Annotated in this window: 48 protein-coding genes (1 of these 48 running past the window's edge); 26 read left to right on the plus strand and 22 right to left on the minus strand. The window is 61.5% G+C overall.

Features of this window, described 5'->3' with window-relative positions; all coding sequences use genetic code 11:
- Positions 1-306 precede the first annotated feature (306 nt).
- Both AC1DIJ_RS25340 and AC1DIJ_RS25345 read left to right on the plus strand, forming a co-directional pair.
- Positions 307-1,308, plus strand: a complete 1,002-nt coding sequence (locus AC1DIJ_RS25340) for an IS30 family transposase (protein ID WP_112388178.1) — start codon at positions 307-309, stop codon at positions 1,306-1,308.
- A 228-nt stretch (positions 1,309-1,536) separates the two neighbouring features.
- On the plus strand, positions 1,537-2,673 hold the full coding sequence (locus AC1DIJ_RS25345; RefSeq protein WP_112388179.1) for a calcium:cation antiporter: 1,137 nt from the start codon (positions 1,537-1,539) through the stop codon (positions 2,671-2,673).
- Between the two features lie 31 nt (positions 2,674-2,704).
- Here AC1DIJ_RS25345 and AC1DIJ_RS25350 read toward each other — a convergent pair whose 3' ends face one another.
- The 10 genes from AC1DIJ_RS25350 to AC1DIJ_RS25395 all read right to left on the minus strand — a co-directional run bounded on the left by AC1DIJ_RS25350 (position 2,705) and on the right by AC1DIJ_RS25395 (position 14,197).
- Complete coding sequence (locus AC1DIJ_RS25350) at positions 2,705-3,406, minus strand: SDR family NAD(P)-dependent oxidoreductase (protein ID WP_112388180.1); 702 nt, start codon at positions 3,404-3,406, stop codon at positions 2,705-2,707.
- Positions 3,407-3,576: 170 nt separating this feature from the next.
- Positions 3,577-4,761 carry a M20 metallopeptidase family protein gene (locus AC1DIJ_RS25355; RefSeq protein ID WP_310291232.1) on the minus strand — a complete coding sequence of 395 codons (1,185 nt, stop codon included), beginning with the start codon at positions 4,759-4,761 and terminating at the stop codon, positions 3,577-3,579.
- Positions 4,748-5,929, minus strand: a complete 1,182-nt coding sequence (locus AC1DIJ_RS25360) for a M24 family metallopeptidase (protein WP_112388181.1) — start codon at positions 5,927-5,929, stop codon at positions 4,748-4,750. Before AC1DIJ_RS25360 ends, AC1DIJ_RS25355 begins: the two co-directional genes overlap by 14 nt.
- A 333-nt stretch (positions 5,930-6,262) precedes the next feature.
- Complete coding sequence (locus AC1DIJ_RS25365; RefSeq protein ID WP_112445350.1) at positions 6,263-7,624, minus strand: NAD-dependent succinate-semialdehyde dehydrogenase; 1,362 nt, start codon at positions 7,622-7,624, stop codon at positions 6,263-6,265.
- A gap of 48 nt (positions 7,625-7,672) precedes the next feature.
- Positions 7,673-8,341, minus strand: coding sequence for a copper chaperone (locus tag AC1DIJ_RS25370; protein ID WP_112388182.1), 669 nt, complete (start codon positions 8,339-8,341; stop codon positions 7,673-7,675).
- A gap of 42 nt (positions 8,342-8,383) precedes the next feature.
- Complete coding sequence (locus AC1DIJ_RS25375) at positions 8,384-10,357, minus strand: primary-amine oxidase (RefSeq protein ID WP_112388183.1); 1,974 nt, start codon at positions 10,355-10,357, stop codon at positions 8,384-8,386.
- Between the two features lie 95 nt (positions 10,358-10,452).
- Positions 10,453-11,490: an extracellular solute-binding protein gene (locus AC1DIJ_RS25380; RefSeq protein ID WP_112388184.1), complete on the minus strand. Its 1,038-nt coding sequence runs from the start codon at positions 11,488-11,490 to the stop codon at positions 10,453-10,455.
- A gap of 21 nt (positions 11,491-11,511) precedes the next feature.
- Positions 11,512-12,318, minus strand: coding sequence for an ABC transporter permease (locus AC1DIJ_RS25385; RefSeq protein WP_112388185.1), 807 nt, complete (start codon positions 12,316-12,318; stop codon positions 11,512-11,514).
- Complete coding sequence (locus tag AC1DIJ_RS25390; RefSeq protein WP_112388186.1) at positions 12,315-13,184, minus strand: ABC transporter permease; 870 nt, start codon at positions 13,182-13,184, stop codon at positions 12,315-12,317. Before AC1DIJ_RS25390 ends, AC1DIJ_RS25385 begins: the two co-directional genes overlap by 4 nt.
- Positions 13,185-13,195: 11 nt before the next feature.
- On the minus strand, positions 13,196-14,197 hold the full coding sequence (locus AC1DIJ_RS25395) for an ABC transporter ATP-binding protein (RefSeq protein WP_112388187.1): 1,002 nt from the start codon (positions 14,195-14,197) through the stop codon (positions 13,196-13,198).
- Positions 14,198-14,718: 521 nt separating this feature from the next.
- On the opposite strand from AC1DIJ_RS25395, the gene AC1DIJ_RS25400 reads away from it, so the two are divergent.
- On the plus strand, positions 14,719-16,002 hold the full coding sequence (locus AC1DIJ_RS25400) for an ROK family transcriptional regulator (protein ID WP_162698898.1): 1,284 nt from the start codon (positions 14,719-14,721) through the stop codon (positions 16,000-16,002).
- A 219-nt stretch (positions 16,003-16,221) separates the two neighbouring features.
- On the plus strand, positions 16,222-16,524 hold the full coding sequence (locus tag AC1DIJ_RS25405) for a hypothetical protein (RefSeq protein WP_112388189.1): 303 nt from the start codon (positions 16,222-16,224) through the stop codon (positions 16,522-16,524).
- A gap of 5 nt (positions 16,525-16,529) precedes the next feature.
- Here AC1DIJ_RS25405 and AC1DIJ_RS25410 read toward each other — a convergent pair whose 3' ends face one another.
- From AC1DIJ_RS25410 to AC1DIJ_RS25440, 7 genes are all read right to left on the minus strand, one after another.
- Complete coding sequence (locus tag AC1DIJ_RS25410) at positions 16,530-17,657, minus strand: HPP family protein (protein WP_112388190.1); 1,128 nt, start codon at positions 17,655-17,657, stop codon at positions 16,530-16,532.
- Positions 17,658-17,796: 139 nt separating this feature from the next.
- A complete protein-coding gene (locus AC1DIJ_RS25415) occupies positions 17,797-18,510 on the minus strand; it encodes an ABC transporter ATP-binding protein (protein WP_112388191.1) in 714 nt (237 codons plus the stop codon).
- Positions 18,507-19,331 carry an ATP-binding cassette domain-containing protein gene (locus AC1DIJ_RS25420; protein WP_112388192.1) on the minus strand — a complete coding sequence of 275 codons (825 nt, stop codon included), beginning with the start codon at positions 19,329-19,331 and terminating at the stop codon, positions 18,507-18,509. Before AC1DIJ_RS25420 ends, AC1DIJ_RS25415 begins: the two co-directional genes overlap by 4 nt.
- Positions 19,324-20,181 (minus strand): ABC transporter permease, encoded by an 858-nt coding sequence (locus AC1DIJ_RS25425; protein WP_112388193.1) that lies wholly within the window; start codon positions 20,179-20,181, stop codon positions 19,324-19,326. Before AC1DIJ_RS25425 ends, AC1DIJ_RS25420 begins: the two co-directional genes overlap by 8 nt.
- Positions 20,178-21,260, minus strand: a complete 1,083-nt coding sequence (locus tag AC1DIJ_RS25430; RefSeq protein ID WP_112388194.1) for an ABC transporter permease — start codon at positions 21,258-21,260, stop codon at positions 20,178-20,180. The genes AC1DIJ_RS25425 and AC1DIJ_RS25430 overlap by 4 nt, the downstream gene beginning before the upstream one ends.
- Complete coding sequence (locus AC1DIJ_RS25435; protein WP_112388195.1) at positions 21,261-22,841, minus strand: ABC transporter substrate-binding protein; 1,581 nt, start codon at positions 22,839-22,841, stop codon at positions 21,261-21,263.
- A gap of 185 nt (positions 22,842-23,026) precedes the next feature.
- Positions 23,027-23,950, minus strand: coding sequence for a DMT family transporter (locus AC1DIJ_RS25440; protein WP_112388196.1), 924 nt, complete (start codon positions 23,948-23,950; stop codon positions 23,027-23,029).
- Positions 23,951-24,057: 107 nt separating this feature from the next.
- On the opposite strand from AC1DIJ_RS25440, the gene AC1DIJ_RS25445 reads away from it, so the two are divergent.
- Positions 24,058-24,933, plus strand: a complete 876-nt coding sequence (locus AC1DIJ_RS25445; RefSeq protein ID WP_112388197.1) for a LysR substrate-binding domain-containing protein — start codon at positions 24,058-24,060, stop codon at positions 24,931-24,933.
- Here the strand turns inward: AC1DIJ_RS25445 and AC1DIJ_RS25450 are convergent.
- Positions 24,902-25,900 carry a GlxA family transcriptional regulator gene (locus AC1DIJ_RS25450; protein ID WP_310291212.1) on the minus strand — a complete coding sequence of 333 codons (999 nt, stop codon included), beginning with the start codon at positions 25,898-25,900 and terminating at the stop codon, positions 24,902-24,904. The genes AC1DIJ_RS25445 and AC1DIJ_RS25450 overlap by 32 nt on opposite strands.
- A 100-nt stretch (positions 25,901-26,000) precedes the next feature.
- On the opposite strand from AC1DIJ_RS25450, the gene bcoG reads away from it, so the two are divergent.
- The 7 genes from bcoG (at position 26,001) to AC1DIJ_RS25485 (ending at position 36,308) form a co-directional block, all read left to right on the plus strand.
- Entirely contained in the window at positions 26,001-26,903 is a 903-nt protein-coding gene (gene bcoG / locus AC1DIJ_RS25455) for a 3-dehydrocarnitine:acetyl-CoA trimethylamine transferase BcoG (RefSeq protein WP_112388199.1), read from the plus strand.
- A 7-nt stretch (positions 26,904-26,910) separates the two neighbouring features.
- The gene (locus tag AC1DIJ_RS25460) at positions 26,911-28,404 is read left to right on the plus strand and encodes a carnitine 3-dehydrogenase (protein WP_112388200.1); all 1,494 of its coding nucleotides are present in this window, start codon (positions 26,911-26,913) and stop codon (positions 28,402-28,404) included.
- Positions 28,405-29,109: 705 nt separating this feature from the next.
- Positions 29,110-30,699 carry an ABC transporter substrate-binding protein gene (locus AC1DIJ_RS25465; protein ID WP_112388202.1) on the plus strand — a complete coding sequence of 530 codons (1,590 nt, stop codon included), beginning with the start codon at positions 29,110-29,112 and terminating at the stop codon, positions 30,697-30,699.
- Between the two features lie 92 nt (positions 30,700-30,791).
- On the plus strand, positions 30,792-31,799 hold the full coding sequence (locus AC1DIJ_RS25470; RefSeq protein ID WP_112388984.1) for an ABC transporter permease: 1,008 nt from the start codon (positions 30,792-30,794) through the stop codon (positions 31,797-31,799).
- The gene (locus AC1DIJ_RS25475) at positions 31,796-32,623 is read left to right on the plus strand and encodes an ABC transporter permease (RefSeq protein WP_112388203.1); all 828 of its coding nucleotides are present in this window, start codon (positions 31,796-31,798) and stop codon (positions 32,621-32,623) included. Before AC1DIJ_RS25470 ends, AC1DIJ_RS25475 begins: the two co-directional genes overlap by 4 nt.
- Positions 32,616-34,247, plus strand: a complete 1,632-nt coding sequence (locus tag AC1DIJ_RS25480) for an ABC transporter ATP-binding protein (protein ID WP_112388204.1) — start codon at positions 32,616-32,618, stop codon at positions 34,245-34,247. Before AC1DIJ_RS25475 ends, AC1DIJ_RS25480 begins: the two co-directional genes overlap by 8 nt.
- Before the next feature lie 57 nt (positions 34,248-34,304).
- Positions 34,305-36,308 carry a CocE/NonD family hydrolase gene (locus tag AC1DIJ_RS25485; RefSeq protein WP_112388205.1) on the plus strand — a complete coding sequence of 668 codons (2,004 nt, stop codon included), beginning with the start codon at positions 34,305-34,307 and terminating at the stop codon, positions 36,306-36,308.
- Positions 36,309-36,311: 3 nt separating this feature from the next.
- On the opposite strand, the gene AC1DIJ_RS25490 is transcribed toward AC1DIJ_RS25485, so the two are convergent.
- The 4 genes from AC1DIJ_RS25490 to AC1DIJ_RS25505 all read right to left on the minus strand — a co-directional run bounded on the left by AC1DIJ_RS25490 (position 36,312) and on the right by AC1DIJ_RS25505 (position 39,264).
- Complete coding sequence (locus AC1DIJ_RS25490) at positions 36,312-37,223, minus strand: alpha/beta hydrolase (RefSeq protein WP_112388206.1); 912 nt, start codon at positions 37,221-37,223, stop codon at positions 36,312-36,314.
- Between the two features lie 106 nt (positions 37,224-37,329).
- Positions 37,330-38,523 (minus strand): acyltransferase family protein, encoded by a 1,194-nt coding sequence (locus AC1DIJ_RS25495; protein WP_112388985.1) that lies wholly within the window; start codon positions 38,521-38,523, stop codon positions 37,330-37,332.
- A gap of 155 nt (positions 38,524-38,678) precedes the next feature.
- Positions 38,679-38,993 carry a type II toxin-antitoxin system RelE/ParE family toxin gene (locus AC1DIJ_RS25500; protein ID WP_112388207.1) on the minus strand — a complete coding sequence of 105 codons (315 nt, stop codon included), beginning with the start codon at positions 38,991-38,993 and terminating at the stop codon, positions 38,679-38,681.
- The gene (locus AC1DIJ_RS25505; protein WP_112388208.1) at positions 38,983-39,264 is read right to left on the minus strand and encodes a type II toxin-antitoxin system ParD family antitoxin; all 282 of its coding nucleotides are present in this window, start codon (positions 39,262-39,264) and stop codon (positions 38,983-38,985) included. Before AC1DIJ_RS25505 ends, AC1DIJ_RS25500 begins: the two co-directional genes overlap by 11 nt.
- A gap of 302 nt (positions 39,265-39,566) precedes the next feature.
- On the opposite strand from AC1DIJ_RS25505, the gene AC1DIJ_RS25510 reads away from it, so the two are divergent.
- The 14 genes from AC1DIJ_RS25510 to AC1DIJ_RS25575 form a co-directional block, all read left to right on the plus strand.
- Positions 39,567-40,544: a LacI family DNA-binding transcriptional regulator gene (locus AC1DIJ_RS25510; RefSeq protein ID WP_310291197.1), complete on the plus strand. Its 978-nt coding sequence runs from the start codon at positions 39,567-39,569 to the stop codon at positions 40,542-40,544.
- Between the two features lie 40 nt (positions 40,545-40,584).
- Positions 40,585-41,823, plus strand: a complete 1,239-nt coding sequence (locus tag AC1DIJ_RS25515) for an ABC transporter substrate-binding protein (RefSeq protein WP_112388210.1) — start codon at positions 40,585-40,587, stop codon at positions 41,821-41,823.
- 86 nt (positions 41,824-41,909) lie between these two features.
- On the plus strand, positions 41,910-42,824 hold the full coding sequence (locus AC1DIJ_RS25520) for a carbohydrate ABC transporter permease (protein WP_112388211.1): 915 nt from the start codon (positions 41,910-41,912) through the stop codon (positions 42,822-42,824).
- On the plus strand, positions 42,824-43,687 hold the full coding sequence (locus tag AC1DIJ_RS25525; RefSeq protein ID WP_112388212.1) for a carbohydrate ABC transporter permease: 864 nt from the start codon (positions 42,824-42,826) through the stop codon (positions 43,685-43,687). The genes AC1DIJ_RS25520 and AC1DIJ_RS25525 overlap by 1 nt, the downstream gene beginning before the upstream one ends.
- Before the next feature lie 27 nt (positions 43,688-43,714).
- Entirely contained in the window at positions 43,715-45,643 is a 1,929-nt protein-coding gene (locus tag AC1DIJ_RS25530; protein WP_112388986.1) for a glycoside hydrolase family 127 protein, read from the plus strand.
- A gap of 1 nt (position 45,644) precedes the next feature.
- The gene (locus tag AC1DIJ_RS25535) at positions 45,645-46,721 is read left to right on the plus strand and encodes an ABC transporter ATP-binding protein (RefSeq protein ID WP_477831663.1); all 1,077 of its coding nucleotides are present in this window, start codon (positions 45,645-45,647) and stop codon (positions 46,719-46,721) included.
- Positions 46,722-46,819: 98 nt separating this feature from the next.
- A complete protein-coding gene (locus tag AC1DIJ_RS25540) occupies positions 46,820-47,407 on the plus strand; it encodes an ANTAR domain-containing response regulator (protein WP_112388214.1) in 588 nt (195 codons plus the stop codon).
- A gap of 49 nt (positions 47,408-47,456) precedes the next feature.
- The gene (locus tag AC1DIJ_RS25545; protein WP_405049560.1) at positions 47,457-48,731 is read left to right on the plus strand and encodes a CmpA/NrtA family ABC transporter substrate-binding protein; all 1,275 of its coding nucleotides are present in this window, start codon (positions 47,457-47,459) and stop codon (positions 48,729-48,731) included.
- Positions 48,732-49,091: 360 nt separating this feature from the next.
- Positions 49,092-50,390, plus strand: a complete 1,299-nt coding sequence (locus AC1DIJ_RS25550) for a CmpA/NrtA family ABC transporter substrate-binding protein (protein ID WP_112388216.1) — start codon at positions 49,092-49,094, stop codon at positions 50,388-50,390.
- Between the two features lie 58 nt (positions 50,391-50,448).
- The gene (ntrB, locus tag AC1DIJ_RS25555; RefSeq protein WP_112388217.1) at positions 50,449-51,336 is read left to right on the plus strand and encodes a nitrate ABC transporter permease; all 888 of its coding nucleotides are present in this window, start codon (positions 50,449-50,451) and stop codon (positions 51,334-51,336) included.
- A 72-nt stretch (positions 51,337-51,408) separates the two neighbouring features.
- The gene (locus AC1DIJ_RS25560; protein WP_112388218.1) at positions 51,409-52,206 is read left to right on the plus strand and encodes an ABC transporter ATP-binding protein; all 798 of its coding nucleotides are present in this window, start codon (positions 51,409-51,411) and stop codon (positions 52,204-52,206) included.
- A gap of 4 nt (positions 52,207-52,210) precedes the next feature.
- Complete coding sequence (gene nirB / locus AC1DIJ_RS25565) at positions 52,211-54,661, plus strand: nitrite reductase large subunit NirB (protein ID WP_112388219.1); 2,451 nt, start codon at positions 52,211-52,213, stop codon at positions 54,659-54,661.
- Between the two features lie 4 nt (positions 54,662-54,665).
- On the plus strand, positions 54,666-55,001 hold the full coding sequence (gene nirD, locus AC1DIJ_RS25570) for a nitrite reductase small subunit NirD (protein ID WP_112388220.1): 336 nt from the start codon (positions 54,666-54,668) through the stop codon (positions 54,999-55,001).
- A gap of 207 nt (positions 55,002-55,208) precedes the next feature.
- Positions 55,209-57,671: the 5' portion of a nitrate reductase gene (locus AC1DIJ_RS25575; RefSeq protein ID WP_112388221.1), read on the plus strand. Its footprint extends 192 nt past the window's final position; only the first 2,463 of its 2,655 coding nucleotides appear in the window; it begins with the start codon at positions 55,209-55,211; its stop codon lies off the right edge, out of view.

The following is a 57,671-nucleotide window of genomic DNA, read 5'->3' on the forward strand; positions in this document are numbered from 1 at the left end:
GTAAGCGATCCGGCTGAGAAAGCGCAGTAGCTGAGAAAGCGCAGTATATGATTGCGCTTGAGTCATCCGCCGCCGACCGAGCTGCGCAACCCTGGCCATCTCCGCCCGGACGGCGGCTAATTCCCGAGCACACATCAATATAGAATCTTGCAATTCCAGTAATAGTTAATAGAATTACGTCGCGTTTCTAAATTGCTTATTTTGTCTCATCTTTAAATAGCTGTGACATGATGTGCGTCGCGGTACATTCTATTTCCAAGTCCGACATGCTAGTAATTTCAATGGCTTCACTTTGGAGATTTTGGCATGTCGCTTTGCTATCAGCAGTTCACCATCGCCTATCGTCGCCGTCTTTATCATCTCAGAGAGCGAAAGGTGCCAGTTGGCGAGATCGCCCGCCAGCTCGGACGTCATCGCTCAACGATCTATCGTGAGCTCAAGCGCAACACTTTTCACGATCGCGAGTTTCCCGAGTACACCGGCTACTTTGATACGATCGCCGATGACATCGCCAAGGAGCGGCGTCGAAGGCTGCGCAAGCTCAGGCGGCACCCAAGATTGCGCGAGCTGGTAATTGACCGCCTGAAGGCCTATTGGTCCCCGGAGCAGATTGCCGGCCGTCTTGCCGAAGATGCCGCCAACCCGGTTCGCATTTGCCCTGAGACCATTTATCGCTTTGTCTACTGCAAGGAGGATTATGGTCTGGGCCTCTATCGCTATCTGCCGGAGGCACGCCGCAAGCGTCGACCTCGAGGCTCTCGCCGACCGCGCGGCAACGTCTTCCCGGCCGATTGCAGGATATCTCAAAGGCCTGATTTTATTGGCAATCGGACCGAGTTCGGACATTGGGAAGGCGATCTGCTGATCTTCAAGCGGGAGCTTGGGCCGACCAATGTCACCTCACTGATTGAACGCGAGAGCCGCTATACGGTCATGCTCAAGAACAACAGTCGTCATTCGCGACCGATCATGGATAAGATCGTTCATGCTTTCTCGCCGTTGCCAGCGATGGCGCGGCGGAGCTTTACCTTCGATCGCGGCACGGAGTTCAGCGGCTTCAGGGCTTTGGAGGAAGGCATCGGCGCAAGGAGCTGGTTCTGCGATCCCAGCGCGCCATGGCAGAAAGGCGCCGTTGAGAACACCAACAAACGTATCCGACGCTTCATGCCTGTTGACACGGATCTTGCCAATGTCACCCAGCAACAGCTGACTGAGTTGGCGCATCATCTAAACTCACAGCCTCGCAAATGCCTCAGATACCGGACCCCCGCCGAAGCCTTTGCTGCCTATTTGCGCGAAGGTGGCTGATGCCCTACCCTCCAAGGCGGCCATGATGCACTTGGGTTAGCTTCCCCACGCCGGACGTGCTGCGCCTCTCGCGAGGAGTTCCCTCGAAGCACAAAAGATGATGAACTAGACTGCCGTGGCCGACGGTCGGCTCCAGAACGTTCGGCGTGCATTTGATGATCTCCTCGATTATAGATTGCCTCTGTCGCTACACGTCTGATCAAACACCGCCGGAAGTCAGGAACAGCTATGAAGCAAGCTTCGATTGCCGCCACCGAAACACATCACGCGGCAATTCCGGCCTGGACCTGGGTGGCTCCGCTTCTTGCCTCGGTCCTATTGGCGCTGAAGTTTCTCCATGTCGTGCCATCGGACGCGGCACTGGTGCTGGTTTTTGCGGCCGTCTTCCTTGGTGCTTCCGTCTTCAGCGCCGTCCATCACGCCGAGGTCCTGGCACTCAAGCTCGGCGAACCTTTCGGCTCGATCCTGCTGGCGATCGCCGTGACTGTCATTGAAGTTGCGCTGATCGTCTCCATCATGGCCTCAGGAGCAGAAGGCAGTGGTTCGGTTGCGCGTGATACGGTATTTGCGGCCGTGATGATCGTGCTCAACGGCGTTGTCGGGCTTTGCCTGATCGTGGGCGGCCGGCGGCACTTCGAGCAGACGTTCCAGCTTCAGGGCGCGTCGTCTGCCCTGGCCGTGCTCGGCACCCTCGCCGCGCTGGCGCTGATCCTGCCGAACCACACGCTGACAGTCCTTGGGCCGTCATACTCGCCGCTGCAAGCAATGTTCGTCGGGTTGGTTTCCCTGATGCTTTGGGCCGTCTTCGTCTTCGTGCAGACCGTCAAGCATCGCGCCTATTTCCTGGATGCGCCAGCTGACAATGTGGAAAGCGATAGCGCGGTGGCAGAGCACCACGCGAAGCCATCCGACCGGGAATCGCTGGCATGCCTCGGTCTCCTGCTGGTATCTCTCGCCGCCGTCGTCCTGCTTGCCAAGACCCTTTCCCCCTCTCTCGACAGGGCGATCGATCTGGCAGGCCTGCCCCACACCTTCGTCGGCGTGGTGATCGCCGCGATCGTGCTTTTGCCGGAAGGCATTGCGGCGGCGAAGTCCGCGCTGAAGAACCAGCTTCAAAACAGCATCAACCTCGCTCTCGGATCGGCGATTGCGAGTATCGGCCTCACCATCCCGGCCGTCGCCGTCGTCTCGCTCGTTCTCGATCAGCAACTGTCGCTGGGGATCTCAGCAGCAAACACGACGCTGTTGGTGCTGACCCTCTTCGTCAGCACCCTGACTTTGGGCACCGGCAGGACGACGGTGCTGCAGGGCGCGATCCATCTGGTGATATTTGCGGTGTTTCTGCTGGTTTCAGCAATCCCCTAAGGACGCCTTCGCGCATGCCGAACTGTGACCGTCAGAACCGCTCGACCCATGGCCTGACTTCGATCTCCCATGACCAGGCGCTTCGATGCTGGCGCAAGAGATCGATGTAGGTTTGTGCGATTGCGTCAGGGTCGAGCGTGCTATCCGGCGCTTCCGCGGGATCGCCGCGAAGCTCGCTCCGGACACCCCCGTCAACCACCACATGGGCGACATGAATTCCCTTCGGAGCCAGTTCTCTCGCAGCACTTTGTGCCAGCCCGCGCAGCGCGAATTTCCCCATGGCGAACGGTGCCGAGTTGGCGAAGCCCTTTACGCCGGCCGTAGCACCCGTCAGCAGGATCGCGCCCTTGCCGGCCGCAAGCATGCGCCTGGCGGCTTGCTGTACCGAGTAGAATGCACCCAACGCGGAAACGGCCACTGCCCTTTCGACCTCCGAGGGATCAAGATCGGTGAGTGGTCCGCGCACGCGGCCGCTAGCGTTATAGATGACGACCTCAGGCGGTCCGATATGCGCGTCCGTTTGCGCGAAAAGTCTCTCGACCTGGCTCGGGTCGCTGGCGTCGACCTCAAGAGCGATGGCACCGGTCTGCTCTGCCAGCGATTTGAGTTTGCCGGTGTCGCGAGCAGCGATGGCAACGGAGAGGCCTGCCAAGCGAAAGCTTCTCGTCAGTGAGGCGCTGATGCCTGGGCCCGCTCCGATGATGAGCGCGCTGCGATAGGGAATGGTCGACATGTCTCTTCTCCGATGTGGCCGCTGAAGATACAGATCGGATCGATGCTGCCGCCACGCAATGGCGGGAAAGCAGGAACTGGTTCGGAGGGTGTGATTTTTTCTTGATGCCGCTATGCGGCTTCAAAACCGGATCCATCCAGACTTCGGCAATGACTAGCGGTCGGGCAGCCTCATAGCCCCTCGCCTAGGGCGTCACACGCGATTTTTACGACGAGTTCGGCGCCGACTCTCAAGGCAGTCTCATCAATCTTGAACTGCGGGTGATGAAGGGGATAGATACAGCCCTCCGCCTCATTGCGGATGCCAAGCCTGAAGTAGACTGAGGGCCGTTTCTCGCTGTAGAAGCCGAAGTCATCGGCGGCTGTCCATCCGGCCGCCGCAACCGCAGTTCCGGCACCGAACAGGGTGTCCGCCGCCAATGCGACAACGCGGGCCAGTGCCGGATCGTTGACGACAGGTGGCTCGCCCTCGACAAGGCTGAATTCGACCGTTGCCCTATGCGCGAGCGCAAGACCCTTCAATATGTCCTGGACACGTTCGCGGGCGCGGAGACGCGTCGCCGGGCTGCCGCTGCGGATGGTTCCCTTCAAGCGGACGGTATCGGCAACGACATTGTAGGAACCGCCGCCTTCGATGCTGGTCACGGAGATGACCAAAGGATCGTAGGCATCCCGCTCCCTCGAAACGATTTTTTGCAGTTCCGAGACCATGGCGCATGCCACGGCAATGGCATCAACGCCTTCCTCCGGCTTGGCCGCATGTGCCGACGAGCCGCGGATCACGGCATCGAAAATGTCGCTGGCAAGCGTAAAGGGGCCGCCGGCGACGGCAATCTTGCCTGCCTGCGTGTAGGGATCGACATGAATACCGATCGCCGCGTCAATATCGTCGAGGAGCCCTTCTTCTACGATGCGGCGGCCGCCGAGAGGCTCGGCCTCCTCTGCGGGCTGGAATATGAAGCGGACCGTTCCGGCAAAGGTGTCGCGATGCCGGTGAAGATGCGTTGCCGCAGCCAACACCATAGCCGCATGCGCATCATGGCCGCATGCATGCATGACGCCCTTCACGGTCGAAGAGAATGCAACGCCGGAGTGTTCCTCGATCGGCAAGGCGTCGATATCAGCGCGAACGGCAACCTTCCGGTTGGAAAAGCCGGCTGTTCCCTCGATATCGACCGCAAGCCCGAAGCCCGCAACATCGCGGACTGCTGTCAATCCTCCGGTCTCCAGCTGGCCGCGCAGATAGGCTTGCGTCCGGCTCTCCTTATTTGACAGCTCGGGATGGGCATGCAGGTGTCTTCGCACCTCCAGCATGTGCTTGATCTGGCCCGGCGACAGAGTGTCAGGTCTTGGCATGGATCTCTCTAGGAAAATTGGTGAGGGTTTCACAACCGGTCTCCGTCACCAGAATGGTTTCGCTCACCTCTATGCCCCACCCGTCCATCCACATGCCCAGGATCGAATGCAGGACATTGCCCGGCTGCAGGACCGACTTGTCTCCAGGACGCAGGCTGATCGTGTGCTCACCCCAGTCGGGCGGATAGGCAACGCCGATCGAGTATCCGATCCGGGATTCCTTCTTGAGCCCATGGCGCTCGATCACTTTGCGCCATGCGAGTTCCACACCCTCGGCAAGCACACCCGGCCTGATCGCCGAGAGCACAGCCTCCATTCCCTCAAGAACGGCGTTGGCGGTGTTGGTGACTTGTTGCGGTGCTTTCCCCAACTGCATCGTCCGCGCCAAACCGGACGTGTACCGGCGGCAGACGCCGGCGAGTTCGAGAGCGATCGTCTCGTTTGCGCCAAAGCGGCGGTTGCTCCACATGATGTGAGGGGCCGAGGCGTTTTCACCCGCGAGAATGGTGGGCGGCAATGCGGTGATGTCTCCGGCAAAGTCGGGACTTCCAGCGATCTGCGCGGCCTGGATCTTCGCGATGGCATCGCATTCACGAACGCCTGGCGCGATAATGTCATAGGCGGTTGAAACCGCTGCCTCTGCGAGCCGGGATGCCTTGCGGAGATAGTCGATCTCGGCCGGGCTCTTCACCGACCTTATCCAATTGACCAACAGATCAGCGTCAACGAATGTTGCATTCGGGAGTCCTGCGGTCAGGCGGGCATGTGCCTTGGGTGAGTAATAGTAGGCTTCGAGCTCGATGCCGATCCGCCGGCTGCCCCATCCCTTCGCAGTGATCCACTGCGCGATCCAATCCATCGGGTGACGATCGGATTGCTGTACGTAGCCCTCGGGAAATCCGACGATGTTGTCCGGGCGCATCCACGCCGTCAGCAAGCCGCCGGCCGCATCCATGGCACGGCCGAGCCAGACCGGCTCCGCGCTTTCCTCGATCGGCAGCAAGACGGTCTGTGGGGTATAGAAGGACCAGCCGTCGTAGCCCGTAATATAGTGCTGGTTGGCGACGTCGTTGATCACAAGAAGCTGGAGATCGCGCCTGCCCATCTCCGCACGTATCCGGCCGAGACGCTCCTGGTATTCGCGTCTGTCAAACGGCAGCTCGATCATTCTTGCCCCTCACCTACATGTACTCTGATCAAAGGGTTTCATGTCGCGCAACCCGGCGCAACATGCCCTTAAGTACCGAGTGTGGCATCACCTCCGCACATTTTTGGTCTAAAGTTTCCCCCCTCGCTAGACGATTTCTCTCTTTGCCAAGTTGAGCGAAGCCTTGGCCCGAGCCATCATCGGTGGCATTGCTGCCATCGATGCGGAAGCGCAGAGCGACGATCTTTTACCGTTTCAGTTCGCGAGGGCGCACTGAACAGTGCGGCGCTAGATAATCAAACGGGCGTTGAGCCGAGAAGCCAACCGGAGGACCCGGTTGGCTTTGTTCTTTGATCAAGCACCTTTCCAGACGAGTTTGGCATTGGCGAGCTCACGCGCGCCGAGACCGCCAAGCTCCCGGCCGAAGCCCGAGCCCTTGATGCCGCCGAAGGGCGCGCGGGGATCGGAACGGACGAAATCGTTGATAAAGACGGCTCCAGCCTCGATGCGGGAGGCGACGCGTTCGGCGCGTTCCGGATTGCTGCTCCACACGGCAGCGCCGAGGCCGTATTCCGTATCATTTGCCAGTGCCACGGCCTCGTCTTCATCCTTGAAAGTGAAGAGCATTGCGACGGGGCCGAAAAACTCCTCGCGTGCCACCGCCGCATCGCGGGGCAATCCGGCAATCACCGTCGGCTCGTAGAAATAGCCGTCGCCGGGGATCGATTTGCCACCGGTCAGAACGCGCGCGCCTGCCTTCACGGCGTCATCGACCTGACGCTGGACATTGTCTCGGATATCGGCTCGGGCCAGCGGACCGAGCTTTGTTTCCGCCTTCATCGGATCACCGACCGGAATGCGCTTGACGGCATCGACAAAGGCTGCGGCGAAGCGCTCGGCAATCGGCGCGTGGACGAAAATCCGCTTGGCGGCGATGCAGCTCTGCGCGTTGTTCGAATAGCGCGAGACCACTGCCATCTGCACCGCTTTATCGAAATCGGCATCGTCGAAGACGACGAAGGGATCCGAGCCGCCGAGTTCCAGCACCACTTTCTTGCCGAGAGAACCCGCCTGCTCCGCAACCGTGCGGCCCGCAGCCGTGCTGCCCGTCACCGTGACGGCGGCGATGCGTGGATCGGCAATGACGGCAGGAGCACGTTTGCGATCGATCACGAGATTGGAATAGAGCCCCTGCGGCGCGCCGGCATCGAGGATCAGCTTCTCGATCGCCGCCGCCGATCCCTGGACCGTTTCGGCATGCTTGACGATCACGGTGTTGCCGATGAGGGCGGCCGGGATGAAGAAGCGCAGCACCTGCCAGAAGGGAAGATTCCACGGCATGATCCCGAAAATCGGCCCGATCGATTGATAGACGATCTTGGCGGGCGTTCCGGGGATCGGCTCGTCGGCGATATAGGCCAATCCGTCACCGGCGAAGTGCCGGGCGCCGAAAGCCGATTTCTTGATTTCGCCCTGTGCTTCGGCGAATGGCTTGCCCATCTCCGAAACGATCAGCGCGGCATATTCGTCGACACGCGCCTCCAGCAGATCCGCAAGGCGGTTCAGAAAAGCAGCGCGCTCGCTGAGCGGTGCGGCGGACCAGGTCTTCCAGGTCTTGTGCGACTGATCGAGGATCCGTTCGACCTCGGCTCCGGTGTGTTCTTCGTAGCGGCCGATCAATTGTCCATCGGTTGGATTGTAGGAAAGGAAGCCCATCTAAATCTCCTCTTGTTTTAGCAGGCAGGCATCGAAGTGCAGGAAGCGTCAGCTGCTTCCCTGCAGCAGAGAAAAACTGGCGGCGAGACCGAGCGTCAGGCCACCAAGAACGGCAAATTCGCGCCGCCACGGAACGAGGCTCTCCAGCACCATCCAACCGGAAATTACCGCCATCCAGATCATGTTGGAGACCCCTCCAGCGAATTGCAGCAGAACCATGCTGGCGCAGCAGGCGGCACGGCAGAGCACCTCCCTGCCCTGTTCATTCCGGCCTCGGATCAACACCAGGACGGCGGCGGCAAACATGGCGGGGGCAAAAAGCGGCGCAGCGAAACGGCCATCGCTATCGACGAGCCCGACCGGGCGCATCAGCCACTCGGCCAGGGCGCCGGTAATGGCTGCGGCAAGAAGCATCGATACCGGTTGTGACGCTGCCTTGCAGCTCAGACGAAACAGCCCGCGCGACAGGAGCAGCGACGGAGCGGCCATCGCCGTCATCATGACGAGCCAGGATGCGATTGCCTGCACTAATCCGAGGGGCGCCGTGGTGGACACGCCAGCTGACCGGCAGATAACATCGCCGACCGCCTGTGGAGCGCAGTAGAGCGCAAGCCACGCCGCGAGACCGACCGCCAGCATGCCGCAATCGGTGGCACCGCTGCTGATATTCCGTCGTGCTATCGCCGTGACCATGCCCTTGTCCCAAAGCTTCATCATCAAGTGACCGGTGGCGGTTCGCCACCGGTCACTGTCCTCAGATCAGCTGCAGCAGCTTGCCTTGTTCTCTCCAGCGAGAACGCTTGCCCTGTTGATCACCGGCGGCAGATTGTTCGACGGATTGACCTCGAAGAAACCGGCCGGCGCGAGCGAGAAGCCGCAGGAAATGCAAGGCTGAACCGGAAAGTCTTCGGCGCGCACGACATGGTGGAGACCAAAGGAATGCCAGAGCACGATGTCGGTGTTCTCGACATTGCGGTCCTGTTTGACGAGCTCTGCGAGACCATCTCTGCCATCGGAATTGGCAACGAATTCTCCTGCAGGATAGCGTTCATTCTCATTGAACGGCGTGACCCAGATGTGATTGCGGATGAAGTTGGAGCGGATACCTGAAGGACCGTCGTCCTGGATCATCGGTGTGACGCAGTTCGGGGCATGGAGCTTGTAGGCGACCGGTTTGCCGACCTGGCTCAGCTTGTTCGGATTGACGACCTTCCAGCTGCGATGGGTGGAGAGATCGGCGCGCCGCGCCGCCGCAAGCTCGGTCTTCAGCACCGTATCGACAGCATGGAAGGCGTTGCCATACGGATTGCTGTCGCTGAAGGGCTCCATGTAGGAGTTGGTTTCGACAACGCTGTTGCCGCCGCCATCCACCGCCATATCGAGGCGCGCGCAGAAGATGTGCTGATGGATCGGAGCGCCGAGGCCCGGCTGAATTTCCGTCGAGTATTTGTCCGGCTGTCCGGGATGGCATGCATTGGTATTGACGATGCCGGTCGCCTTCATCTCGAATTCGATTTCACCGGCCTGATCGAGATACCAGTACTGGGCATATTCGTAGTTTCCGACAGTGCAGATGCTCGAAATGACAAGCTTGCGGCCGCGGTGCAGCACCGTCCGCCCTGTTCGGAAATCCCAGTGTTTCCAGAGGATTCCGGCGTCTTCCTCATGGATGCAGACCGCCTTTTCGATAGTGACGACCTCGCCTTTCAATCCGTTCACATGTGCGTCGAGATACTGGATCTGGCCGAGGCAATCGCAGCCGAGCTTCAGCGAATTGGTCAGCTTGCCGAAGCCGTACTCGCCGACATCGAAAATGTTCTGGCGGGCGTGGCCGTAGAGTGGTGATCCGTAGGGAACGACGAGCTCGGCAATAGCCGCACGCCGCACGACGGAGCGGCCGTCAAACCGGATATCGTGAAGCACGAGACCTTCGCGTGGCGTAAAGCCGATCGCGAGCGTCCACTTGTCCCAGGAAATCGCATGGTCCTTGATCGTGAAGCTGACGCCATCCGGCTGAACGACATCGAGCGGCTTCAGCGGCGCGTCCGGCGGCGGCAGGAACTCCGGATCGTAATCGTAGCGCGTCATCGGGATTGGCGGATGATCGGTATAATCGTCGACCCGCAGCACTTCGCCGGTCTTCACGTCGATCACTGCATTCAGCCCCTCGATTGGGTGGGCATAGTAGTTGCCGAACTCATGAACGCGCAGCCAGGAAAAGGTGTGCGAGATCAGCCTTCCCTCCTCATCTTCATGGCCGAAATTGCCGCCCGACCAGGAATCGACGATCACACCCGTCATGTCGGAGATGCCGCGCTTGCGGCAGGCCTCGATGAAGCGCGGGTCGTTCTTGACGTTGACCTCGACGCTTATCATCTGCTCGACCATGAAGCCGGCACGCGCGGCCGGGAAATGCGTGCGACGGATGATTGCCTTGTCGGCAACAGAAACAATGAGCTGCCAGACGCCTGGGACATCGAGATGGTTGACGTTGATACGCGCCTCGCGCGGCAGTTTTCCGCCGTCAAGATAAGCACGGTATTCGGCAGGCGATGGCTCGCGAAGGTCGATATTCTCGAACAGAACGCCTGGGCCAAGTTCAGGATCCGCCTTGACGACCGCGACGGCGATATTGATCTCGTCCGGGGTGAGTGGCGCCAGTGCCTGCAAATGCTTCGGCGGCGGAGGTGCCGCAGCAGGTTTGAGGGTGGCAGGTTTGACGGCTTCATTCATGGTTCTGTCCTCAAATTCATGGCCGGAAGCTACGCGCCGCCTGCCGTCTTATGCGTGGAATGGCAGGGCATTCGCGCCCGCCTATTTTTGGCTGATCACTGGCGGAGCGATGTCCAGATGCGGTCGTAGGCGCGGGTTGCCTTTTCTTCGCAGGCAGGCGCAAAGACGATCTTCATATCTTTCGGCGGATTGAATTCGGGCGATTCACCCGTTTCCTTTGGCAGGAACTTGTCGGAACCGGTGACTGCGCTCTGATAGCCGGTTGATTTCTGCTGCAGGGCAATGTTCTCAGGATCCATCAGGAAGTTCAGGAACTTCTTGGCGTTCTCGGGATTTGGAGCGCCTTTCGGAACCGCGACATTGTCCATCCAGCCGACCGCCCCTTCCTTCGGGAAGACATACTTGATCGTCGGCTTCTGCAGGCGTGAGGCGAGCGCCTTGCCCGACCACTGCTCGTGCATCACGGTTTCGCCGGAGACCTGGCGCTCTGTCGTGCCGTCCGAATTGTAGACCTTGACGAAAGGCTTCTGGGCTTCGAGCAGCGCGTTCAGCGCCTTTAGATCAGCCGGATTGCTGTTGCACTGGTCCTTGCCGAGATAGAGGAGACCAAGTGACATCACCTCAGACGGCGAGCCGAACATGCCGATCTTGCCCTTGAGATCATCGGACGGCTCAAACAGCGCCTTCAGGCTGTCGGTCGCTCCCTTATAGACAGCGGTATCGACCGAATAGGAGGTCGTCCCCCAGACCCATGGAACCGTATATTCGGCCTTCGGGTCCCAGCTGCGCTTCTGCCATTTCGGATCCAGGTTCTTGAAGTTCGGCATGGAGGCCACGCCGACCTTCTCGAGCAATCCCTGCTTGATGAAGATCGGTACGAAATCGTTGCTGATGATCATGACGTCGTAGCCGGCGGCGCCCGAGCTAATCTTCGCCAGTGCCGTTTCATTGGAGTCATAGGTGTCGATCGTCACCTTGATGCCAGTTTCGGCCTCGAATTTCTTGACCATCTCCTCCGAGGTATAGTCGGTCCAGTTGTAGATATGCAGGACGCCAGCGTCGGCATGCGCGATGCATGGAGCGACGATGGCAAGCAGACTGGCGGTTGCCAGCATCCTCTTTGCGGTCTTCATGTTCACCCTCTTCTTTTTTGGTTATTCGTTGCCTTGGCTCTTGCGCCCGAGCAGCAGCGCGCCGGTGACGAGCACAAGCGAGATACCGAGCAGGATGGTGGAAATGGCATTGACCTCCGGCGTGACGCCGAGGCGCATCATGCCGTAGACATAGACGGGCAAGGTGGTCGATCCTGCACCTGAGACCATCAGGCTGATCAGGAAATCGTCCAGCGAGACGACGAAAGCCATCAGCGCACCGGCAAAGATCGCAGGCAGCAGCAGAGGAAACGTTACGCAGCGGAACAGCTGCCATTCGCTGGCGTAAAGATCGCGGGCTGCTTCTTCCAGATTGGTGCCGAGATCGCGCAATCTGGCCTGGATAGGCAAGAGCGCGAAGGGGATGCAGAATACCGTGTGAGCAATCATCAGGTTGACCAGCCCGTTGGTCATCCCGAGCGCCGAAAAGAAGATCAGCGTCATGATCGCAACGATGATTTCCGGAACGATCAGGGGGAGCGCGATCAAGGAGGTGAGTGCCCCGCGCCCCCCCTTCAAGTCACCGCGCTCGAGAGCGATGGCCCCGGCCGTGGCAATCACTGTGGAGGAGATTGTCGCGACAATGGCGATGACAATGCTGTTGAAAGCCGCCCGCCGGATATCCTCGTTGGCCGCCACTTCGCCAAACCAGCGCAGGCTGAAGCCGGACCAAATGGTCACCAGCTGATTGGCGTTGAATGCGTAGACGACCAGAATGGCCAGCGGCAGATAGAGAAAGATCAGAATGGCGGCCGTGAAAGGGCCGAAACCCGGCGTATGACGCCAGTCGAATGGACGCTGCGTCTTCATAGCCGCGCCTCCTCGGCCTTTCTGGACCGGACTAGGAAGATTGCCAGAACAGCGATCGTCACCAGGATCGAAAGGGCAGCGCCGAATGGCCAGTTGCGCGATGAGGTGAACTGCATCTGCACCAGGCTGCCGACAAGGAGCTTCTTCCCGCCGCCGAGAAGATCAGGGGCCAGGAACGAGCCGAGTGATGGTGCAAAGACAAGGCTGGCGCCGACGAGAACACCGGGCTTTGCCAGCGGCCAGACAACCCGGTGAAAAACGGCGATCCGGCTGGCGTAGAGATCATAGGCTGCCTCGATCAGCCGCGGGTCGATCCGCTCCAGCGTCGAATAGACCGGCAGAACCATGAAGGGCAGAAAGGTATAGACGAGCCCGAGCAGGATCGAGCCGTCGTTGTAGAGCAGCGGCAAGGGCGTCGAGATCACCCCGGCAGCCTTGAGAAGGCCATTTGCCAAACCCTCGTCCCGCAGGATCAACACCCAGCAATAGGTCCTGATCAGCGTGTTGATCCAGAATGGCAAGGTGACGAGAAAAAGCAGCGTCCGGCGGCGGTTCTCAGACTGGCAAACCAGGTACCAGGCAACCGGAAAGCCGAGCAGCATACAGATCGCCGTCGTCAGGCCCGCCAGATAGACCGACCGCAGGCTGATGATCACATAGCTCCAGGAAAACAGCAGCGTATCATCGAAATCGCGCTGGAAGAGGAACTGCACATAGGCATCCAGCGTCAACGGCATGTCGACGCCGCCATAGGGGTTGGCAGTCATGAAGGAATAGGCGACGGCCACCAGCAACGGCAGCACCATGAAGATGCCGATGACCAGGACGGCCGGGGCAGCGAGCGTCAATGTGCGCTGTGTGTTCATCCGCCCTCTCCCTAGTTCGTCAGATGCCGTTCGGCATCGCTCGACCAGTCCAGCACCACGGCCTGCCCGGCGGCCAGGCCATCCACCGACTGGCGGGTGCGGCTGCGCAGCCGATCACCGTTCTCGATGACGATTTCGTAGAGCGTATCGAGCCCGAGATAGGTCACTGCGGTGACCGTGCCACGGATCCGCCCCGCCGAGCCGCTAGCCGGCGCCGAGACCGCGATCCTTTCCGGCCGCACCGCGATCAGAATGTCGTTGCCGCGGCCGATCATGGCGCCGGGCAAGACATTAGATTCGCCGATGAAATCAGCCACGAAGCGGCTCTTCGGATTGTCGTAGATCTCGCGCGGCTCGCCGATCTGCAGCACGCGGCCGGCCGACATCACGGCGATATGGTCGGACATCGCCAACGCTTCTTCCTGGTCATGGGTGACGAGGACGAAGGTAATGCCGGTTTCCCGCTGCAGCCGCTTCAACTCGCTCTGCATTTCCTTGCGCAATTTCAGGTCAAGGGCGCTCAGCGGCTCGTCGAGCAGCAACACTTTGGGCCGCGGTGCAAGCGCCCTCGCCAGGGCCACACGCTGCTGCTGCCCCCCGGAGAGCTGGCGAGGCAATCTCGCCGCCATGGTTTCGAGCCGCACCAGCCGCAGCACCTCCGCAACGCGAAGATCCCGTTCAGCCTTGGGCACCTTTTGCATCTGCAGTCCAAAACCAACGTTTTCGGCGACGGTCATGTGCGGAAAGAGGGCATAGCTCTGGAAAACCGTATTCACCGGCCGCTTCTGCGGCGGCAAGAAAGAGGAGTCCGCCCCCTCTATCCGGACTGTTCCGACGGTCGGAAGTTCGAAACCGGCAATAATGCGCAAAAGTGTTGTCTTACCGCAGCCGGAGGGGCCAAGCAGCGTGAAGAACTCGCGGTCCTGGATTTGTAGGCTCACCCCGTCCAGAGCCGTGGACGCGCCAGCGCCCTTCGTAGGAAACGATTTTGAGACATTCTCGATGGTGATCATCGCTCGCAAACCAGTCTCCCAAGCCGCTATGTAACTATTTAGTTATTAGCTAGCAGTGGCGAATTTACATTGTCAAGTTGAACATCAGAATTTTATTTTTTACCGCCCTCTGATGCGATCGCGTCAACAAATAGAGGTTAACAACATGACTCAACCGACTGTTTTAGCGTAGTTTTCGAAGAAACCGGTAAGATTTACCTGCGTCAGCGGCATTGGAAAAATGCAACCAAAGATAAACCGTCGGCAGCTTCCGTCGGAAGCACCGTTGTGAACGCCTGCCCCTACCGCGTAGCAGCTGCTAGCGCCGGCTTCGGGCAGTTTCTATCAATGTCATCCCAGTTCTGCACTCACCTTTCCGGCATTCAAATGCCAGCTGCCAACGGCCGGTTATCCGGCTCTTTCATAGCTTCGCGTTCACCCGTTGCCACTGTCATTCGAACAGTAGATGCGGAAAAGATAACACAACACTTTTTAATTAAAAGGCTTTTGATAAAGCAGGCCGTGATGGTATGAATGGCGGCATGAATCTTCGCCTCGATCGTGACGGTGCGCTGCCCGGCACAAACCTGCTACAGACCCGAACGCTCAACAGGAGAGCCGTGTTCGATGCCGTCCGGCGCAGTGGACCGATCACCCGTACCGAGCTGGCGCAAACGATCGGCCTGACGGTTCAGGCAATCTCGAACATCGCGGCGGATCTCGAGGAAGCAGGCCTGATCCGCCAGCAGGGCAAACGTGCAGGACAGCGTGGGCAGCCGGCTGTGGAGCTGTCTCTCAATCCGAGCGGCGGCTACACGATCGGCCTCAGCCTCGCCTATCAGCGCGTCACCGGCCTGCTTGTCGATCTGACCGGCGCAGTTGTCGCCACCGAAACCCGGATCCTTGGCGAGCGCGACCCGAAGACTACCGCCGGCGTGCTGGCGGACATCGCCTCCGGGCTGCTGGTGGCGGGGCAAGTGCGGCGCGAGGAGATCTGGGGTGTGGGCTGCAGCGTTCCGGGCACCGTCGAGAACGGCACCTTCTGGTACGACAAGGTGCAGGAAGGCGACGATTGGACGAAGTTTCCGCTGACATCGCGTCTCGAGGAACTGACGGGGATCAAGACATTTGTCGAGAATGACGCGACGGTCGCGGCGATCGGCGAGCGGCTCTATGGTATCGGGCGCACGGTCCGCTCGTTCTTCTATCTGCACTTCAATCTCGGCATTGGCGGCGGTCTGGTACTGGATGGCCAGCACTTTCGAGGGGCGTTCGGCGGCGCCGGCGAAATCGGCCACCTGATCGTCAAGCCGGGCGGACGGTTCTGTGCCTGCGGCAGCCGCGGCTGCCTGGAGCAATATGTCTCCTTCTATGCGGCGGCAGAAACCATCTGCGGCCCGGCACGCACGCCGGACGAGGTTTCGGCCGAAGAGCTTGTCGAGCGCTTGGTTGAGGACGATCCACGCCTGACAGCGTGGCTGCGTGAGGCGGCGCAGTATCTGCGCATCGCGATCCGCAATATCGAGGCAATGTTCGACCCGGACACCGTCGTCATCGGCGGCGGGTTGCCGGCAGAGCTTCTCGAACGTCTCATGGATGCGACGACGCCGCTGCCGCCGGCGATGATCCACCGGCATTCAAGCACCCTACCCCGCTTGATGAGGGCCGAGCACAGCTCGGAGCTTCCAGCGCTTGGCGCGGCAGCATTGCCGATCGCAATCGCGCTTCAACCCAACGTCTCTGGCTTTGCCAGTAACGCTGCCGGCGCGGCCGCAACCGACAATCCCGCCCTTGTCTCACTCGGCATCGATCTCGGCCGGCGCTAAGCCGTTGGATCCGAAGCGTGCCAACAGCCATGCAACGGGTCGACGTATAGGCCTTACAGCGTTGCTCGGCATAACGAGATTGCACAGCCAATCTGACGAAAAAACGCGCTGGGTGCGGAAGAAATAGTCAGTGACCGCCGGAGGCTACGGCAATACAGGCTGTTTTCAAATGGCACGGGATTTGCGTCGATTGATCGACCAACAATCGATCGGCGGCCGATGTTCAACCTTCTGATGACCTGTCTTCTGCTTGCGGCGGCGCTCGGCCTCAGCCTGCGCCGCTTTGCCCTTCCCTATCTTGCCCGGCGCGACATCGCCGAACAGTCGGAACCGGTCACCATGGTTGCGAGCGCGGTTTTTCTGGCAGCCCTCGCCTTGACCGTATCGGACAAGGACCTCTGGCACGCAAGCCTGACGGTCGCGGGTGGCATCGTGGTTGCACTGATTTTCGATCAGCAAAGCCCGAGGCTGGCGGCCGTCTTATCGGCAGCCTGCCTGCTCTGCTATCTGGCGCTGCGCTGAGCTGTTCAGGCCGCTGCACCCTCTTCGCCGGGTTTTTTCGGCAGCGAGCGTGAGACGGAGCTCAGGAGGTCCGTCTGCGAAACCAAGCCAAGAATTTGATCGTTCTCGTCGATGATGATGACGGCATGCGTCCGGCCGTTGGTCAGCAGAGGCAGAAGATCGAAGGCGCGGTCACTGGCGCGCGCTGTCGTCGCTTCCGAAATGCGCCCTTCCAGGGCACCCGAAAAAAGCGCCAGTTCGCGCAGTCCAACGGTGCCGATCAGCCGCCGCCGGGCATCCCTCACCGGCAGGGTGCGGACGTTGTGGTTGAGCAGCAGCCAGCGGGCCTGTTCGACTGTCGCATCGGCGTCGATGGCGATCACATCACGCGACATGATGTCGGCGCAGCTGATCTCGGCATTGGAGCGCGCGACGGCCTCGAATTCAACCCGGCGCAGCAAACGGCCAAGGTCGGCACGGTCGATGTCGAAGGTCTCGTTCAGTGCCGCAAGTGCCGCGTCGATATCTTCCTCCCGAAATCCCGTCCGCTCTTCCGGACGTGGATCGGCGGTCCGATGGGTATTTGCGGGCGCGATGACGACATGCGGATAGTTGTGCCGCGAGAGCTTGTGGAACAGCAGCCCGATCGCCACCAGCAAGCAGGAATTGAGAGCCACCGGCACGAAGGGGAAAAGCAGGCCCCAGCTGGCGACGACGGGTCCGCCGAGAACAGCGGTCAGCGCCGCAGCGCCGCCGGGCGGGTGCAGGCATCGTGTCAGGGACATGGCCGCAATGGCGAGCGATACGCCGACGCCTGTGGCAACGATCGGATCCCTGATCAGGCTCGCTGCCGCGACGCCCATCAAAGCCGAGATGGTATTGCCGCCGATGATCGACCATGGCTGCGCGAGCGGGCTTGCGGGGACAGCGAACAATAGAACAGCGGAAGCTCCCATGGGGGCTACGATCAGCGGCAGATGCGATCCCTCACCGAACAGGAATCCACACAACATGCCCGTCATCGCGATGGCGACGAGCGCGCCCAAACAGGCGAGCAGCCGGTCCCGCAGCGTGGCGCCGGCAAGGATCGGGTGAAACAGGCGGGACGCAAGCGAGTTTTTATCGGAAAAGCGCTGCGGACTGGGAGGGGTCATGGGGTAGCCAGATAAGACCGTTTGCAGTTTCGGTATGTCGACGCGGTTGATAGCGGATGTTTGCCGTGGCGAAAAGGAGAAGTTCGAACCGGTGTACCTATGCCGCATGTTCACTGCCGGCCAGTTTACAGCCTGGAATTCAATCGGGCACGGTGCTGCCGGAAAGCGCCTCTCGATCCAGGACTTGCGCAACCCTCCCGGCTTCCATGACGACGGCGCGGTCACACATATGGGCGACGACGCCGGTGTCGTGGGTGACCAGAATGAAGGTCAAGCCGTGCGAGGCCTTGAGATCGTTGAGCAGGTTCAGGATTTCGGCCTGCACCGAGACATCGAGCGCCGAGGTCGGCTCGTCGAGCAACAACAGCTTGGGTTTGAGCAAGAGCGCACGGGCAATCGCCACACGCTGGCGCTGGCCGCCAGAAAGCTGGTGCGGATAGCGGCCGGCAACGGCTGAGGGCAGCCCAACCTGATCGAGCGCGATACGCACCTCTTCCTCGACATTGCGAATGCCGCGCAGCGAAAGCGGCTCGCCGAGAATGCGGGAGATGCGATGGCGCGGATGCAGCGACGAATAGGGATCCTGGAACACCATCTGGATACCGGCGCGTAAGGCGCCGGTGATTTTCCGGCCGGGGTGCAGAGGTTCGCCAAACACCGAGATCGAGCCCTGCCAATTGGTGTTCAAGCCGGCGACTGCGCGCAGAACGGTGGTCTTGCCGCATCCCGACGGGCCGATAAGTCCGAAGGTCTCGCCCGGCGCGACATCGAAACTCACCCCGCGCACGGCGGTGAAGCCCTTGCCACCGCCCTGGAAAGTGACGGAGAGATCGGCGATCGTCAGCGCGCTCATGCCTCGTCTCCATAGACGGGAAGCCGTGTCCCATAGGTCGCCGCCGACGGGCGGGCGGCCCAGAGTGCACGGGTATAGGCGGAGCTGGCATTGGCAAGATCGGCGGAGGCCATCTGCTCCTCGATCCTTCCCTGGCGCATGACCATGACGCGGTCGGCATAGCGGGAAACCTGTTGCAGGTCGTGGCTGATCAGCAGCAGCCCCATGCCGAGCTCTTCGGTCAGCGAGCGCAGCAAGGTCAGGATCTGGTCCTGTAGCTCGCGATCGAGCGCCGATGTCGGTTCGTCGGCTATCAGCAGCTTCGGCCGGTTGATCAGCATGGCAGCGATCATCACGCGCTGGCCCATTCCGCCCGACAAGGCGGCAGGATAACTGGAATAGATCCGCCCGGGGTCAGGCAGGCCGACCTTGCCGAGCATGTCGAGTGCGCACTCGCGCCGTTCAGCGGATGAAAGCTTGGTGTGCAGCAGCAGGGTTTCCTCGACCTGCCGGCCGATTTTACGGGCCGGGTTCAGCGAATATTTTGGATCCTGCAAAATCAGGCCAAGGCCGCTGCCGCGCAGGCTGTTCCAGCCGGACGCTGAAAGCGCAGTGAGGTCCTTTTCATCGAAGGACAAGCGTTTCGCCGCGACCTCAGCGCGCCTCGGCAGAAGGCCCATGACCGCCCTGCCCGTCATCGACTTGCCAGAACCGGATTCACCGACGAGTGCGACCACTTCGCGTCCGACCGAAAAGGAAATTCCATCGACAACCCGGATCGGGCCGGCCTCCGAGGGAAAGGTAACAGATAGATCCTCGGCGGAGAGCAGCGGCTCAGTCATGACGCGGATCCAGAATGTCGCGCAGGCCGTCGGCCAGCAGATTGAAGGAAAAGGAGGTGACGAGAATGGCAACACCGGGAACCGCGGCCACCCACCATTGATCGAAGATCACCTGCGTGCCTTCGGAGACCATCGAACCCCATTCCGCCGTCGGCGGACGAACGCCGAGGCCGAGGAACCCCAGCCCCGCGGCCGCGAGAATGATTCCCGAGAGATCGAGCGCCAGACGGATGATGGCGGATGGCAGCACCAACGGCAGGATATGGCCCCAAAGCAATCGCGCTCCCCGGATACCGACCATTTCGGCGGCCGCCAGATAATCGCTGCGCCTCAGAGCAGCGGTCTCCACGCGGGCTTGCCGCGCATAGGCTGGCCAGCTGGTCAGCGCCAGCGCCAATGCACCGTTGATGAGGCCCGGCCCCATGATCGCGACAAAGGCGAAGGCGAGCAGCAGACGCGGAAAGGACATGACGATATCGGTGATCCGCATCAGCAGGCGCTCGGTCATGCCGCCGAAGAAGCCCGCGAAGATGCCGACGAGAATGCCGAGCGGCGCCATCAGCAGCACGACGACGAGAACGAGGAGCAAGGTCGGCCGCGCGCCGTAAATCATGCGCGACAGGATATCTCTTCCGAAGGCGTCGGTGCCGAGCCAGTGCAGGGCGCTCGGCGGCATCAGCCGGTTTGCGGTCTCCTGCAGGTTTGGGTCATAGGGCGCAATCAGCGGCGCCAGCAGCGCGAAGGTGAGAATGAGAAGCACAACGGCGCTGCCGGCGGCGGCCGATGGCGAGCGCAGGACACGCCGGACGAAGGACGGACCGCCGAGCGGCGCTTGGACGATCGCACTCATCGCGTCTTCCCCGCTTCCAGCCGGGCGACACCGAGATCGGTCAGCGCATTCAGAAGCACGAAGCAGGCGCCGACGATCAGTGTGGCGCCGAGGATGGCAGGCATGTCCCCCGCAAACATCGCCGTCGTCAGATAGCGGCCGATACCGGGCCAGGCAAAGACGGTTTCCGTCAACACCGCGCCTTCGAGCAGACTGGCGTAGGAAAGAGCAATCACGGTCAGTAGCGTTCCTGAAATATTGGGAAGAATGTGGACGAAGACGATGCGGCCGAGACCTGCCCCTTTGGCGCGCGCTGTCGTCACATATTCCTGGCCGAGTTCGGTGAGGATGGCGGCACGCGTCAGCCGGGAGATGGCAGCCAGCGCATTCAGGGCCAGAACGGTGGCCGGCAATGCCAGATGGGCGAGTGCATCGCGAAAGGCGCCCGCCTTGCCGGACATCCATGTATCGATCAGGGCAAAGCCGGTGACCGGCTTGACGGTGTATTGAAAAACCACATCCGCCCTGCCCGGTCCCGGCGCCCAGTGCAGCCGGGCGTAAAACAGGAGCAGCATCAGCAGGCCAAGCCAGAAGATCGGCACCGAGTAGCCAAAGAGCGAGACGAAGCGGGCAAGACTATCCACCCAGGTGCCTTGCCGCATGGCGGCGGCGATGCCGAGCGCAAGGCCGATCACGGCTCCCAGAATGATGGCCGCGGTCGCCAGCTCGATCGTTGCCGGGAAGGTGCGGGCGATATCCTTGGCGACCGGCTGGCCTGTGGAGATCGACTGGCCGAAATTGCCCGACAGCGCCGTCTCGACATAGCGGACGAACTGAAGTGGCAAGGGCTGATCGAGCCCCAGCTCCACCCGCGCCTGCTGATAGGTCGATTGGCTGGCATGATCGCCGACCAGCTGCAGCGCCGGATCGATCGGCGAGAGCCGCGTCATCGCAAAGGTCACCACCGCTAACCCGAACAGCGTCAGCGCGAAAGACCATGTCCACTTGATGAGCGGCCAGACGAAAGACAACTCCCGCCAGCTGTTGTGCTGGCGGGAGTTGTTCATGTCGGCGCTATTATCGGTTGCCGTTTGCGGCACTTATTTCTCTACCTTGTCGTAATAGACCTGATCTGCATTCAGGCCCTGGGCATAGTTCTTGACCTTGTCGCTTATCACGACCTGATCGTTGCCCTGAAGCGTAAAGATGAAGGGCGAACTCGCCTGGATCTTCTTCTGCAGGTCCTGATAGAGCGCGGCGCGCTTGGCGGCGTCCTGTTCCTTGACGGCGGCGAGCGTCTCGTCGGTCAGCTCGGGGATCACCCAGCCGGCATATTTCGCGGCCGTGTTGGTCGAGTTGTCCTTGTTGATTGCAAAGGCGCTCGCGTTGGAATGCGGATCGAAATAGTCCGGGATCCAGTAACGCAGCGTCATTTCGAACTTGCCGGAGCGGCCGCGGGCATAGATGTCGCTGGCGACGCCCGGCTGGATATCGAGGGTGATACCGGCCTGAGCGAAGGTCGACTGCAGCGACTGGGCGATCGAGAGGAACGGCTGGTCGTTGAAGACGATGAACTCGACCTTGAACGGCGTCTTGATGCCTGCATCCGCAAGTACCTTCTTCGCCTTCTCGACGTCGAGCTTGAACGGGGTGTCCGTCAGAGCGCCCGGGAAGCCGACCGGCAGGAAGGACTGGTGAACAGTGCTCTGGCCGCGCAGCAGGTTCTTGGCGATACCATCGTAGTCGACGAGATAGCGGGCTGCTTCCCAGAAGGCCGGGTTGCCGAGCGTCGGGTTGGCCTTGGTGTTCAAGAGGATGTAATCGGTGCGTGCCGAGGGAACCGAGAGAACCTTGACGCCACTCTTGTCCTTCAGTGCGTCGATCTGGTCGGCAGCGAGGCCGCGGGCGATATCGGCATCGCCCTGCTCGACGAGCAGGCGGCGGGCGCCGACGTCGGGCACGTTGCGGATGATGACATTCTCGAGCTTCGGCTTGTCGGACGAATTGGCGTTCGCCTGCAGCACCAGCGCCTCATGCGGCGTGTAGGTGGCGATCGTGAAGGCGCCGCTGCCTGCGGAATTGGTCTTCAACCAGCCATTGCCGAAATCATTGTCCTTGGCCTCTGCCGAAACCGTCTGCTCATCGACAACCGAAGCGATCGGCGCGGTCAGCAGCGACAGCGCAAAGCCGGCACCGACATCGGCGGTCCATGTGAGCTTCACGTGCTTGTCGTCTACCTTGGTGACGGCGGCATCGACGTTGTCGGCCTTCCAGCCGAGTTCATTGAGGATGAAGGCCGGGGATTTGTTGAGCTTCACGGCGCGTGTCAGCGAGAAGATCACGTCTTCAGGACGAACCGGATTGCCGGATGCGAACTTGGCATCGGCGAGCGCGAAGGTCAGGTTCTTGCCGTCACTGCCAGCTTCCCAGGACGCGGCGAGCGCCGGCTCGATCTTGGTGCCGTCGTCGCGGTTCGACTGTACGAGACGCTGATAGAGATTGTTGAATGACTGAACGGTGGTGAGTTCGAAACCTTCGGCCGGGTCGAAGCTGACGGCGTCATCGATCGACTGCGCAACGACCAGCGTATCGGCAGGGGTTTCGGCGTAGGCGGCGAGCGGGCTTAAAGCAAAGCTGAAAACGGCACCGAGCAGCGCGGCGCGGCAAGACTGCAGCAACATTTTGATCTCCTTATATATTTCTTCTTTGAGCGTCGTTCCGGCGATGCGCCGTGTCACCCGCAGGCCGTCAACTTACGGCGCGGCAATTGTTTCGACAGATCAGATCGTTTCGATTTTGGTGTTCGTACAGGAAAAATATTCTGGCAACGCCTGTTTTCTCAAAAGCCGGCATTGAGGACGCATGTTCACGCGGCAGTTTTGCCGCGCGAGCGTGCTTCCGTGCGCCCCCGCAGGAAATCGGCAGCCGTGTGCCAGACGACGGCTGCGACGATGACGACCCCACCGAGCACGGTTGCCAGGGGAGGCCTCTCGCTGAGAAACAGCCAAACCCAAAATGGCGTCAGGACGATTTCCATCGTGCCGATGAGCGCCGCCTCGGCCGGCGGCATGCGCTTCGCGCCGGCGAGGAACAGCACAAGCGCGATCGAGAAGTTGGTGGCGCCGAAAGCTGCAAGGACGACCCAGTTATAGAGGTCGATCGATCCGACTGAACCGAAGGGCGAGAAGATCGCCAGTGTCAGGAAAGCGCTGACGATGGTCGGCGGCAGGCTTGGCACGCCGGGGCTGATACGCGGAATGACGATGATCAGGGCGAAGGATGCCGTCATGCCGAGGGCGAGAAGATCGCCGAGGCCCGTCCCTCCCCCGATCGACGAGGCGACGATGATGACGACGCCGAGCAGACAGGCGCCGCCCGCCATCATGGTTCGCCGTGCAACGCGTTCCCGGAGCAGCAACCAGCCGAGCAGCGCGGCGATGAACGGGGCCGTCGCATAGATCACCGCGACATTTGCCACGCTGGTCGTATAGAGCGCGCCGATGAAACAGGCCTGGCAAAAGGTCTGGCAGGCGATCATCGCCATGCCCGACGGATGGAAGATCGAAGCCCATTGCTTTCTCGACAAGCCGCCTTCGAGGAAGAAGCTCGGTATCAGCAGAAACAGGCCGCCGAACAGCGACCGCCAGGCGATCGTCGTCCAGGCATCGATGCTGAGCATGCGTGAGTAGATGCCGCTCGCGCTCCAAGCCAGCGTTGCGGCAACCACCAGAATGACGCCCTTCTCGTGCTCGCTCAATCCGAGCGGGCGGACGTCCGTATTGAGTGACATTGGTTTTCCCGAACCAGAGGTCTGATTTGCCCTGTTTGCTCTCATTCTTGACATCAGGCAAACGAATAGTTGAGATGGCTGCCATCTGAATTTTTTGTGGCTGGACCATGCGGCAACCCATCGAAAGCGATCTGCTCCGGACCTTCCTCGTCGTCGTCGAGACGTCGAATTTTTCGGCAGCGGCGCAGGCGATCGGGCGGACGCAGTCTGCGGTCAGCGCGCAGATCAAGAAACTTGAGGAAACCATAGGCGAAAGTCTCTTCGAGCGCGGAGCCCGCGGCGTTGTGCCGACCCGCTGGGGCCTGCAGCTCCTGCCCTATGCGCGCCGCGTCATCGACCTGCTGGACGAAGCTGCGGCGACGATCCGTACCAAGCCGCTGGATGGGCCGGTCCGCATCGGCATTCCCGAGGAATACAGCCAGACGGTGCTGCCGGCAGCACTTTCCGCCTTTGCCGTCCGGCATCCGGCTGTCGAGGTTACGGTGTCCTGCGATTACACGGCGCGGAATCTTGCCGCGCTCGAGCGCGACGAGCTCGATCTCGCTGTGGTCTTCGACTGGAACAACCAGTCGCCGGGTGAGGTTCTCTGCGTCGATCCGACGGTGTGGGTCACCTCCATGGTGCACCGGCTGCAGGATCTCGATCCCCTGCCGATTGCGACCTACCGGAATTCCACATGGTCGCGCGACTTCGCCTTCCGTTCGCTCGATCTCCAGGGACGGAAATACCGGGTCGCTTTTGTCGCAGACACAAGCTCCGGGTTGAAGAACGCAGCATCCGCGGGCCTCGCAGTGACCACGCTGTCGCGGAGCAATATCCCGCCCGGTTGCCGGGAGCTGACGGCAGATGACGGCTTTCCGCCGGTCGATTCCTCGCGTGTCGTTCTGCGCCGCAATCCTTATCATTCAACCGAAGCTGTCCGCGAGCTCGCGGAAATGGTTCGCGAGGCGTTCAAGCCGATTGGGTATCAGGCACTGGCGTAACGGGGCGGCGCAGCCTCCGCCGGGTGTCTGAGGGGCTTTCGGAGAAGCTCGCGCGGTAGCTGCGGGCAAAGGCGGAGGCGGAGTTGAACCCGGTAGCGGCGGCGATATCAGCGAAAGATGCCTTGGTCTCGATGACTTTCCGCCGCGCCGCATTCAGCCGCAATGCCAGATAATGCACATGTGGCGGCGCGCCGATGCTCTCCTGAAACAATCCCTGCAAGTGGCGGGCGCTGACGCCGACGCGTTTGGCGATACGGCTCAGCATGACCGGCTGCTCGATATGCTCCTCCATCAGACGCACGGCCGCCGCCACGCGCGGATCGCGCATGCTCAAGCCCGCGGCGGAGGGTGAAAGCTGGCTTTGGTTGTGGAACGAGATCTGCTCGTAGCTGAAAAGGCGGCTGACTTCGAGCGCCAGCGAATAGCCCTGCCGCTGGCGGATGATCTCCAGCATCAGATCGACGGTCGGGAGCGGCCCCGCCGTGGTGAGGCGCTTTCCGTCGATGACGAAGCGGTCCTTGACCGCTTTGACCTGCGGATAGGCCAGCGAAAAATCCTCGAAATCCTCCCAGTGAATCGTTGCCGTCAGGCGGTCGAGAAGGCTGGATTCGGCCAGCAGCCAGGTGCCGGATTCGATTCCGGCAATGACGCTGCGATGGCGCGCCGCCTGCGAGAGCTGCATTTTCAGCGCTGCTGTCGCGCTGCGGCGCCAGTTGTAGCTCGCCAGAACGAAGAGTGGCGCATCCTCCCGTGCAGTGCTGAATGCCCCGGCCGCAGGCACCGGAATGCCGCTCGTCGTCAAGACAGGCGCGCCATCAGGCGTCAAAAGCCGCCAGCGGTAGAGCTCGCTGCCGGCGATACGGTTTGCCCCGCGCATCGGCTCAATCACCGAGGCGAGCAGGATCAGGTTCGTCTCCGGCAGAACGAGAAGATCGAGATCGAGGCGGTCGTTCGAGCGGCTGAGCATGGTCTCTCCAGATTGCCGAAACTGTATCAATCAATTCCGTTTCTGCAAAGCATGCGGCCGCATCTTGCAGCGTAATGGGGTCAATACGAGGGAGAACACGATGCCTCTTGCGATGAACCGCGATGTCTTCATCACCTGTGCCGTCACCGGCGCCGGTGACACGGTTTCGAAATCCAGCCACGTTCCCATTACTCCCAAGCAGATCGCGGATTCCGCGATCGACGCCGCCAAGGCGGGGGCGGCCGTTGTTCACTGTCACGTCCGCGATCCCGAGACGGGGGCTGCAAGCCGCCGCAACGATCTCTACCGCGAAGTGACGGACCGCATCCGCTCCGCCGATATCGACGTCGTGCTGAACTTGACTGCCGGCATGGGCGGTGACCTGATTTTCGGCGATGTCGAACGCCCGCTGCCGCTCAATCCCGAAGGCACCGACATGGCCGGCGCCACCGAGCGCGTCAGCCATATCGCCGAATGCCTGCCGGAGATCTGCACGCTCGACTGCGGCACGATGAATTTCAGCCTCGGCGATTACGTCATGACCAACACGCCGGCGATGCTGCGGGCGATGGCGAAGAAGATGACCGATCTCGGAGTGCGCCCCGAGATCGAGGCCTTCGACACCGGCCATCTCTGGTTTGCCAAGCAGCTCGCCGAAGAAGGCCTGATCGAGGATCCGGTGCTGATCCAGCTCTGCATGGGCATTCCCTGGGGCGCGCCTGACGATCTCAACACCTTCATGGCGATGGTCAATAACGTGCCCAAGAGCTGGACCTTTTCGGCCTTCTCGATCGGCCGCAACGCCATGGCCTATCCGGCTGCGGCGGTGCTCGCGGGCGGCAATGTCCGCGTCGGCCTCGAAGACAATCTCTATGCCGGGAAAGGCATGCTCGCCACCAATGCGCAACTGGTCGAAAAGGCCGTGCAGGTGGTCGAGGGCATGGGTGCGCGCATCATCGGGCCTGCGGCCGTGCGTGAAAAACTGAAGCTGAAGAAGCGTTGAGGGCTGCATGATCAAGATCAACAAGGCAGCCTGTGTCGGCGGCGGCGTCATCGGTGGCGGATGGATCGCAAGGTTCCTGCTGGCCGGGATCGATGTCGATGTCTTCGACCCGCATCCGGAAGCGCAGCGCATCGTCGGTGAGGTGATCGCCAATGCCGAGCGCGCCTATGCGATGCTGACAGGCGCCCCCCTGCCCCCGCGCGGCAAGCTGACCTTCTGCAAGACGCTTGAAGAAGCCGTTGTCGATGCCGACTGGATCCAGGAAAGCGTCCCCGAACGGCTCGATCTGAAGCGCGGCGTCCTGACCCATATCGATGCCGCCTGCCGCCCCGATGCGCTGATCGGCTCCTCGACCTCGGGCCTTTTGCCGACCGATCTGCAGCGAGACATGCAGTTCCCCGATCGCCTGTTCGTCGCCCATCCCTACAACCCGGTCTACCTGCTGCCGCTGGTAGAGATCGTCGGCGGCGAGAAGACCAGCCATGCAACGATCAAGGCGGCATTGGAAAAGCTGCCGCCGATCGGCATGAAGGGCGTTCATATCGCCAAGGAGATCGAGGCCTTCGTCGGCGATCGCCTTCTGGAGGCGCTGTGGCGCGAGGCGCTGTGGCTGATCCAGGACGATATCTGCACCGTCGAGACGCTCGACGACGTGATCCGCTATTCCTTCGGCCTGCGCTGGGCGCAGATGGGTCTATTCCAGACCTATCGGATCGCCGGTGGTGAAGCAGGGATGCGCCATTTCCTGGCGCAGTTCGGCCCCTGCCTGCAGTGGCCCTGGACCAAGCTGACGGATGTCGTCGATCTCGACGATGCGCTTGTCGAAAAGATCGGTCAGCAGTCGGACGAGCAAGCGGGCGATCTGTCGATCCGCGAGCTCGAACGGATCCGCGATGAAAACCTGGCCGGTATCTTCCAGGCTCTGAAGGTCGGTGATGGCGGCAAGGGCTGGGGTGCGGGCAAGCTGCTCAAGGATTTCGAGCATTCGCTCTGGGCTGCTGCAAAGCCGGCCGAACAGGCGAAGACTTCGGCTCCGCTTCGGCTTGTCGATACCAAGGTCAGCCCGGCCTGGGTCGATTACAACGGCCACATGACCGAGCATCGCTACCTGCAGGTCTTCGGCGATACCACGGACGCGCTGCTACGGCTGATCGGCGCCGGTCTCGCCTATGTCGAGGCCGGACACAGCTACTACACCGTGGAGACCCATATCCGGCATCTCGGCGAAGCCAAGCTTGGCCAGGCGATCTATTCGACCTGCCAGCTGCTCTTGGTCGATGACAAGCGGCTGCACGTCTTCCACAGCATCTGCGATGCGGCGAGTGGCGAGTTATTGGCGACCGCCGAGCAGATGCTGCTGCATGTGGATTCCAAGGCCGGAAAGGCGGTTTCGGCGCCGCCGGAAATCCTGGCCGAGGCGAAAGCGATTGCCGAGCGCCATTCCTTCCTCCCTGCCCCGGATGGCGTTGGACGCCATGTCGGGCAGAAGAAACAGGGGTGAGCAATGAGCTGTCTGCCAACTCCCCTTCCCGAAAGCAGATACCGCGAGGCATCACTGCGCGGGCTAGCGGGATGGGGTGTGCATGGCAGCGCAGAAATCAACCAATACAACCAGAGGGATGGGACTGCATCTCTTTCTGCTGGGTGGCTTTTCCAGCGGAGGCACGAAATGTTTTCCGCCCCCATCAATGCGAAACCGCCCTTGGTGTGGGCATATGCTCGTTATGTCGCATACGATGCAGATCATGTCGCTACACCCGCCCCCCTACTGTCCAAAACAGCCCTTAATTCAATCTCACTCATATCAGAGGCAGAGGCAGTCCTGACGGGCCGTGTCGCCGCAAGAGCGGAGGTAGCGTAGGTTGAACGGACGTAGCTTTACCGCCTTTGAGCTGCTGACCTCCCCGCCTTCCGCCGCGGCGAAGACGCATGCGGCACGCTGTCGTCTCGCCATCGCAGGCGCCATTCTCACCCATCATTCCGATCTTCAGGAAACAAGCCGGACAATAAGAAATCCCGGCATTCCCGATCGCCGCGCCATCAAGCTGGCGCCTCCGCTCACGCGCAATCGTCGAACCGAGAAAGGAAGATAGGGCGGCACCAACCGCGACGTTTTCCCGAACGAATATGGACCTGGCACCGGAGAGGAAACCGGTTCTGCGGTCCACTTGCCAATTCTTAAATCATGACAAGAAGGAACAGGGGAATGAACGACTACACGAAATATCTTGCAAGCCGCGTCACCGCCGGCGGGTTGAACCGCCGCGAATTTCTGGGACGCGCCATGGCTGCCGGCCTCACGCTCGCCGTCGCCGACAAGCTCTTCACCGAAAGCGCTGAAGCCGCCGAACCAAAGCGCGGCGGCCACCTGAAGCTTGGCCTCGAAGGCGGCGCTGCCACCGACTCGAAGGACCCGGCGAAGTTTCTCTCGCAATTCATGTTCTGCGTCGGCCGCTGCTGGGGCGACATGCTGGTGGAATCCGATCCGCTGACGGGTGCCGCCGTTCCGTCGCTGGCCGAATCCTGGGAGCCGTCGAAGGACGCCGCCACCTGGACCTTCAAGATCCGCAAGGGCGTGAAATTCCACAACGGCAAGGAACTGACGATCGACGACGTCGTCGCCACCCTGAAGCGTCATACCGACAAGAAGTCGGAATCGGGCGCGCTCGGCGTTCTCGGTTCGATCAAGGATATCAAGGCCGACGGCGGCAACCTCGTGCTGACGCTGACCGAAGGCAATGCGGATATGCCGCTGCTACTGACGGACTATCACCTGGTCATCCAGCCGAATGGCGGCAATGACGATCCGCTCGCCTCGATCGGTACCGGTCCCTATAAGCTGGCGAGCTTCGAGCCGGGCGTCCGCGCCACCTTCGAAAAGAACGCCGACGACTGGCGCTCGGATCGCGGCTATGTCGATTCCATCGAAATCATCGGCATGAACGACGCCACCGCCCGCATCGCGGCGCTTTCGTCCGGCCAGGTGCACTATATCAACCGTGTCGATCCGAAGACCGTCGACCTTCTGAAGCGCGCGCCGACCGTCGAGATTCTCTCGACCTCGGGCCGTGGCCACTATGTCTTCATCATGCATTGCGACAAGGCGCCGTTCGACAACAACGACCTTCGCCTCGCGCTGAAATACGCCATGGACCGCGAAACCATGGTCAAGAAGATCCTCGGCGGCTACGGCAAGGTCGGCAACGACTTCCCGATCAACAACACCTATGCCCTCTTCCCCGAAGGCATCGAGCAGCGCGCCTACGATCCCGACAAGGCGGCCTTCCATTACAAGAAGTCCGGCCACAGCGGTTCTGTGCTGCTGCGCACCTCCGAAGTCGCCTTCCCGGGCGGCGTCGATGCGGCGGTTCTCTATCAGGAAAGCTGCAAGAAGGCCGGCATCGAGATCGAGGTCAAACGCGAGCCGGGTGACGGCTACTGGACCAACGTCTGGAACGTACAGCCCTTCTCGACCTCCTACTGGGGTGGGCGCCCGACGCAGGACCAGATGTATTCCACGGCCTATCTCTCGACGGCCGACTGGAACGACACCCGCTTCAAGCGTCCCGACTTCGACAAGCTGCTGCTCGAAGCACGCTCGGAACTCGACGAGACCAAGCGCAAGGACATGTACCGCACCATGGCAATGATGGTGCGCGACGAAGGCGGACTGATCCTGCCGATGTTCAACGACTTCGTGAACGCCTGCTCCAAGCAGGTGAAGGGCTATGTCCACGATATCGGCAACGACATGTCGAACGGCTACGTCGCCACTCGCGTCTGGCTTGATGCCTGACGGCCGGGGGCTTCCCCGCCATCTCTGACTGAACCAGGACCGCAAGGATGTCCCTTGCGGTCCCCCTGACGTTTCAGCGCGAGGCTTTCGCCATGTCCAGTCCATCGACCGGCAGTCCACTGCCGGGCCTGAGGTTCAGGCAGCGTTTTCCGCTGCTTGCCCTCATCATCGAGCGCTTCGTGCTCTCGCTCATCCTGCTGCTTGCGGTGTCGGTTCTGATCTTCGGCGGGCTGGAAGCCCTGCCCGGCGATTTCGCCACCACCTATCTCGGCCAGTCGGCAACGCCGCAGGCGGTCGCCAATATCCGCCAGGATCTCGGCCTCGACCGGCCGGTGACGACGCGTTATTTCGAATGGCTCGGCAATGCCGTTCAGGGTGACTTCGGTACGTCCTGGGCCAGCAAGAACTCGGTCAGCGAGCAGATCGGCAAACGTCTCGGGAACTCGCTGTTTCTTGCCGGTTTTGCCGCATTGATCTCTGTGCCGCTGGCCGTGGCGCTCGGCATGTTCTCTGTGCATTTCCGAAACCGGCTGCCCGACAAGATCATCAACGTGATTTCGCTGGCGGCGATCTCGCTGCCGGAATTCTTCATCGGATACCTGCTTATCCTCGTCTTCGCCGTCAAACTCGGCGTCGCGACCTTTCCGGCAACCGTCTATGACAGCATGGGCTTTGCCGAGCGGCTGCAGGCGATCGCACTGCCGACGGCAACACTGGTTCTCGTCGTCCTCGCCCACATGATGCGTATGACGCGGGCGGCGATCCTTTCGGTCATGTCGTCGGCCTATATGGAGACGGCGGAACTCAAGGGCCTCAGCGCCTTCCGCTCCATCGTCAAGCATGCGGCGCCCAACGCGCTGGCCCCGATCATCAATGTCGTGGCGCTCAACCTCGCCTATCTCGTGGTCGGCGTCGTCGTGGTCGAGGTGGTCTTCGTCTATCCCGGCATGGGCCAGTACATGGTGGATGCGGTGACGGTGCGCGACATGCCCGTGGTGCAGGCCTGCGGTCTGATCTTCGCCGCCGTCTACATCTTCCTCAACATGATCGCCGACATCCTGGCCATCGTCGCCAATCCAAGATTGAGGCACCCGCGATGAGATTGAGAGATATCCCCATCACCGCTTGGGTCGGCATGACCGGTATCGTCATCGCCTTCATCTTCGCGATCTTTGCCCCCTGGATTGCCCCTTATGGCGAGACCGAAGTGGTCGGCAATGTCTGGCAGATGGCCGACAGCCAGTATTTCTTCGGCCTCGACAATCTCGGCCGCGATATTCTTTCGCGGCTGATCTACGGCGCCCGCACCACGCTCTTCGTGGCGCTCGGCGCAACGCTGATCTCATTTTCGCTCGGCATCCTGCTGAGCTTCACGGCAGCTGTGTCACGCGGCATTATCGATACCGTGTTCTCGCGTTTCAACGACCTGATGATGTCGATCCCTACGCTGATCTTCGCGCTCGTCGTTCTGGCGGTCCTGCCGCAGAACATCATCATCCTGATCCTCGTCATGGCGGTCCTCGATTCCACCCGCGTCTACCGCCTCGGCCGCGCCGTGGCGCTCGATGTGGCCGTCATGGAATTCGTCGAGGCCGCAAAGCTGCGTGGCGAGGGCAAGGCCTGGATCATCTTCCGGGAAATCCTGCCGAATACGCTGACCCCGCTTTTGGCCGAATTCGGCCTGCGCTTCGCCTTCTCGATCCTGTTTCTCTCCACCCTCTCCTTCCTCGGCCTCGGCATCCAGCCGCCAGCAGCAGACTGGGGTGGCATGGTGAAGGACAACAAGGACGGCATCATCTTCGGCATTTCGGCAGCACTCGTTCCGGGAACGGCGATCGCTGCTCTTGCCGTCTGCGTCAATCTCGTCGTCGACTGGCTTTTGAAACGCACATCCAGCCTCAAGGGAGGGCGCGGCGATGCCTGAGCTTCTTTCCGTTCGCAATCTGAAGATCGAGGCCACCAGCTATCCGCCCGGCGAGCCGCCGAAACGGGTGACGATCGTCGATGGCGTTTCCTTCGACCTGCAAAAGGGCAAGGTGCTCGGCCTGATCGGCGAATCCGGCGCCGGCAAATCGACCATCGGTCTGTCGGCGCTCGCCTATGGCCGCGGCGGCGCCGAGATCACCGGCGGCGAGGTGCTGCTCGAGGGCAAGGACATCCTGCCGCTCGGCAAGGGCGGCATAAGGCAGATCCGCGGCGCCCGTGTCTGCTACGTGGCGCAGTCGGCGGCCGCCGCCTTCAACCCGGCGCACAAGCTCGGTGACCAGGTGATCGAGGCTTCGGTCAAGCACGGGTTGATGACCAAGGACGAGGCACGCAAGCGGGCGCTTTATCTCTTCCAGGTGCTTGGTCTGCCGAACCCGGAAACCTTCGGCGACCGCTTCCCGCATCAGGTCTCCGGTGGCCAGCTGCAGCGCGCCATGACCGCCATGGCGCTTTGCTCCAACCCGTCGCTGATCGTTTTCGACGAACCGACCACGGCGCTCGACGTCACAACGCAGATTGACGTGCTCGCCGCCATCAAGCATGCGATCGAGGAGACGCATACGGCGGCCCTCTACATCACCCACGACCTCGCCGTCGTTGCGCAGATCTCCGATGACATCATGGTTCTCCGGCACGGCAAGACGGTGGAATATGGCAGCGTGCAGCAGATCATCGAGCAACCGCAGCAGGACTATACGCGGGCGCTGGTCAATGTCCGGCAGGCCGCGCGCGCGGAGGCGCCGGATCAATCGGGGACACTCCTGAAGGTCGAGAATGTCAGCGCCGAATATTCCAACGGCTTCAAGGTGCTGCACGACGTTTCTCTACACGTGCCGAAGGGCCAGACACTGGCGGTCGTCGGCGAATCCGGTTCCGGAAAATCGACGCTCGCGCGCGTCATCACCGGCCTGCTGCCGCCGAACCAGGGCCGCGTGATCTTCGACGGCAAGCCGCTGACGCCGGATCTGAAGAAGCGCTCGAATGACGATCTCCGTCGCATCCAGCTGATCTATCAGATGGCCGACACAGCAATGAACCCGCGCCAGACCGTTCGTGATATCATCGGCCGTCCCCTCACCTTCTACTATGGGCTGCGCGGCGCCAAGAAGACGGCGCGGGTGAAGGAGCTGCTCGACCAGATCGAAATGGGCAACGGCTTCATCGACCGTTATCCGGCGGAACTCTCCGGCGGGCAGAAGCAACGTGTGGCGATCGCCCGGGCGCTGGCGGCGAAGCCCGAGCTCATTCTCTGCGACGAACCGACCTCGGCGCTCGACCCGCTGGTGGCGGAGGGGATCCTGAAGCTGCTGCTGCGGCTGCAGGAGGAGGAGCAGCTCTCCTATATCTTCATCACCCACGATATCGCCATCGTCCGGGCGATCGCCGATAGCGTGGCGGTGATGCATCGTGGCAAGCTTGTCAGATTCGGGCCGAAATCGAAGGCGCTCTCGCCGCCCTTCGACGACTATACCGACCTGCTGCTCAAATCCGTGCCGGAGATGGAGATCGGCTGGCTGGAGCGGGTTCTTGCCACGCGGCGGATGGAAAGTGCGGGCAACTGAATAGGCGCGGGGCGGCGCAAGCCGCCTCGTCTTGCAAAAGTGCATCGAGGAAAAGGCATGACCGACCGCGGCTTCACCACCATCGAAAATCAATGGATCACGCTTGACGACGGCACCCGGCTTGCCGCCCGCATCTGGATGCCTGATGGCGCCGAGAGCGATCCGGTTCCCGCTGTCTTCGAATTCCTGCCCTACCGCAAACGCGACGGAACCTGCCTGCGCGACGAGTCGACCTATCCGGTCTTTGCCGCCGCAGGCATCGCCGGCGTGCGCGTCGATATCCGCGGGTCCGGCGAATCCGATGGCGTTATCGATGGCGAATATACCGAGCTCGAACTGGCCAATGCCTGCGAGCTGATCGCCTGGATCGCCGCGCAACCATGGTCGAACGGCTCGGTCGGCATGATGGGCATCTCCTGGGGCGGGTTCAACAGCCTCCAAGTCGCAGCCCTTCGCCCGCCGGCGCTGAAGGCGGTTATCTCGATCGCCTCGACGGTCGATCGCTACAATGACGACATCCACTACAAGAACGGCTGCCATCTCTCGGCGCAGCTTTCCTGGGCGGCGACAATGCTCGGCTATCAGTCCCGCTCGCCCGACCCTGAATTGGTCGGCGATCGCTGGAGAGAAATGTGGCTGGAGCGTCTCGAACACGAGCCGTTTTTCATGGAAGAGTGGCTGACGCACCAGCGCCGCGATGAATTCTGGCAGCATGGCTCGATCTCGGAGAATTTCGGGGACGTCGAAATCCCGGCCCTCGTGCTTGCCGGATGGGCAGACGGGTATCGCAACACACCGCTGATGGCAGTCGAAGGCCTCGGTGAAAAGGCCAAGGCGCTTGTCGGCCCCTGGGTGCACAAATATCCACATTTCGCCTGGCCAAAACCACGCACGGATTTCCACAGCGAGGCGATCGCCTGGTGGAACAAGTGGTTGCGCGGCGAGGACAACGGCATCGACAAGCTGCCGCAGACCCGCGCCTACATTCTCGACGCCATCCGCCCTGCCCCGCGGCGCGATTTCGATCCCGGGTTCTGGGTGGCGAAGGATGTCTGGACCGCACCCGAAATGCAGTGCTTCTATGTCGAGCAGTTCGGCAAGCTCACCGAGGGCATGCCGATCCCGCAGGCCCCGGAACATAGCGCCTATCTTCGCTCGCCACTCGATACTGGGACGTCTTCGGGTGAATACTTCACGCTGAAACCGGACGCCGAAATGGCGCTGGATCAGCGCTCCGACGATGCCGGTTCGCTGATTTTCGACACGATGCCGCTCGGATCGGATCACGACTATCTCGGCCGCCCGGTGCTGACGCTGTCCCTGCGCTCGCCGGCGAAGACCGGCAATCTCTGCGCCCGTCTCGTCGACGTTCATCCCGACGGAACGGCAACACGCGTCGCCTTCGGCGTCATCAATCTCACCCATAAGGACAGCAATGCGGATCCGCAGCCGCTGGTCCCGGGTGAAACGGTGTCCATCCGGCTGCAGCTGGATGCCTGCGGCTATCGCTTCCGCAAGGGCCACCGCATCCGCTTGGCGATCTCGACGGCCTATTGGCCGATGATCCTGCCGCCACCCGACGATCTCGGTGTCGAGATCGATATCGCTTCGCTTGGCTTGGGGCTGCCTTTGCTTGGCGATCACAGGAAAATCAGCATTCCCGAGCCCGAAAATCCCGATCCGCTGCCGAAATATATCGAGCACGCGCCATCGGTGACAAAGCGGCAGGTTCTGCGCGATCTCTCGGCCAATCGCACCGATTACCGGATACATGAGGATACTGGCCTCTTCGAACATCCGGATGCCGGGCTCTCGACGCGGCAGTTGCGCGAAGAAACCTGGTCGATCACGCCGGGCGATCCGCTATCGATGGCCGGCACATCCACCTGGACCTGTGACATGCGCCGCCTAGGCTGGTTCGTGCGGACGGTCTCGACCGCAAAGATTGGCTGCACCGCCAGCGAATGGGTCATCAGCGCCGTGGTGACCGCCTATGAAGGAGATGTTCAGGTCTTCGAGAAGGTATTTGCGGAAAAGCGCATTCCGCGCGACCTGATGTGAGCCTCAGCCACAAGCGAAGCGGCGTACTGCTTCGCAAACGGCGCGAAATCCGGCTAGCGCTCCGTCGCTCATGTGGCGCGCGCGCAGCCAGGCATGCACCATCTGTGGTTCTTCGCGGAACCAGACCTCGACGCCGGCTTCTGCCAGCCGTGCCGCATAGTTCCGCGCGTCATCGCGTACCGGATCGAAAGCAGCGGCAGTGATGAAAGCGGGCGGCAGGCCCTTTACCGAGGCGCTGTTCAGCGGCGCGGCAACGGGATCATCCTGCGGCGCCTGCAGAACCTCGCGGTAGTAGGCGACATCGGTGGTGGTCAGCCCCGGTGCCTCGGCCATCTCGATATACGATCCCTTGGAAAGATCGCCGCCGAGAGCCGGATAGATCAGCACCTGACCTGCAATGCTGGAGATGCCCGTCTGCGCTGCGCGAACGGCCAGACCCGCGGCCAGATTGCCGCCCGCACTATCGCCGATCAGCACGATCCGCTGTCCGCTTTCTGCAAGCGCCGAAAGCACCGTGAAACCATCGTCGGTCTGTGCCGGCCAAAGGTGCTCAGGCGCCAGCCGGTAATCGACAGCGACGAGTTCGGCGCCGGTAAACTCGATAATCTCGGCGCAAATGGCATGGTGGCTTTCCAGCGAGCCAACGACGAAGCCGCCGCCATGCAGATAAAGAAGCAGCGTCGGTGTCGTCACCTTCGCCGGCCGATAGCGCCGCGTCGGGACGCCCCGAATGATGCTGTCGGCAAATGTCAGTCCCTCTGGAATCGGCGGGCTGAAGCGGGCGCAAAGCGCATCATATTGCGCCCGTTGCGCCTCAATCGATTGCGATATCGCATCGTCCGAATAGACGCTGGCGCAGATCTCCAGGAACTCAAGAATACCCTTTTCTTCGGGCATCGGGCGCGTAGCGGTCATGGTACAATCCGTGCGGTTCGGCGATATCACACAGGATAGGATTTGCCGCAAATATTAGGCAAGCGCGTTGACGCCATCCCCGCGCCGGAACCCGCCAGAAGGGCGATTATCCACGCCGCGCCGAGCGCTCCAGTGCGTCGTTTTCGCGCGCCGGCCGCGGCTTGTCCGTCAGCCCCACCAATTGGCGCAACGGGCTCGGCAACTGATCGACGGCAAACGCAAAGGCAATCGAGATAACAGCCGTTGCCGCAGCGACAAGTGCAAAGCTCGGGATCGCCGGCAAATCGAGCGGCAGGATATAATAGAGCGCTCCGACCGTTACCGTCTGGTGGACGATATAGAGCGGGAAAACCAGCCGGTTCATCGTCACCAGACGTTCGCTCGGCTGATTGAGATAGCGCGCCGCAAATCCGATCAGGGTGAGGATCATGCTCCAGGCAAGCAGGAAGACGCTGGTCTTGAAGAGTAGCGTCTCGTTGATATCGTAGCTGCCGATCGCTTGTTCCGGCGCGACCGTCCAGGATGCCAGATAGAGCCAGATGGTGGTCGCCAGCGCGATCCCGCCGCTGACATAGCGGCGCGCAATCAGCGTACCGATCAGCGCCCGGTGATGGCGGGAAATCAGGAAGCCGAGGCCGAACCAGCTGGCCCAGACGGCAAACCAGGCGCCGTCATTATAGAGCGCGTTGGTCTCGCGCGGGTAGATCGGCGAAAGCGCCAGGTTGAGGCCAAGGGGCAGAAGGAAGAAAAGATAGATAGCGCCTGTCCTGGCCGTGCGCTCGAACCAGGCAAAGACCGGGTTTCCCGGCCGCAGCAGATACTGAAAGATCGGGTAGCAGATGACGGACATCACCAGCAGGTAGGCGACGAACCACATATGCGCCCAGGTGAAATTGCCGGTCGGATATTTTCCCTCGGTGAAATAGCGCGTCAGCCAGAATTCCAGGAACAAACCGGTATAGCCGTTCTCATACATCCGCTCGTACCAGACCTGCGGCACGACGATGACAGCCATGGCAAAGAGCAGCGGGATGAGCAGGCGCAGGGTGCGCCGGTAAATGAATGTCAGCCCGTGCTCTGGCTTGAAAGTAAAGGCGACGCCCATGCCGGATATGAAGAACAGCAGCGCAAGACGCCAGGCGCGCGGAAAATCCATGATGAGCGACAGGCCGCGACTGGTATTCTCGCTATGCAGCAGCCAGCCCATGTCAGGGAAGAATGCGGCCGCGGAATGATAGAGGATCAGCAGGCCAAAGGCGAAAACCCTCAGACGATCCACATAGTAAAGTCTCTCTCTCATCGCAGACGACGGATCCCCGCACAGCACCATCATCCGATATGCTGTACCCCTCAGATATTAAGGATCGCTGCCGAAACTTCGTAAACCGATGCTTTATTAGCCAAACAAGCGAGATGCCAAGCAGGTGCCGGCGAGCTAGTGTGATCTTGCCTGGGTCAAATCGGCAGATTTTCGAGATCGCGACGACCGTCTATGACACGGACGATCTGAACGGTTTCGATCGGTGCCTCATCATCGTCAGGAATGGTCTCGTAAAGAATTACAAATGGCGCTTCGACAAGCATTCGCGTGGTTGCGCTGATCTCAGGGCGGCGCACTCCCATGCGTGGCTGGCCTGCCAGTAACTGTGCCTTTTGCTCAAACCGATCGAAGAAGCGCTCGGCAGAGGCAGGATTGTCGAGGCCGATTTGCACGTAGATGTCGTGCACATCCGTCAGAGCCTTCGGTAGCCAGAGTAGCTTAGCGGCCATTGTTGCGCGCTGTGTCCAATGCTTTGCGCGCCTCCATTCGAATGCTCTCGAAATCAGCGGCAACCGGCTCTCCGCTCGCCTTGCCTTCTTCCCACGCGCGGCGTAGGCGCTCGATGTCGCCTTTGCGGTTCTCCCATTTGGCGGTCCAGTCCCGCAGAGCCTCGCGGATCACTTCGCTATTGCTCGCGTAGGCGCCGCTGCTTACTGCATCGCGAAGCAGATCGGCCTGCTGCGGCGTCATGGAAACACTGATCTTTTCAACATTGGCCATCGGCTGTTTCTCCAACATCGGTGGTAAATATTACTACCGCCCGAGCATTCTGCAAGTCTCACGTGAATGGAAGCGCTGCTTCCAATGACGTTTCAGTATTTCACCTCTCCCATCGAGGGCGCGATAGCCATCCTCGCTCACCGCTATTCACAACCGCGATCGAAGCAAGACAGCTATCAGCTGTGAGAAAACCTTTTCTCACTTGACAGCCGACTTGGTAAAAGGTTTTCTCACCGTCGAACTGCGGGAGGACGACACTGGATATCGCGGGAGGAAAGCGCGGGCGGATTACCATTCACGACGTGGCGGCGGCCGCCGGCGTCAGTATCTCGACGGCATCGAAGGCGCTGAACGACACGGGCCGCATGGGCATCGATACCCGAGAGCGGGTCAAGCGCATCGCAGCCGAGATCGGCTTCCGGCCGAATGCTCTGGCGCGCGGTCTGCTCAGCAAGCGCAGCTTCACGATCGGGCTTCTGACCAACGACACATACGGCCGTTTCACCCTGCCTGTCATGGCGGGGATTTCCGAGGCGCTGGTCGATCATGGCGTCTCGGTCTTCCTCTGCGCCATCGAGGATGATCCGGCCCTCGCGCAGATCCATGTCGATGCGATGCTCGACAAGCAGGTGGACGGCATCATCGCGACAGGAAAGCGTCTGGATAGACGGTTGCCGGTCGATCTGTCGAATTTGCATGTGCCTGTCGTCTACGCCTTCACCGAAGGGGCGCCTGACAGCGTCACTTTCCGTTCCGACGACGCACATGGCGCAAAGCTTGCCGCGGAATGGCTGGCGAAGCTTGGGCGGCGGCGGCTCGTGCATATCACCGGGCCGGAGGATTTCTTCTCGGTGCGCGAACGGGCCAACGCATTTCGCGAGGCTGCCGACAGCGAGCGGCCCGTGATGTTCGGCGTCTGGTCGGAAAGCTGGGGGCACGATGCGGTCGCAAGGCTCTGGAGTGCCGGGGGCGAAAGACCCGACGGCATCTTCTGCGGCAACGACCAGATTGCCCGCGGCGTCATCGACGCGTTGCGCGAGCGCGGCATCAAGGTGCCGCAGGATGTTTCGGTGGTCGGCTTCGACAATTGGGAGATTGTCGCCGCCCAGACCCGTCCGCCGCTGACAACGGTGGACATGGAGCTGCGGGAACTGGGGCGCCAGGCCGGATTGACGGTTCTGGCGCTTGCCGAAGGGCGGCCGGTGGAGCCCGGCATCCGGAAATTGCCGTGCCGCCTCGTGGTGCGGCAGACATGCGGGGGCGACGCCCTCGGGATTTAGAAACGGCGCGAAGGAGACGCGCCCTATTGGGAGGAGTGCCATGATGAAGCGTCTGTTGGTGGCAACGAGCCTTGCCACCCTTAGCCTCGTATCGACAGCCTCGGCTGCCGAAAAGATTGAAATGTGGGTTCGCTCAGGTATCGGCGACGCCTTCAAGAAGGTCGTCGAAGCCTATAATTCCAGCCACGAAAACCAGGTCGTCGCGACCGAAGTGCCGTTCAGCGAGTTGGTGCAGAAATATGCGACGGCAATCGCCGGCGGCCAGGCGCCCGATGCGCTGTCGATGGACCTGATCTACACGCCGGCCTTCGCCGCAGCAGGGCAGCTGGAGGACCTGACGGATTGGGCGAAGAAACTGCCCTATTTCAACTCGCTGTCGCCGTCGCATGTCCGGCTCGGCACCTATCAGGACAAGATCTACGGCCTGCCGCTTTCGGTCGAGACCTCGGTCTTCGCCTGGAACAAAGACCTCTACAAGAAGGCCGGGCTCGACCCTGAAAAGGCGCCCGCGACCTGGGAAGAAATCGAGGCAAATGCCGAGAAGATCCGCAAGCTCGGTGACGATACCTATGGCTTCTATTTCTCGGGCGGCGGTTGCGGCGGCTGCATGATCTTCACCTTCACGCCGCTCGTCTGGGGCGGTGGTGCGGATATCCTGTCGGCCGATGGCAAGACTGCGACGCTCGATACGCCGCAGATGCGCAAGGCTGTCGGCTTCTACCGTGACATGGTCAAGAAGGATCTAGTTCCGGCAGGCGCTGCCAGCGATAACGGCTCGAACTTCCTGAGCTTCACCAACGGCAAGATCGGCCAGCAGTCGCTGGGCGCCTTTGCCATCGGCACGCTGGTCACCAGCCATCCGGATATCAACTTCGGCGTGACGCTGATCCCCGGCGTCGATGGCAAGCCGTCATCCTTCGCCGGTGGCGACAACTTCGTCATCACCAAGGGCACGAAGAAGATCGACGCGGTGAAGGAGTTCATCGAATATATCTACTCGATGGACGGCCAGAAAGTGATGGCCAAGTATGGCAGCCTGCCGACCCGCGGCGATATCGCCAGTGAGGTCCTCGCCGGGCTCGACCCGCGCATGGAAGTCGGCCTGAAGGCGATCGCCGTCGCCAAGACGCCCTACACGCTGCAGTTCAACGACCTGATCAACAGCGCCAACGGCCCCTGGGCAACGTTCACCAACGCAGCGATCTTCGGCGACGATGTCGATGGTGCGTTCTCGAACGCCCAGTCCGAAATGCAGTCGATCATAGACAGCGGCCAATAAGTCTCTCCCGGCCGCGGCCGGGGAGCGGTGGCAGCTCTCCGGCCGATCCATCCCTTATGCAGCAATGAAAGATGCGGAGCGTTTCGATGACCGTTTCAGGTCCCCAGCGCCAGCTCGCCGGTCGCAAGCGGCGGCGCAGATCGCAATGGCGCGGACTTTTCTACATCGCGCCGGCCATGGCGCTGGTCATCGTCTTCTTCGTGATGCCGGTGCTGTTTACCGGCTGGATGAGCCTGCACAACTGGCCGCTGATGGGCGCGCAGCGCTGGATCGGCTTTGCCAATTATACCCGCATGTTCAATGACAGCCGCTTCATGGCGGCGCTGAATTTCACCGCCTATTACACCGTCATCGTCACCATCGCGATTTTCGCCGTTGCCTTTCCGCTGGCAATCTTTGTCGAGAAGGAGCGGCGCTTCGTCAGCACCTACAGAACGATCATCTTCCTGCCCGTGGTCGTCGGTCTCGCCACGGCCTCGCTGCTCTGGGTGTGGCTGGCCAATGTCGACAGCGGCTTCTTCGGCCCGGCGCTGGGCGCCCTCGGTCTCGTCGAGCGCAGCCCCAATATCATGGCGAGCTTCGACACCGCCTTTGCAACCATCGTCGTCATGGTCGTCTGGAAGATTGCCGGTTTCACGATGATTATCCTGCTGACCGGACTGCAGGCCATTCCCACGGAACTCACCGAAGCCGCCCGCATCGACGGCGCCGGGCGCTGGCAGCGCTTCCGCCATCTCACCCTGCCGCTGATGCGCAAGACCATTGCGCTGGCGCTGATCGTCTCGGTTACAGGCTCGATCCTCGCCTTCGACCAGTTCTACATCATGACCTCGGGCGGGCCTCAGAACAAAATGATCTCGGTGGTCTACTACATCTTCAACCAGTCCTTCGTGTCCTTCAATCTCGGCTATGGCGCCGCTTTGTCGATCGCGCTGCTGGCGATCCTGGTGGCGATCTCCATCGTCCAGCTCTGGCTGCTGCGTGTCGGGGAGGAACGCTGATGACTTCCTCCAGTCAGCGCCGCGCCCGCAAGCGCTTCCGCTCGCAATCGGCCTATCATGTCGCAGGCATCGCCATTTCGGTGTTCTTCCTGGCGCCCTTCGTCATCGCCCTGCTCTCGTCTTTCCGGCATGGCACGGAAGCCAGCCTACCGCCCTTGCCGCCATGGCCGACGACAGGCGTCAGCTTCGATGCGTATGCGCTGCTCGATACGTTCGGCGCCGGTATCTGGCAGCACATGATCAATTCGTTGTTCGTGTCGCTGGCAACGGTGGTGCTGACGGTCGCCGTCAGCCTGCTCGCCGGATATGGCTTCTCGCGCTACCGCTTTCCCTTGAAGAACGCGCTCTTCGTGTTGATCATCGCCACGCTGATGATCCCGTTCCAGTCGATCCTGACGCCGCTCTTCATCATCCTCGCAAAGCTCGGCCTCAACAACTCGCTGCTCGGGCTGACGCTCGTCTATGTGACGCTGCAGCTGCCCTTCTCGGTCTTCATGATGCGCAATGCCTTCGACGCCGTGCCGAAGGAGATCGAGGAAGCGGCGCAGATCGATGGTGCGCGCGATATGAAGCTGCTGATCCGCGTGCTCCTGCCTCTCGTCCTGCCGGGCGTCGCGACTGTCGCGATCTTTGCCTTCCTGAACGCCTGGAACGAGTTCCTTGCCGCTCTCGTGCTGCTCTCCAGCAACGAGAAATACACGCTGCCCGTCCTGATGACGGCGGTGCGCGCCGGGCGCCTTGGCGCCATCAACTGGGGTGCGGTCCAGGCCGGTGTCGTCGTCATGACGATCCCCTGTCTGATCGTCTTCCTGCTTCTGCAACGCTACTACATGCGCGGGCTGATGGCCGGCGCGGTGAAATGATGATCTTTCAACGAAATGGATGAAGCCATGAACAAGCTGAAGAGAGACCGCCAGTTCCGTCCCCTGCCCGTGCCGAGCGTCGAGCTCGCCGGCCTGTTCGGCGACCGCCAGGATGCGATCTGCGATTCGACGGCCGAAACGCTGCTCGACCGCTGCGTCGAGGCGGGGCTGATCCAGGCGATTGACGTCAACCAGCCAAGCCCCGGCGTCGTCATCCCGATCGGCCCATGGGGCGGCTCGACGCAGATGTTCTGGGACAGCGATCTCGGCAAGTCGATCGAAACAGTGGCCTATTCGCTCTACCGCCGCACCAATCCGAAGCTTGAGGCCCGCGTCGACGAGATCATCGACATGTACGAGAAGCTGCAGGACAAGGACGGCTACCTGAACGCCTGGTTCCAGCGCGTGCAGCCCGGCCGCCGCTGGACGAACCTGCGCGACCATCACGAACTCTATTGCGCCGGGCACCTGATCGAGGGTGCCGTCGCCTACTACCAGGCAACAGGCAAGCGCAAGCTGCTCGACATCATGTGCCGCTATGCCGATTACCTGATCACTGTCTTCGGCCATGGCCCCGGCAAACTTCCCGGCTATTGCGGCCATGAGGAAGTGGAGCTTGCGCTGGTGAAGCTCGCCCGCGTGACCGGCGAGAAGAAATATCTCGACCTCTCGAAGTTCTTCATCGACGAGCGCGGCACTGAACCGCATTTCTTCACCGAGGAAGCGACCCGCGATGGCCGCAGTGCTGCCGATTTCCATCAGAAGACCTATGAATATGGCCAGGCACATCTGCCGGTGCGCGAGCAGAAGAAGGTCGTCGGCCATGCCGTACGCGCCATGTATCTCTATGCGGGCATGGCCGATATCGCCACCGAGTATAACGACGATACGCTGACCGCGGCGCTCGAGACGCTCTGGGACGACCTGACGACCAAGCAGATGTATGTCACCGGCGGTATTGGCCCGGCGGCTTCCAACGAAGGCTTCACCGACTATTACGACCTGCCGAACGAGAGCGCCTATGCCGAGACCTGCGCCTCCGTCGGCCTCGTCTTCTGGGCCAACCGCATGCTCGGCCGCGGCCCCAACCGCCGCTATGCCGATATCATGGAGCAGGCGCTCTACAACGGCGCGATGGCGGGTCTGTCGCTCGACGGCAAGACCTTCTTCTACGAAAACCCGCTGGAAAGCTCCGGCAAGCATCATCGCTGGATCTGGCACCATTGCCCCTGCTGCCCGCCGAACATTGCCCGGCTTCTGGCATCCGTCGGCTCCTACATGTATGCGGTCGCCGAAGACGAGATTGCCGTCCATCTCTATGGGGAAAGCAAGGCTCGCTTCGAGGTCTCAGGTGCCAAGGTCGAGTTGGCGCAGACGACGCGTTACCCATGGGACGGCGCGATCCATTTCGACCTCGATCTCGACCGCCCTGCCCGCTTTGCCATCTCGTTGCGTATCCCGGAATGGGCTGATGGCTCGACGCTTTCCGTCAATGGAGAAAGCATCGCCCTCGAATCCGTCGTCGTGGACGGTTATGCTCGCATCGAGCGGGAATGGAAGAGCGGCGACAAGGTGGATCTCGTCATTCCGCTTGCAGCCCGAAAGCTCTTCGCCAATCCGCGCGTGCGCCAGGATGCCGGACGCACCGCGCTGATGCGTGGGCCGCTGGTCTATTGCGTCGAGGAGACGGATAACGGCGCAGGACTGAACGGCATTTCGCTTTCCGCCGATCCGTCGAAGGCGAAGGTCTCGGAAGTCGCCGGATTGCGCGGCGCCGTCGCGCTCGATCTGCCGGTGAGCCGCGACACGTCGGACTGGGGTGCAGATCTCTACCGGACATCACCGCCTTCAGCGAAGCCCGCAACGGCGCGCTTCGTTCCTTATCCTCTGTGGGATAACCGCGAACCGGGTGAGATGCTGGTCTGGGTTCGCGCTGGCGAGGCCCGTGGTGAATAAGATGCCTGATACAGGAGTGGTGCTCTCAGGCATTCGCAAGAGCTTCGGCAGTCTCGACGTCATCCATGGCGTCGACCTGACGATCGGGGAGGGATCCTTCGTGGTCTTCGTCGGCCCGTCCGGCTGTGGCAAGTCCACGCTACTACGGATGATTGCCGGGTTGGAAGATGTCACCGATGGCGAGATCGAAATCAAGGGACGCAATGTCACCGATCTCGATCCCTCCGACCGCGGCATCGCCATGGTCTTTCAGTCCTATGCGCTCTATCCGCATATGAGCGTGCGCGATAACCTCGCTTTCGGGCTGAAGATGGCGCGGACACAAACTCCGGAGATAGATGCCCGCGTCAAGGCGGCGTCGGCGATCCTGAAGATCGACCATCTTCTCGACCGCCGCCCCGGCCAGCTTTCCGGCGGCCAGCGGCAGCGCGTCGCGATCGGGCGGGCCATCGTCCGCAAGCCCGACGTCTTCCTGTTTGACGAGCCCTTGTCGAACCTGGATGCAGAGCTGCGTGTCTCCATGCGCATCGAGATCGCCAGGCTGCACCGCGAGCTCGGCAACACGATGATCTATGTGACGCATGATCAGACCGAGGCGATGACGCTGGCCGACAAGATCGTCGTGCTGCGCGATGGCCGCGTCGAGCAGACCGGCACGCCGCGCGAAGTCTACGAAAGGCCGGCAAATGTCTTCGTCGCTGGTTTCATCGGCTCGCCGCGCATGAACCTGCTGAACGCCGAATGGCGCGGCGTTGGCCTTATCGCGGCCGGTGGACAGACGATACAGTCGCCGATCTCCGGCGACGGTCTTTCGACAGGTACCAAGGTGACGCTCGGCATTCGCCCAGAGCATCTGACCCTTGCAACCGGCGAAACCGCGGGCACCTTGCGAGCCACCGTCGATTTCTCCGAATATCTCGGCGGGACGCAATATCTCTACTGCCAGCTGCCGGATGGCCAGCCGCTGACGGTGGAATACCGTTCGGCCGTGCCGATCGACGTCGGCGCCGAGGTCGCCTTGCGGGCTTCGCCGGAGGATATCAGACTGTTCGATGATAAAGGATTGAGGCGGGACTAACTCGACAGCGGTCGCCTATTTTTTATCCACAGATTCGCTTTGCTCAAATTTATAGCCATTCTCTTGCGAGTCTTGCTGCACTGCGTCATAACTGACGCATGAACCACCTCGACCTGACGATCCTTGTCATCGACGAAACCGCGATCCGTGCCTCGATCATCGAAGAGGGATTGCGCGAAGCCGGGCATCTGCGCGTCACCGTCATTCACGAGGTCCAGGGCGTGGCGCGCATTATCGAAACGCTAAAGCCTGATGTCATCATCATCGATATCGAAAATCCGAACCGCGACATGATGGAACATCTGTTTCAGCTGACGCGCTCGGTCAGCCGCCCGATCGCCATGTTCGTCGATCGCTCCGATAGCGCCTCGATCGAGGCTGCCGTCGATGCCGGCGTCTCGGCCTATGTGGTCGACGGACTGAAGAAGGAGCGCGTCAAGCCGATCCTCGATATGGCCGTCAGTCGCTTCAATGCCTTCAGCCGCTTGCAACGCGAGCTTGCCGATGCCAAATCAGCCCTTGAGGAGCGCAAGGTCGTCGAGCGGGCCAAGGGCATCATGATGCGGATGCGTGGCCTGTCGGAAGAGGAAGCCTTCGCGTTGCTGCGCCAAACGGCGATGAACGAAAAGAAGAAAATGTCTGAAATCGCGCAGAGCGTCGTGACTGCGGCCGGGCTTTTGATGTGAGCCCTCTCTTCGACGCGATGGGTGCCCGGAGGACGCTGGAGTGAATGTCTTGACCAAAATCAGCAGCGGCGATGGCCGCGCCGCATCTCCCGCACTCTTGACCGGTGAAGGACCAAAAGTCCTGCGCGCCGGATTCATTCCGTTGGTCGACGCTTCGGTCTTGATCGCTGCTGCGGAATTCGGCTTTGCCAAGAAGGAAGGGCTGACGCTCGACCTGGTCAAGGATGTCTCCTGGGCCAATGTGCGCGACCGGCTAGCGTTCCGCCAATTCGACATCGCCCATATGCTGTCGCCGATGCCGGTCGCAGCCATGCTCGGCCTCGGCTCCAATCCGTCCCCCGCAATCACGCCCTTTTCGCTCGGCCGCGGCGGCAATGCGATCACACTCTCCACTCGCCTGTTCGAGCGCATGCAGCAGACGGCAGGCATTTCCGAGACCGCCGGCGCGCTCGACAATGCCAAGGCGCTTGCGGCCGTTCTCGCCGATATGCGCGCGCGCGGCGAAGCCATGCCGACTCTTGGGATGACCTATCCCTTCTCGTCGCACAATTACGAATTCCGCTACTGGCTCGCAGCTGGCGGCATCGATCCGGACAGGGACGTGAAGCTGGTAGTCGTTCCGCCGCCGCTGACCTCAGACGCGCTGGCGGCCGGCGGCATCGACGGTTTCTGCGTTGGCGCACCGTGGAACATGGTGGCCTCCGAACGCGGCGTCGGCCGCATCGTCGCCGCCAAGCAGGATATCTGGCCTTCGGCGCCGGAAAAGGTGATCGGCATGCGGCCTGATTGGGCCGAGAGCCACCCGGAAACCGTGTCACGGCTGATCGTGGCGCTGGATGGCGCGGCCCGCTGGTGCGACGACCCCGCCAATCACGATGCGCTGGCGGAAGCGCTGGCCGACGCTCGCTATATCGCTGCCCCGGTCGAGATCATCCGTCACGTTCTCGCCGGCGAATTCAGCCTCGACGCCAAGGGCAACCGCCGGGTCATCGAAAACTACTTCCAATTCCACGCCGGTCACGCCAATTATCCGCGGCCCAGCCAGGCGCTCTGGATCTATAGCCAGATGGTGCGCTGGGGCCAGGCGGAACCAAGCCTGACGCTGGCACGCGCCGCCGCTTCCGCCTACCGGCCCGACCTCTACCGTGCTGCACTCGGTGATGACTGCACACCTGAAGACGCCGATGTCCGAATCGAGGGTGAGCGCGATGGCGACCGCTTCATGGACGGCCGGATCTTCGATCCGGGCGACTTCGCGGGCTACATCAACGGCTTTCCGGTCAAGAGCGCATCCATCTTTATCCGCGAGCCCACAGAGGCGTAAGCTCTACTGCGCTGCACAAATCGATGGCAGCCGGGCGCGCCTTGTTGAGAGCATTCGCATAAAAGATACGCAGTTCTCAGCGCTGCTCTATTTGAGGCAGATCGCCCTTTTTGGCTAAAAGGCGCAACCTTTCCAGATGCTTGAATAGCCTCTTCTGAAACTGGCACGCCCTTTGCAAGGCTAATAGCGCCCGGATCAACGGCGATCCAGGCAGACGAGCGCGCGATAGGCGTTCGCAACAGACATCGACGTCGCAAGGTTTTTGCAGTCCGGGACCCTTCCTTCCCGCAGACGCAATCTCCGAGCGGCGTTTTTTTATGCCCAAAATCCGGCAACCACTCGACAGCAAGGGGACTGCGCATGACCAAGATCTTCTCCGGCAGCATCGGCCGCCGCAACGTCCTGAAGATAACCGCCACCGCTGCCCTCATCGGCGCAGTCCGTTCCGCCTTCCCATCGGGCGCTTTCGCTGCATCGGCAGGACCGGAAGCATCCGGCGCTAAGCTCGGCTTCATCGCGCTGACGGATGCAGCTCCCTTGATCGTGGCCAAGGAAAAGGGTCTCTTCGAAAAGCACGGAATGCCCGATGTTGATGTCGCCAAGCAGGCGTCATGGGGTGCCACGCGCGACAATCTCGTCCTTGGCGGTGCTGCGAACGGCATCGATGGCGCGCATATCCTCTCGCCGCTGCCTTATCTCATGCACACCGGCAAGGTGACCCAGAACAATCAGCCGGTGCGGATGGCTCTACTCGCGCGCCTCAACTACGACAGCCAGGGCATCTCCGTCGCCAAGGAATATGCCGGTACCGGCGTCGGGCTTGACGCCTCGAAGCTCAAGGCGGCCTTCGAGAAGAAGAAAGCCGGTGGCGGTGAGGTCAAGGTTGCGATGACCTTCCCGGGCGGCACGCATGATCTCTGGGTCCGCTATTGGCTGGCCGCCGGCGGGATCGATCCCGACAAGGATGTCTCGACCATCGTCGTTCCGCCACCGCAGATGGTGGCCAACATGAAGGTCGGCAACATGGACGTCTTCTGTGTCGGCGAGCCCTGGAACGAGCAGCTCGTCAACCAGGGCATCGGCTTCACCGCGGCAACCACCGGCGAACTCTGGAAGCACCACCCTGAAAAGGCGCTCGGCATGCGCGCCGACTGGATCGAGAAAAACCCGAACGCCGCCAAGGCATTGCTGATGGCGGTGATGGAAGCCCAGCAATGGTGCGACAGCATGGACAACAAGGAGGAGATGTCGGCGATCCTTGGAAAGCGGCAATGGTTCAACGTGCCGCCGAAGGATGTGCTCGGGCGCCTCAAGGGCGATATCAACTACGGCAATGGCCGCGTCGAGCATGGCACGGATCTCTATATGAAGTTCTGGGCCGGCGGCGTTTCCTACCCCTTCAAGAGCCATGACAGCTGGTTCATTTCCGAAAACATCCGCTGGGGTAAGTTCGCGCCGGATACGGATATCAAGACACTGGTCGATCAGGTGAACCGCGAGGACATCTGGCGTGAGGCTGCCAAGGATCTCGGCGTTGCCGCCGCGGATATTCCGGCCTCGGCATCGCGCGGCAAGGAGACCTTCTTCGACGGCAAGGTCTTCGATCCCGAAAACCCATCCGCCTACCTCGATAGCCTCGCCATCAAGGCCGCGTCCTAGTTCCCGCCTCCGGCGCGTGACGGGCGCGCCGGCCTTTTCATTCTCAAGGAGCGATCGCATGTCAGCCCTCGCAAAGAACGAACCGCTCACGCCGGTCCCGGCCTCATCGAAAGCCGCGAAAGTGGTGCATCTGACCAAGCCGCCGGTGCGGCGTTTCAACCTCGGCAATCTCGGCGCGGCCATCGTACGCAATGTCGTCCCGCCGATGATCGTGCTCTTCATCATCCTCGGCGTCTGGCAGGTTCTCTGTTCGTCGCCGACCGCCTCGCTCCCCTCGCCGCATCAGGTCTGGCAGGAAAGCTATGATCTGATCGCCTATCCGTTCTTCAACTATGGTTCGCAGGATATCGGCCTCGGCTGGCGCGTGCTGATTTCGCTGCAACGCGTTGCCTATGGCTTCGGCCTGGCGGCCGTGGGCGGCATCGTCATCGGCGCCATCATCGGCCAGTCGGTCTGGGCGATGCGCGGGCTCGACCCGATCTTCCAAGTGCTGCGCACCGTTCCGCCACTCGCCTGGCTGCCGCTGTCGCTGGCTGCCTTCCAGGACAGCAATCCATCGGCAATCTTCGTGATCTTCATCACCTCGGTCTGGCCCGTGATCATCAATACTGCCGTTGGCGTGCGCAACATTCCGCAGGACTACCGCAACGTTGCCGAGGTGCTGCGGCTCAACCAGGTCGAATTCTTCTTCAAGATCATGCTGCCATCTGCCGCCCCCTACATCTTCACCGGCCTTAGGATCGGCGTCGGCCTGTCCTGGCTCGCCATCGTCGCGGCCGAAATGCTGACTGGCGGCGTCGGCATCGGCTTCTTCATCTGGGATGCGTGGAACTCGTCGCGCCTGCCCGACATCATCGTCGCGCTCGCCTATATCGGCGTCGTCGGCTTCGCCCTCGACAAGCTCGTTGCGGCAGCCGGACGGCTGATTACCCGCGGCGCAAACTGAGGAGCAGCAATTCCAGGAAAAATGGGAACCGGTTTTCGGTCCGGAATTGCGTCCACAACAAGGGATACTCAGATGACTGCCTATTTGAAGCTCGACCATATCGACAAGCATTTCGACCGCGGCGGCACGCGCGCCGAAGTCCTGAAGGGGATCAACCTGACGATCGCCAAAGGCGAGTTCGTCTCGATCATCGGCCATTCCGGCTGCGGCAAGTCCACGCTGCTCAACCTGATCGCCGGCCTGACGCCGGTATCTTCAGGCGCCGTTTTGCTTGAAAACCGGGAGGTGAATGCACCGGGGCCGGAACGCGCCGTGGTGTTCCAGAACCACTCGCTGCTACCCTGGCTGTCGGTCTATGACAACGTCAATCTGGCCGTCTCCAAAGTCTTCGGCGGCACCAAGACGAAGGCGGAACGCCATGACTGGGTGATGGCCAATCTCGATCTCGTGCAGATGGCGCATGCCAGGGACAAGCGCCCCGCCGAAATCTCGGGCGGCATGAAGCAGCGTGTCGGCATAGCACGCGCACTAGCGATGGAACCGAAGATCCTGTTGCTCGACGAGCCCTTTGGCGCGCTCGATGCCCTGACCCGCGCCCATCTGCAGGATGCGGTGATGGAAATTCATCAGCGGCTCGGCAACACCATGGTGATGATCACCCACGACGTCGATGAAGCGGTACTGCTGTCCGACCGGATCGTGATGATGACCAATGGCCCGGCTGCCCGGATTGGCGAAGTCCTAGACGTTCCGATCCCGCGGCCGCGGGGCCGAATCGAGCTTGCTTCCGACCGAACCTATCTCAAATGCCGCGAGGCCGTGCTGAAGTTCCTTTACGAACGTCACCGCTTCGTCGAAGCTGCGGAGTGACCCCATGACCGAGAAACTCGTCATCATCGGCAATGGCATGGCGCCCGGGCGCATGCTGGAGCATCTCTTCGAACAGGCACCCGGCCGCTATCAGGTCACGATCTTCAACGCGGAACCGCGCGTCAACTACGACCGCATCATGCTGTCGCCGGTTCTCTCCGGTGAGAAGACCTATGACCAGATCGTCATCCATGGCGACGGCTGGTACATCGATCACGGCATCACGCTCTACAAGGGCCACAAGATCGTCGCGATCGACCGGACAGCGAAGACCGTCACGTCAGATCACGGCGTCACCGAGAGCTACGACAAACTCGTCATCGCCACAGGCTCCGTTCCCTTCATCATCCCGGTTCCCGGCAAGGATCTGCCGGGGGTCATCACCTATCGCGATCTGGACGATGTGCAGGCCATGCTGCTTGCCGCACAGTCGCGCGCCAAGGCCGTCGTCATCGGCGGCGGCCTGCTGGGGCTTGAAGCGGCCGCGGGTCTCAGCTTGCGCGGCATGGATGTGACCGTGCTGCACGTCAACCCGACCCTGATGGAGCGCCAGCTCGATCCCGCCGCCGGTTATCTCCTGCAGAAGGCGATCGAGGAACGCGGCATCAAGGTGATCTGCAAGGCCAATACCAAGGCGATTATCGGCAATGGCAAGGTCGAAGGCATCGAGCTCGATGATGGCAGGATCATTCCCGCCACCCTCGTCGTCATGGCTGTCGGCATCCGACCCAATGCCGGTCTTGCAAAGGACGCCGGGCTGACCGTCAATCGCGGTATCGTCGTCGATGACGGCATGCAGACGTCCGACGGCAGCATTTTCTCGCTTGGCGAATGCGCCGAGGTCGGTGGCATGGTCTATGGACTTGTCGCGCCGCTCTACGAGATGGCGCGCATTGCCGCCGCGCATCTGGCCGGTGATACCAAACCCGCCTTCGTCCACTCCGATACGCCGACCAAGCTTAAGGTCACCGGCATCGAGCTCTTCTCGCTTGGCGATTTTGCCGATGGCGACGATCGCGAAGAGATCGTGCTCCGCGATGCGACAGCCGGCATCTACAAGCGGCTCGTCATCAAGGAAAACCGCATCATCGGCACGGTGCTCTACGGCGAAACCGCCGACGGCGCCTGGTTCAACGACCTGAAGAAGAAGGCGACCGATATTTCGCAGATGCGCGATACGCTGATCTTCGGCCAGGCCTACCAGGGAGGGTCGCCGCTGGACCCTATGGCGGCCGTTGCAGCCTTGCCGGATGATGCGGAAATCTGTGGCTGCAACGGCGTTTGCAAGGGAAAGATCACGTCTGCCATCACCTCCAAGGGTCTGACATCGCTCGATGATGTCCGCGCTCATACGAAGGCGTCAGCCTCCTGTGGCTCCTGCACCGGGCTTGTCGAACAGCTGATGTCGCTGACGCTCGGCGACGCCTACAGTGCCAAGGCGGTTCAGCCGATGTGCACCTGCACCGAGCTCGGCCACGACGACGTCAGGCGCCTGATCAAGGCGAAAAAGCTGAAGACGATCCCCGCGGTCATGCAGGAACTGGAATGGAAGACCTCCTGCGGCTGCGCCAAATGCCGCCCGGCGCTCAACTATTATCTCGTCGCCGACTGGCCGGATGAATATGCCGACGACTACCAGTCACGTTTCATCAACGAGCGCGTCCATGCCAACATCCAGAAGGATGGCACCTATTCCGTCGTGCCGCGCATGTGGGGTGGGGTGACGAACGCCAGCGAATTGCGCGCCATCGCCGATGTCGTCGACAAGTTCGAGATCCCGATGGTGAAAGTCACCGGCGGCCAGCGGATCGACCTTCTGGGGATCGAGAAGGAAGACCTGCCGGCGGTATGGGCCGATCTCGGCAAGGCGGGCTTCATCTCCGGTCAGGCCTATGCCAAGGGACTTCGGACCGTGAAGACCTGCGTCGGCTCCGACTGGTGCCGCTTCGGCACGCAGGATTCCACCGGCCTCGGCATCCGCATCGAAAAGTTCATGTGGGGTTCCTGGACACCGGCAAAATTGAAGCTCGCGGTCTCCGGGTGTCCGCGCAACTGCGCCGAGGCGACCTGCAAGGATATCGGCGTCATCTGCGTCGATTCCGGTTTCGAGATCCACTTTGCCGGCGCCGCGGGTCTCGACATCAAGGGCACGGAGGTGCTCGGCCTGGTGAAAACCGAGGATGAGGCGCTGGAGCATATCGTGGCGCTGACGCAGATGTACCGCGAGCAGGGCCGCTATCTCGAGCGCATCTATAAATGGGCAAAGCGCATCGGTCTCGACGAGATCCGCCGCCAGATCATGACCGATCACGACAAGCGCCGCGGATATTACGAGCGCTTCGTCTTCTCGCAGACATTCGCCCAGGTCGACCCCTGGTCGGAGCGGGTCTCCGGCAAGGACAAGCACGAGTTCAAGCCGATGGCGACCGTCGGCTTCAGCGAAGCGGCAGAGTGAGGAGATGGATATGAACTGGATTTCGATCGGCAGCATATCCGACATCCCGCTGCGCGGCGCGCGCTGCGTAAAGACGCCTCAAGGCAAGATAGCCGTTTTCAGGACGGCGGAGAACGAGGTCTTCGCGATCGAGGATCACTGCCCGCACAAGGGCGGGCCGCTCTCGCAGGGTATCGTCCACGGCAAAGCCGTCACCTGCCCGCTGCACAACTGGGTGATCTCGCTGGAAACGGGCAAGGCGCTCGGGGCGGATGATGGAGCGGTGCGGACGATCCCTGTCAGAAACGAGGATGGGGCGCTGTTTGTCGCGTTCGAGAGCTTGATGATGGCGGCGGAGTGATCAGACGGATGCGTTCGGAGCTACCCCCCTCAGCCTTGCCAGGCATCTCCCCCACAAGGGGGGAGATTGGCTGGGCTCGCCCGCTCGCTCCAACCTCGGTTGTTTGGGGAGATGCGTTCCACATGTCGATCTCCCCCCTTGTGGGGGAGATGTCCGGTAGGACAGAGGGGGGTAGCCCCACGCACCAGGGCATGAGGGCCAACCCCCATGCCCACTGAAACCAAAACGACCTGCCCCTATTGCGGCGTCGGCTGCGGCGTCATCGCGAAACTCGATGACAGCGGCACCGTCTCCGTCCGAGGCGACCCCGACCATCCCGCCAATTTCGGCCGCCTCTGCTCCAAAGGCTCGGCCCTCGCCGAAACCATCGATCTCGACGGCCGCCTGCTTTATCCTGAGATCGGTGGAGAACGGTCAAACTGGAATGCCGCCCTCGACCTCGTAGCCTCCAAATTCTCCGAAGCTATCGCCGAACACGGTCCCAATGCCGTCGCCTTCTATGTCTCCGGCCAGCTGCTGACCGAGGACTACTACGTCGCCAACAAGTTGATGAAAGGCTTCATCGGTTCGGGCAATATCGACACCAATTCCCGCCTCTGCATGTCGTCGTCCGTCGCCGGTCACCGCCGCGCCTTCGGATCGGACACCGTGCCCGGCGCCTACGAGGATCTGGAGCTTGCCGATCTCGTCATCCTGACGGGTTCGAATCTTGCCTGGTGCCACCCGGTTCTTTATCAGCGGCTTTCCGCCGCCAAGGCCGCCCGCCCGGGCATGAAGATCGTCGTCATCGATCCGCGCCGAACGATGACCTCCGATATCGCCGACCTGCACCTTGCGATCCGCCCCGATGGCGACGTCGCGCTTTTTACCGGATTGCTGGCGCATATCGCCACCAGTCCAGCGATCGACCAGAACTATATCGGCGCTCACACGGCGGGATTTGGCGAGGCCTTCGCGGCCGCATCATCGGTAAGCTGGGACACGCTGCTTGAACGGACCGGGCTGCCCGCCATGCAGCTCCGCGAATTCTTCCGGCTGTTTGAGACCACCGAGCGGGCCGTCACCTGCTACAGCCAGGGCGTCAACCAGTCGTCATCGGGCACGGACAAGGTCAACGCCATCATCAACTGTCACCTGGCGACCGGCCGAATCGGCCGGGCGGGCATGGGGCCGTTTTCGCTGACCGGCCAGCCGAATGCCATGGGCGGACGCGAGGTCGGCGGTCTCGCCAATATGCTGGCTGCGCATATGGCAATCGAAAACGCCGCCGACAGGGATCGTGTCCAGCGCTTCTGGTCGTCGCCCGTCATTGCGCAGAAGCCCGGTCTCAAGGCCGTCGACATGTTCCGCGCCGTCGCCGATGGGCGCATCAAGGCGCTCTGGATCATGGCCACCAATCCCGTCGTCTCGATGCCGGATGCCGATGCTGTCGAGGCAGCGATTGCCGCCTGCCCCTTCGTCGTCGTTTCCGATGTTCTGCAAGAGACTGATACGACCCGCCATGCCGATGTGCTGCTGCCATCGCTTGGATGGGGAGAAAAGGATGGCACCGTCACCAACTCCGAGCGCCGCATTTCCCGCCAGCGTCCGTTCCTGACCGTTCCCGGCGAGGCAAAGCCGGACTGGTGGCAGCTTGCGCAAGTCGCGCGCCGCATGGGACACACGAGCGCTTTCGGCTTCGAAAACCCTGCGACGATATTCGCCGAGCATGCCGCATTGTCCGCTTTCGAGAATGCCGGCACCCGCGATTTCGATATCGGCGCGCATGCCGATCTGGATCCTGATGCTTACGACAGTCAGCCGCCCTTCCAATGGCCGGCGCCGTCAGGCGGTGGCAACACGCCCCGGTTCTTCAGCCAGGGCGGCTTCTTTCACGGCGATCGCCGTGCCCGTTTCATCGCCATCGAGTTGCCTGAGACGGATCGCACCAGCAGCGACTACCCGCTGACACTCAACACCGGGCGTATCCGCGACCAGTGGCACACCATGACCCGCACGGGAAAAAGCGCGCGCCTGTCTGCCCATATCGCCGAACCCTTCGCGGAAATCCATCCCCGCGACGCGATCGAACTTGGTGTGCGCAGTGCCGGTCTGGTGCAGCTCGAAAGTCCGCATGGCACGGCGGTTGTCCGCGCGCTGGTGACCGGCCGGCAGGCCCGCGGCAGCGTGTTCGTCCCGATGCATTGGAACGACCAGTTCGCCGCCCGGTCCCGCATCGATGCCGTTGTCGCCCCTGTCGTTGATCCGCTTTCCGGCCAGCCGGCCTCGAAGAACGTCGCGGTCAAGCTGCAGCCGGTGAAGGTACAGCACTATGGCTTCGCGGTATCGGTCGAAAAACCGCATGGTCTCGACTGCGATTACTGGGCACTCGCCAAGGCCGACGGTGGCTGGCGGCTGGAATTTGCCGCATGCGACAGCATGCAGGATTGGACAGGGTGGTGCAGAGCGCATCTCGGAATTCCGATAGAGGCCGAGCCGATCGGCTACACCGACGGCGCGACTGGTGAGACCCGCCTCGCCTTTTTCGACGGCAGCCGCCTGCTTGCCGCCCTCTTTATCGCCGCCGAGCCGGTCGCCGTCGCCCGCGCCTGGGCGATCCAGCAACTGGTTGCCTCGCATGACGACTTGCGCAAACGCTTCGCGATCGCCGCCGGCCGGCCGGGCGCCGGA

The organism is Rhizobium sp. 10N427, assembly GCF_056394605.1.

Bases quoted from the DNA above. Each gene is read 5' to 3' on its own strand.
- AC1DIJ_RS25390 (WP_112388186.1), bottom strand. From the start codon at position 13,184: ATGAACACACAGCGCACATTGACGCTCGCTGCCCCGGCCGTCCTGGTC.
- nirD (WP_112388220.1), top strand. From the start codon at position 54,666: ATGGATATGAACTGGATTTCGATCGGCAGCATATCCGACATCCCGCTG.
- AC1DIJ_RS25530 (WP_112388986.1), top strand. From the start codon at position 43,715: ATGAACAAGCTGAAGAGAGACCGCCAGTTCCGTCCCCTGCCCGTGCCG.
- AC1DIJ_RS25415 (WP_112388191.1), bottom strand. From the start codon at position 18,510: ATGAGCGCGCTGACGATCGCCGATCTCTCCGTCACTTTCCAGGGCGGT.
- AC1DIJ_RS25505 (WP_112388208.1), bottom strand. From the start codon at position 39,264: ATGGCCAATGTTGAAAAGATCAGTGTTTCCATGACGCCGCAGCAGGCC.
- AC1DIJ_RS25500 (WP_112388207.1), bottom strand. From the start codon at position 38,993: ATGGCCGCTAAGCTACTCTGGCTACCGAAGGCTCTGACGGATGTGCAC.
- AC1DIJ_RS25435 (WP_112388195.1), bottom strand. From the start codon at position 22,841: ATGTTGCTGCAGTCTTGCCGCGCCGCGCTGCTCGGTGCCGTTTTCAGC.
- AC1DIJ_RS25420 (WP_112388192.1), bottom strand. From the start codon at position 19,331: ATGACTGAGCCGCTGCTCTCCGCCGAGGATCTATCTGTTACCTTTCCC.
- AC1DIJ_RS25460 (WP_112388200.1), top strand. From the start codon at position 26,911: ATGATCAAGATCAACAAGGCAGCCTGTGTCGGCGGCGGCGTCATCGGT.
- AC1DIJ_RS25410 (WP_112388190.1), bottom strand. From the start codon at position 17,657: ATGACCCCTCCCAGTCCGCAGCGCTTTTCCGATAAAAACTCGCTTGCG.
- AC1DIJ_RS25540 (WP_112388214.1), top strand. From the start codon at position 46,820: ATGAACCACCTCGACCTGACGATCCTTGTCATCGACGAAACCGCGATC.
- AC1DIJ_RS25525 (WP_112388212.1), top strand. From the start codon at position 42,824: ATGACTTCCTCCAGTCAGCGCCGCGCCCGCAAGCGCTTCCGCTCGCAA.
- AC1DIJ_RS25395 (WP_112388187.1), bottom strand. From the start codon at position 14,197: ATGATCACCATCGAGAATGTCTCAAAATCGTTTCCTACGAAGGGCGCT.
- AC1DIJ_RS25495 (WP_112388985.1), bottom strand. From the start codon at position 38,523: ATGAGAGAGAGACTTTACTATGTGGATCGTCTGAGGGTTTTCGCCTTT.
- AC1DIJ_RS25345 (WP_112388179.1), top strand. From the start codon at position 1,537: ATGAAGCAAGCTTCGATTGCCGCCACCGAAACACATCACGCGGCAATT.
- AC1DIJ_RS25350 (WP_112388180.1), bottom strand. From the start codon at position 3,406: ATGTCGACCATTCCCTATCGCAGCGCGCTCATCATCGGAGCGGGCCCA.
- AC1DIJ_RS25440 (WP_112388196.1), bottom strand. From the start codon at position 23,950: ATGTCACTCAATACGGACGTCCGCCCGCTCGGATTGAGCGAGCACGAG.
- AC1DIJ_RS25515 (WP_112388210.1), top strand. From the start codon at position 40,585: ATGATGAAGCGTCTGTTGGTGGCAACGAGCCTTGCCACCCTTAGCCTC.
- AC1DIJ_RS25560 (WP_112388218.1), top strand. From the start codon at position 51,409: ATGACTGCCTATTTGAAGCTCGACCATATCGACAAGCATTTCGACCGC.
- AC1DIJ_RS25370 (WP_112388182.1), bottom strand. From the start codon at position 8,341: ATGATGAAGCTTTGGGACAAGGGCATGGTCACGGCGATAGCACGACGG.
- AC1DIJ_RS25475 (WP_112388203.1), top strand. From the start codon at position 31,796: ATGAGATTGAGAGATATCCCCATCACCGCTTGGGTCGGCATGACCGGT.
- AC1DIJ_RS25480 (WP_112388204.1), top strand. From the start codon at position 32,616: ATGCCTGAGCTTCTTTCCGTTCGCAATCTGAAGATCGAGGCCACCAGC.
- ntrB (WP_112388217.1), top strand. From the start codon at position 50,449: ATGTCAGCCCTCGCAAAGAACGAACCGCTCACGCCGGTCCCGGCCTCA.
- AC1DIJ_RS25490 (WP_112388206.1), bottom strand. From the start codon at position 37,223: ATGACCGCTACGCGCCCGATGCCCGAAGAAAAGGGTATTCTTGAGTTC.
- AC1DIJ_RS25375 (WP_112388183.1), bottom strand. From the start codon at position 10,357: ATGAATGAAGCCGTCAAACCTGCCACCCTCAAACCTGCTGCGGCACCT.
- AC1DIJ_RS25380 (WP_112388184.1), bottom strand. From the start codon at position 11,490: ATGAAGACCGCAAAGAGGATGCTGGCAACCGCCAGTCTGCTTGCCATC.
- AC1DIJ_RS25450 (WP_310291212.1), bottom strand. From the start codon at position 25,900: ATGCTCAGCCGCTCGAACGACCGCCTCGATCTCGATCTTCTCGTTCTG.
- AC1DIJ_RS25470 (WP_112388984.1), top strand. From the start codon at position 30,792: ATGTCCAGTCCATCGACCGGCAGTCCACTGCCGGGCCTGAGGTTCAGG.
- bcoG (WP_112388199.1), top strand. From the start codon at position 26,001: ATGCCTCTTGCGATGAACCGCGATGTCTTCATCACCTGTGCCGTCACC.
- AC1DIJ_RS25520 (WP_112388211.1), top strand. From the start codon at position 41,910: ATGACCGTTTCAGGTCCCCAGCGCCAGCTCGCCGGTCGCAAGCGGCGG.
- AC1DIJ_RS25535 (WP_477831663.1), top strand. From the start codon at position 45,645: ATGCCTGATACAGGAGTGGTGCTCTCAGGCATTCGCAAGAGCTTCGGC.
- nirB (WP_112388219.1), top strand. From the start codon at position 52,211: ATGACCGAGAAACTCGTCATCATCGGCAATGGCATGGCGCCCGGGCGC.
- AC1DIJ_RS25405 (WP_112388189.1), top strand. From the start codon at position 16,222: ATGTTCAACCTTCTGATGACCTGTCTTCTGCTTGCGGCGGCGCTCGGC.
- AC1DIJ_RS25385 (WP_112388185.1), bottom strand. From the start codon at position 12,318: ATGAAGACGCAGCGTCCATTCGACTGGCGTCATACGCCGGGTTTCGGC.
- AC1DIJ_RS25485 (WP_112388205.1), top strand. From the start codon at position 34,305: ATGACCGACCGCGGCTTCACCACCATCGAAAATCAATGGATCACGCTT.
- AC1DIJ_RS25425 (WP_112388193.1), bottom strand. From the start codon at position 20,181: ATGAGTGCGATCGTCCAAGCGCCGCTCGGCGGTCCGTCCTTCGTCCGG.
- AC1DIJ_RS25340 (WP_112388178.1), top strand. From the start codon at position 307: ATGTCGCTTTGCTATCAGCAGTTCACCATCGCCTATCGTCGCCGTCTT.
- AC1DIJ_RS25465 (WP_112388202.1), top strand. From the start codon at position 29,110: ATGAACGACTACACGAAATATCTTGCAAGCCGCGTCACCGCCGGCGGG.
- AC1DIJ_RS25550 (WP_112388216.1), top strand. From the start codon at position 49,092: ATGACCAAGATCTTCTCCGGCAGCATCGGCCGCCGCAACGTCCTGAAG.
- AC1DIJ_RS25355 (WP_310291232.1), bottom strand. From the start codon at position 4,761: ATGCCAAGACCTGACACTCTGTCGCCGGGCCAGATCAAGCACATGCTG.
- AC1DIJ_RS25365 (WP_112445350.1), bottom strand. From the start codon at position 7,624: ATGGGCTTCCTTTCCTACAATCCAACCGATGGACAATTGATCGGCCGC.
- AC1DIJ_RS25360 (WP_112388181.1), bottom strand. From the start codon at position 5,929: ATGATCGAGCTGCCGTTTGACAGACGCGAATACCAGGAGCGTCTCGGC.
- AC1DIJ_RS25445 (WP_112388197.1), top strand. From the start codon at position 24,058: ATGCGGCAACCCATCGAAAGCGATCTGCTCCGGACCTTCCTCGTCGTC.
- AC1DIJ_RS25400 (WP_162698898.1), top strand. From the start codon at position 14,719: ATGAATCTTCGCCTCGATCGTGACGGTGCGCTGCCCGGCACAAACCTG.